58 protein-coding genes and 1 other RNA gene (2 of these 59 running past the window's edge) are annotated in these 56,585 nt (G+C 55.4%); 18 read left to right on the top strand and 41 right to left on the bottom strand.

Annotated features, from left to right (window positions below):
* From argJ to GA0071314_RS11170, 3 genes are all read right to left on the bottom strand, one after another.
* Nucleotides 1-1,121: the 5' portion of a bifunctional glutamate N-acetyltransferase/amino-acid acetyltransferase ArgJ gene (argJ, locus tag GA0071314_RS11160; protein WP_074396711.1), read on the bottom strand. The gene continues 109 nt to the left of window position 1, outside the view; the window shows 1,121 of its 1,230 coding nt (coding positions 1-1,121); the start codon lies at nt 1,119-1,121; the stop codon falls past the left edge of the window.
* 30 nt (nt 1,122-1,151) lie between these two features.
* Entirely contained in the window at nt 1,152-3,893 is a 2,742-nt protein-coding gene (secA, locus tag GA0071314_RS11165; RefSeq protein ID WP_074396712.1) for a preprotein translocase subunit SecA, read from the bottom strand.
* Nucleotides 3,894-3,968: 75 nt separating this feature from the next.
* Nucleotides 3,969-4,337, bottom strand: coding sequence for a hypothetical protein (locus GA0071314_RS11170; RefSeq protein ID WP_074396713.1), 369 nt, complete (start codon nt 4,335-4,337; stop codon nt 3,969-3,971).
* 111 nt (nt 4,338-4,448) lie between these two features.
* On the opposite strand from GA0071314_RS11170, the gene GA0071314_RS11175 reads away from it, so the two are divergent.
* On the top strand, nt 4,449-4,943 hold the full coding sequence (locus tag GA0071314_RS11175; RefSeq protein WP_074396714.1) for a DUF721 domain-containing protein: 495 nt from the start codon (nt 4,449-4,451) through the stop codon (nt 4,941-4,943).
* 75 nt (nt 4,944-5,018) lie between these two features.
* On the opposite strand, the gene lpxC is transcribed toward GA0071314_RS11175, so the two are convergent.
* The 17 genes from lpxC to rsmI all read right to left on the bottom strand — a co-directional run bounded on the left by lpxC (nt 5,019) and on the right by rsmI (nt 23,970).
* Nucleotides 5,019-5,930 (bottom strand): UDP-3-O-acyl-N-acetylglucosamine deacetylase, encoded by a 912-nt coding sequence (gene lpxC, locus GA0071314_RS11180; RefSeq protein WP_074396715.1) that lies wholly within the window; start codon nt 5,928-5,930, stop codon nt 5,019-5,021.
* A gap of 135 nt (nt 5,931-6,065) precedes the next feature.
* Nucleotides 6,066-7,238 (bottom strand): cell division protein FtsZ, encoded by a 1,173-nt coding sequence (gene ftsZ / locus GA0071314_RS11185; RefSeq protein WP_074396716.1) that lies wholly within the window; start codon nt 7,236-7,238, stop codon nt 6,066-6,068.
* A gap of 34 nt (nt 7,239-7,272) precedes the next feature.
* Nucleotides 7,273-8,562 (bottom strand): cell division protein FtsA, encoded by a 1,290-nt coding sequence (ftsA, locus tag GA0071314_RS11190; protein WP_074396717.1) that lies wholly within the window; start codon nt 8,560-8,562, stop codon nt 7,273-7,275.
* Nucleotides 8,563-8,859: 297 nt separating this feature from the next.
* The gene (locus GA0071314_RS11195) at nt 8,860-9,573 is read right to left on the bottom strand and encodes a cell division protein FtsQ/DivIB (RefSeq protein ID WP_074396718.1); all 714 of its coding nucleotides are present in this window, start codon (nt 9,571-9,573) and stop codon (nt 8,860-8,862) included.
* Nucleotides 9,570-10,511, bottom strand: coding sequence for a D-alanine--D-alanine ligase (locus tag GA0071314_RS11200; RefSeq protein ID WP_074396719.1), 942 nt, complete (start codon nt 10,509-10,511; stop codon nt 9,570-9,572). The genes GA0071314_RS11195 and GA0071314_RS11200 overlap by 4 nt, the downstream gene beginning before the upstream one ends.
* Nucleotides 10,508-11,917 carry a UDP-N-acetylmuramate--L-alanine ligase gene (gene murC / locus GA0071314_RS11205; RefSeq protein WP_074398512.1) on the bottom strand — a complete coding sequence of 470 codons (1,410 nt, stop codon included), beginning with the start codon at nt 11,915-11,917 and terminating at the stop codon, nt 10,508-10,510. Before murC ends, GA0071314_RS11200 begins: the two co-directional genes overlap by 4 nt.
* Nucleotides 11,918-11,970: 53 nt before the next feature.
* Nucleotides 11,971-13,065, bottom strand: coding sequence for an undecaprenyldiphospho-muramoylpentapeptide beta-N-acetylglucosaminyltransferase (gene murG / locus GA0071314_RS11210; RefSeq protein WP_074396720.1), 1,095 nt, complete (start codon nt 13,063-13,065; stop codon nt 11,971-11,973).
* 21 nt (nt 13,066-13,086) lie between these two features.
* Nucleotides 13,087-14,268, bottom strand: a complete 1,182-nt coding sequence (gene ftsW / locus GA0071314_RS11215) for a putative lipid II flippase FtsW (RefSeq protein WP_074396721.1) — start codon at nt 14,266-14,268, stop codon at nt 13,087-13,089.
* Nucleotides 14,265-15,650: a UDP-N-acetylmuramoyl-L-alanine--D-glutamate ligase gene (gene murD, locus GA0071314_RS11220; protein WP_074396722.1), complete on the bottom strand. Its 1,386-nt coding sequence runs from the start codon at nt 15,648-15,650 to the stop codon at nt 14,265-14,267. Before murD ends, ftsW begins: the two co-directional genes overlap by 4 nt.
* A 62-nt stretch (nt 15,651-15,712) precedes the next feature.
* The gene (mraY, locus tag GA0071314_RS11225) at nt 15,713-16,795 is read right to left on the bottom strand and encodes a phospho-N-acetylmuramoyl-pentapeptide-transferase (RefSeq protein ID WP_074396723.1); all 1,083 of its coding nucleotides are present in this window, start codon (nt 16,793-16,795) and stop codon (nt 15,713-15,715) included.
* A gap of 9 nt (nt 16,796-16,804) precedes the next feature.
* On the bottom strand, nt 16,805-18,163 hold the full coding sequence (locus GA0071314_RS11230; RefSeq protein WP_074396724.1) for a UDP-N-acetylmuramoyl-tripeptide--D-alanyl-D-alanine ligase: 1,359 nt from the start codon (nt 18,161-18,163) through the stop codon (nt 16,805-16,807).
* The gene (locus tag GA0071314_RS11235) at nt 18,163-19,647 is read right to left on the bottom strand and encodes a UDP-N-acetylmuramoyl-L-alanyl-D-glutamate--2,6-diaminopimelate ligase (RefSeq protein WP_074396725.1); all 1,485 of its coding nucleotides are present in this window, start codon (nt 19,645-19,647) and stop codon (nt 18,163-18,165) included. The genes GA0071314_RS11230 and GA0071314_RS11235 overlap by 1 nt, the downstream gene beginning before the upstream one ends.
* 15 nt (nt 19,648-19,662) lie before the next feature.
* Nucleotides 19,663-21,369, bottom strand: a complete 1,707-nt coding sequence (locus tag GA0071314_RS11240) for a peptidoglycan D,D-transpeptidase FtsI family protein (RefSeq protein ID WP_074396726.1) — start codon at nt 21,367-21,369, stop codon at nt 19,663-19,665.
* Nucleotides 21,366-21,701 (bottom strand): cell division protein FtsL, encoded by a 336-nt coding sequence (ftsL, locus tag GA0071314_RS11245; RefSeq protein ID WP_074396727.1) that lies wholly within the window; start codon nt 21,699-21,701, stop codon nt 21,366-21,368. The genes GA0071314_RS11240 and ftsL overlap by 4 nt, the downstream gene beginning before the upstream one ends.
* Before the next feature lie 14 nt (nt 21,702-21,715).
* Nucleotides 21,716-22,672, bottom strand: a complete 957-nt coding sequence (gene rsmH, locus GA0071314_RS11250) for a 16S rRNA (cytosine(1402)-N(4))-methyltransferase RsmH (RefSeq protein ID WP_074396728.1) — start codon at nt 22,670-22,672, stop codon at nt 21,716-21,718.
* Nucleotides 22,673-22,721: 49 nt separating this feature from the next.
* Nucleotides 22,722-23,080, bottom strand: an RNA gene (gene rnpB / locus GA0071314_RS11255) — RNase P RNA component class A.
* Nucleotides 23,081-23,112: 32 nt separating this feature from the next.
* On the bottom strand, nt 23,113-23,970 hold the full coding sequence (rsmI, locus tag GA0071314_RS11260) for a 16S rRNA (cytidine(1402)-2'-O)-methyltransferase (protein WP_074396729.1): 858 nt from the start codon (nt 23,968-23,970) through the stop codon (nt 23,113-23,115).
* Between the two features lie 110 nt (nt 23,971-24,080).
* On the opposite strand from rsmI, the gene GA0071314_RS11265 reads away from it, so the two are divergent.
* From GA0071314_RS11265 to GA0071314_RS11280, 4 genes are read left to right on the top strand one after another with little or no spacing between them, the layout of a single operon-like run.
* Nucleotides 24,081-25,610, top strand: coding sequence for a penicillin-binding protein activator (locus GA0071314_RS11265; RefSeq protein ID WP_074396730.1), 1,530 nt, complete (start codon nt 24,081-24,083; stop codon nt 25,608-25,610).
* Nucleotides 25,600-25,971: a YraN family protein gene (locus GA0071314_RS11270; protein ID WP_074396731.1), complete on the top strand. Its 372-nt coding sequence runs from the start codon at nt 25,600-25,602 to the stop codon at nt 25,969-25,971. The genes GA0071314_RS11265 and GA0071314_RS11270 overlap by 11 nt, the downstream gene beginning before the upstream one ends.
* Before the next feature lie 21 nt (nt 25,972-25,992).
* Entirely contained in the window at nt 25,993-26,580 is a 588-nt protein-coding gene (locus GA0071314_RS11275; protein WP_074396732.1) for a phosphoheptose isomerase, read from the top strand.
* A 34-nt stretch (nt 26,581-26,614) separates the two neighbouring features.
* Nucleotides 26,615-27,202 carry a BON domain-containing protein gene (locus GA0071314_RS11280; RefSeq protein WP_074396733.1) on the top strand — a complete coding sequence of 196 codons (588 nt, stop codon included), beginning with the start codon at nt 26,615-26,617 and terminating at the stop codon, nt 27,200-27,202.
* A gap of 93 nt (nt 27,203-27,295) precedes the next feature.
* Here the strand turns inward: GA0071314_RS11280 and GA0071314_RS11285 are convergent, their stop codons facing one another.
* The 8 genes from GA0071314_RS11285 to zapE all read right to left on the bottom strand — a co-directional run bounded on the left by GA0071314_RS11285 (nt 27,296) and on the right by zapE (nt 33,699).
* The gene (locus GA0071314_RS11285) at nt 27,296-27,799 is read right to left on the bottom strand and encodes a ClpXP protease specificity-enhancing factor (protein WP_074396734.1); all 504 of its coding nucleotides are present in this window, start codon (nt 27,797-27,799) and stop codon (nt 27,296-27,298) included.
* A 53-nt stretch (nt 27,800-27,852) separates the two neighbouring features.
* Nucleotides 27,853-28,479, bottom strand: coding sequence for a stringent starvation protein SspA (sspA, locus tag GA0071314_RS11290; protein WP_074396735.1), 627 nt, complete (start codon nt 28,477-28,479; stop codon nt 27,853-27,855).
* A 148-nt stretch (nt 28,480-28,627) separates the two neighbouring features.
* Complete coding sequence (locus GA0071314_RS11295; RefSeq protein WP_074396736.1) at nt 28,628-29,389, bottom strand: cytochrome c1; 762 nt, start codon at nt 29,387-29,389, stop codon at nt 28,628-28,630.
* Nucleotides 29,389-30,648: a cytochrome b gene (locus GA0071314_RS11300; RefSeq protein ID WP_074396737.1), complete on the bottom strand. Its 1,260-nt coding sequence runs from the start codon at nt 30,646-30,648 to the stop codon at nt 29,389-29,391. Before GA0071314_RS11300 ends, GA0071314_RS11295 begins: the two co-directional genes overlap by 1 nt.
* Nucleotides 30,648-31,247: a ubiquinol-cytochrome c reductase iron-sulfur subunit gene (petA, locus tag GA0071314_RS11305; RefSeq protein ID WP_074396738.1), complete on the bottom strand. Its 600-nt coding sequence runs from the start codon at nt 31,245-31,247 to the stop codon at nt 30,648-30,650. Before petA ends, GA0071314_RS11300 begins: the two co-directional genes overlap by 1 nt.
* 219 nt (nt 31,248-31,466) lie before the next feature.
* Nucleotides 31,467-31,856: a 30S ribosomal protein S9 gene (gene rpsI, locus GA0071314_RS11310; protein WP_074396739.1), complete on the bottom strand. Its 390-nt coding sequence runs from the start codon at nt 31,854-31,856 to the stop codon at nt 31,467-31,469.
* A 13-nt stretch (nt 31,857-31,869) separates the two neighbouring features.
* Entirely contained in the window at nt 31,870-32,298 is a 429-nt protein-coding gene (gene rplM / locus GA0071314_RS11315) for a 50S ribosomal protein L13 (protein ID WP_016913499.1), read from the bottom strand.
* Nucleotides 32,299-32,520: 222 nt separating this feature from the next.
* Complete coding sequence (gene zapE / locus GA0071314_RS11320) at nt 32,521-33,699, bottom strand: cell division protein ZapE (protein WP_074396740.1); 1,179 nt, start codon at nt 33,697-33,699, stop codon at nt 32,521-32,523.
* Nucleotides 33,700-33,894: 195 nt separating this feature from the next.
* On the opposite strand from zapE, the gene GA0071314_RS11325 reads away from it, so the two are divergent.
* Entirely contained in the window at nt 33,895-34,350 is a 456-nt protein-coding gene (locus tag GA0071314_RS11325) for a YhcB family protein (protein ID WP_156524114.1), read from the top strand.
* A gap of 39 nt (nt 34,351-34,389) precedes the next feature.
* Here GA0071314_RS11325 and GA0071314_RS11330 read toward each other — a convergent pair whose 3' ends face one another.
* Nucleotides 34,390-35,151: a Nif3-like dinuclear metal center hexameric protein gene (locus GA0071314_RS11330; RefSeq protein ID WP_074396742.1), complete on the bottom strand. Its 762-nt coding sequence runs from the start codon at nt 35,149-35,151 to the stop codon at nt 34,390-34,392.
* A gap of 121 nt (nt 35,152-35,272) precedes the next feature.
* On the opposite strand from GA0071314_RS11330, the gene GA0071314_RS11335 reads away from it, so the two are divergent.
* Entirely contained in the window at nt 35,273-36,526 is a 1,254-nt protein-coding gene (locus GA0071314_RS11335; RefSeq protein ID WP_074396743.1) for a Do family serine endopeptidase, read from the top strand.
* Nucleotides 36,527-36,564: 38 nt separating this feature from the next.
* Here GA0071314_RS11335 and hisD read toward each other — a convergent pair whose 3' ends face one another.
* The 9 genes from hisD to GA0071314_RS11380 form a co-directional block, all read right to left on the bottom strand.
* The gene (gene hisD, locus GA0071314_RS11340) at nt 36,565-37,884 is read right to left on the bottom strand and encodes a histidinol dehydrogenase (protein WP_074396744.1); all 1,320 of its coding nucleotides are present in this window, start codon (nt 37,882-37,884) and stop codon (nt 36,565-36,567) included.
* Between the two features lie 12 nt (nt 37,885-37,896).
* Nucleotides 37,897-38,553: an ATP phosphoribosyltransferase gene (gene hisG / locus GA0071314_RS11345; protein ID WP_074396745.1), complete on the bottom strand. Its 657-nt coding sequence runs from the start codon at nt 38,551-38,553 to the stop codon at nt 37,897-37,899.
* 28 nt (nt 38,554-38,581) lie between these two features.
* Entirely contained in the window at nt 38,582-39,844 is a 1,263-nt protein-coding gene (murA, locus tag GA0071314_RS11350) for a UDP-N-acetylglucosamine 1-carboxyvinyltransferase (protein WP_074396746.1), read from the bottom strand.
* Nucleotides 39,845-39,854: 10 nt separating this feature from the next.
* Complete coding sequence (locus GA0071314_RS11355) at nt 39,855-40,106, bottom strand: BolA family protein (RefSeq protein ID WP_074396747.1); 252 nt, start codon at nt 40,104-40,106, stop codon at nt 39,855-39,857.
* A gap of 102 nt (nt 40,107-40,208) precedes the next feature.
* On the bottom strand, nt 40,209-40,544 hold the full coding sequence (locus GA0071314_RS11360) for an STAS domain-containing protein (protein ID WP_074396748.1): 336 nt from the start codon (nt 40,542-40,544) through the stop codon (nt 40,209-40,211).
* Nucleotides 40,541-41,176 (bottom strand): MlaC/ttg2D family ABC transporter substrate-binding protein, encoded by a 636-nt coding sequence (locus GA0071314_RS11365; RefSeq protein ID WP_441316768.1) that lies wholly within the window; start codon nt 41,174-41,176, stop codon nt 40,541-40,543. Before GA0071314_RS11365 ends, GA0071314_RS11360 begins: the two co-directional genes overlap by 4 nt.
* A 126-nt stretch (nt 41,177-41,302) precedes the next feature.
* Nucleotides 41,303-41,767, bottom strand: a complete 465-nt coding sequence (mlaD, locus tag GA0071314_RS11370) for an outer membrane lipid asymmetry maintenance protein MlaD (RefSeq protein WP_074396750.1) — start codon at nt 41,765-41,767, stop codon at nt 41,303-41,305.
* Nucleotides 41,768-41,784: 17 nt separating this feature from the next.
* Nucleotides 41,785-42,585, bottom strand: a complete 801-nt coding sequence (gene mlaE / locus GA0071314_RS11375) for a lipid asymmetry maintenance ABC transporter permease subunit MlaE (RefSeq protein WP_156524115.1) — start codon at nt 42,583-42,585, stop codon at nt 41,785-41,787.
* Nucleotides 42,582-43,406, bottom strand: a complete 825-nt coding sequence (locus GA0071314_RS11380; RefSeq protein ID WP_074396751.1) for an ABC transporter ATP-binding protein — start codon at nt 43,404-43,406, stop codon at nt 42,582-42,584. The genes mlaE and GA0071314_RS11380 overlap by 4 nt, the downstream gene beginning before the upstream one ends.
* A gap of 219 nt (nt 43,407-43,625) precedes the next feature.
* On the opposite strand from GA0071314_RS11380, the gene GA0071314_RS11385 reads away from it, so the two are divergent.
* The 10 genes from GA0071314_RS11385 (at nt 43,626) to GA0071314_RS11430 (ending at nt 50,722) form a co-directional block, all read left to right on the top strand.
* A complete protein-coding gene (locus GA0071314_RS11385; protein ID WP_074396752.1) occupies nt 43,626-44,609 on the top strand; it encodes a KpsF/GutQ family sugar-phosphate isomerase in 984 nt (327 codons plus the stop codon).
* 20 nt (nt 44,610-44,629) lie between these two features.
* Nucleotides 44,630-45,166: a KdsC family phosphatase gene (locus GA0071314_RS11390; RefSeq protein ID WP_074396753.1), complete on the top strand. Its 537-nt coding sequence runs from the start codon at nt 44,630-44,632 to the stop codon at nt 45,164-45,166.
* Nucleotides 45,167-45,172: 6 nt separating this feature from the next.
* Entirely contained in the window at nt 45,173-45,751 is a 579-nt protein-coding gene (gene lptC / locus GA0071314_RS11395; RefSeq protein WP_074396754.1) for an LPS export ABC transporter periplasmic protein LptC, read from the top strand.
* A gap of 3 nt (nt 45,752-45,754) precedes the next feature.
* On the top strand, nt 45,755-46,255 hold the full coding sequence (gene lptA, locus GA0071314_RS11400; protein ID WP_074396755.1) for a lipopolysaccharide transport periplasmic protein LptA: 501 nt from the start codon (nt 45,755-45,757) through the stop codon (nt 46,253-46,255).
* 10 nt (nt 46,256-46,265) lie between these two features.
* Nucleotides 46,266-47,015 (top strand): LPS export ABC transporter ATP-binding protein, encoded by a 750-nt coding sequence (gene lptB / locus GA0071314_RS11405; protein WP_074396756.1) that lies wholly within the window; start codon nt 46,266-46,268, stop codon nt 47,013-47,015.
* A 104-nt stretch (nt 47,016-47,119) separates the two neighbouring features.
* Nucleotides 47,120-48,535, top strand: coding sequence for an RNA polymerase factor sigma-54 (locus GA0071314_RS11410; RefSeq protein WP_074396757.1), 1,416 nt, complete (start codon nt 47,120-47,122; stop codon nt 48,533-48,535).
* Nucleotides 48,536-48,621: 86 nt separating this feature from the next.
* Nucleotides 48,622-48,930, top strand: coding sequence for a ribosome hibernation-promoting factor, HPF/YfiA family (hpf, locus tag GA0071314_RS11415; RefSeq protein WP_027335376.1), 309 nt, complete (start codon nt 48,622-48,624; stop codon nt 48,928-48,930).
* A 4-nt stretch (nt 48,931-48,934) separates the two neighbouring features.
* Nucleotides 48,935-49,408, top strand: a complete 474-nt coding sequence (locus GA0071314_RS11420; RefSeq protein ID WP_074396758.1) for a PTS sugar transporter subunit IIA — start codon at nt 48,935-48,937, stop codon at nt 49,406-49,408.
* Nucleotides 49,409-49,498: 90 nt separating this feature from the next.
* Complete coding sequence (gene rapZ, locus GA0071314_RS11425) at nt 49,499-50,380, top strand: RNase adapter RapZ (protein WP_074396759.1); 882 nt, start codon at nt 49,499-49,501, stop codon at nt 50,378-50,380.
* Between the two features lie 72 nt (nt 50,381-50,452).
* Nucleotides 50,453-50,722 carry an HPr family phosphocarrier protein gene (locus GA0071314_RS11430; protein ID WP_074396760.1) on the top strand — a complete coding sequence of 90 codons (270 nt, stop codon included), beginning with the start codon at nt 50,453-50,455 and terminating at the stop codon, nt 50,720-50,722.
* Nucleotides 50,723-50,743: 21 nt separating this feature from the next.
* Here GA0071314_RS11430 and pmbA read toward each other — a convergent pair whose 3' ends face one another.
* A complete protein-coding gene (pmbA, locus tag GA0071314_RS11435; RefSeq protein WP_074396761.1) occupies nt 50,744-52,084 on the bottom strand; it encodes a metalloprotease PmbA in 1,341 nt (446 codons plus the stop codon).
* 95 nt (nt 52,085-52,179) lie between these two features.
* Here pmbA and yjgA point away from each other — a divergent pair, with 95 nt between their 5' ends.
* On the top strand, nt 52,180-52,698 hold the full coding sequence (gene yjgA / locus GA0071314_RS11440) for a ribosome biogenesis factor YjgA (RefSeq protein WP_074396762.1): 519 nt from the start codon (nt 52,180-52,182) through the stop codon (nt 52,696-52,698).
* Between the two features lie 7 nt (nt 52,699-52,705).
* Here the strand turns inward: yjgA and tldD are convergent, their stop codons facing one another.
* The gene (tldD, locus tag GA0071314_RS11445; protein ID WP_074396763.1) at nt 52,706-54,157 is read right to left on the bottom strand and encodes a metalloprotease TldD; all 1,452 of its coding nucleotides are present in this window, start codon (nt 54,155-54,157) and stop codon (nt 52,706-52,708) included.
* Nucleotides 54,154-56,585: the 3' portion of a YhdP family phospholipid transporter gene (locus GA0071314_RS11450; RefSeq protein ID WP_074396764.1), read on the bottom strand. Its footprint extends 1,444 nt past the window's final position; 2,432 of the gene's 3,876 nt are visible here — the last part of the coding sequence; its start codon lies off the right edge, out of view; its stop codon occupies nt 54,154-54,156. Before GA0071314_RS11450 ends, tldD begins: the two co-directional genes overlap by 4 nt.

Raw genomic sequence — 56,585 nt, forward strand, 5'->3', positions numbered from 1 at the left:
TCTTCAGCCATCACTCTGCTGCCGGCTTCTTCCGTATACCCTTCAGCCCGTCCGCCGTTTTCCACCAGGCGCACGTCGCCTAACTCAACCGTCACCCTCTTTACATCAAACTCATCCACTGGTGCACGGCCAATCGCTGCCAAAATACGGCCCCAGTTAGCATCTGATGCATATAGCGCCGTCTTGACTAACGGGGAGTGAGCCACGGTAAAGGCGACATCGAGTGCCTCCTGGCGCGTATGGGCCTGATCAACCTGCAATGTGACAAACTTGGTCGCGCCTTCGCCATCGCGAATAATCGCCTGCGCCAGCTCCGTCATTACCCGCTGCAAGCCGTTGCGGAATATCTCAATGTGCGCTTCGCTTTCAATCCGCGCGCCCGTGCCGGTGGCTGCCAGCATACAAGCGTCATTGGTTGAGGTATCGCTGTCCACGGTAATACAGTTAAACGACCGGTCGACCGTTTCGCGCAGCAAGCGATCCAGCAATGCTTGCTCAACGCCAGCATCGGTCACCACAAAGCCCAACATGGTTGCCATGTTGGGCTTAATCATCCCCGATCCTTTGGCGATACCGTTGATGACGACCTCGCTGTCTCCCATCGTCAAGGTGACACTCGCCCCCTTGGGACGCGTGTCCGTCGTCAAAATACCTTCAGCCGCATGCTGCCAGGCTTGACTATCAGCCGCCAGGTCTGCAAACGCCACCGGGATGCCGTCCAGCAATCGCGCCATGGGCATCGGCTCCCCAATCACGCCCGTTGAGAACGGCAGCACCGCTGCATCGTTGACACGCGCGTGCTGGGCAAGCGCCGCACAGCAGGTCAACGCATCACGATGACCTGCGTCTCCTGTCCCCGCATTGGCGTTGCCCGTATTGATCAACCAATAGCGAGGCACCTCGCCGTTTTTACCCGCAAGCTGCAAATGAGCCTTGGCCACCGTTACCGGGGCGGCACAAAAGGCGTTACGGGTAAACACTCCCGATACCGTTGACGCTTCGGGAAGTTCAAACACCACGACATCGCGACGGTTCGGCTTTTTAATCCCTGCCATTGCCGAGCCCAAACGCACCCCCTCAAGGGGTGGCATATGGGGAAAAGGCATCGTTCCTACCGCCATATGGCTCTCCTTTGGCGTGGTTCATAGCGCTTAGTTAAGTTTACCGCAGCACTGCTTATATTTTTTACCTGAGCCACACGTGCAGGGATCATTGCGCCCTACTTTGGGCCCTTCACGGCGAACGGGGCGACCATCTGCGCCGGGAGCTTCTTGGGGAGTGTCGCTGTCATCGGTCCCCGGCGATTCTGGCTCATCATGCCGGCTATCAGCGGTAGCTTTTTCGCGTTCTAATGCCTCACGACGCCTTTTCTCAAGTGCTTCCACTTGTTCAGGCTGGCGCACCTGTACATGACTGAGAATCCGCGTTACGTCTGCCTTGATGTTAGTTAGCAACTGCTGGAAGAGTTCAAACGCTTCACGTTTGTATTCCTGCTTAGGATTTTTTTGCGCATAGCCACGGAGATGGATACCGCGGCGCAAATGATCCATAGATTGCAGGTGCTCTTTCCAACGAGTATCCAGCACTTGCAGCATAACCTGCTTTTCAAAGCGGCGAATCAGCGCTTCACCGGCGGCATCCACTTTAGCGGCATAGGCTTCACGGTGCATGGTGTGAAGGCGCTCGCGTAGCTTATCTTCATTAAAGCGCTGGTCCGCCTCGGCCCACTCCACCACCGGCGCATCCAAATTAAACTCCGTTTTTAGATGCGCTTCTAAGCCAGGCAGATCCCACTGCTCGGCGAGGCTTTGCGGCGGTACAAAATCGCTAATACTGTTATCCATGACTTCTTCATGGATGCCTGCAACAGCGTCTGCCACATCATCTGCCGCTAATACATCGTTGCGCTGTTGATAAATAACACGACGCTGATCGTTGGCCACATCATCATATTCGAGTAGCTGTTTACGAATATCGAAGTTGCGTCCCTCGACTTTCTTCTGTGCCCGCTCGACGGCATTGGAGACCATCTTGTGTTCAATGGCTTCGCCCCGCTCCAGCCCAAGCGCTTGCATCAGGCGCTTAACGCGCTCAGAACCGAATAGACGCATCAAGCTGTCTTCAAGGGATAAGAAGAAGCGGGTAGAGCCTGGATCCCCCTGGCGCCCAGCACGACCACGCAGCTGGTTATCAATCCGCCGTGATTCGTGGCGCTCGGAGCCAATTACATGCAAGCCACCAGCTTCCAATACGGCGTCGTGACGCTGCTGCCATTCGGCTTTCAGGGCATCAATTTGCGCTTGGCTGGGCTGTTGTAATTTAGCCACTTCGGCTTCCCAGTTACCGCCTAACACGATATCGGTACCGCGGCCCGCCATGTTGGTGGCGATGGTCACCGCCCCAGGACGCCCTGCCTGGGCAATGATCTCCGCCTCGCTTTGGTGCTGCTTGGCGTTGAGTACGTTAAACGCCAGATTGGCTTCACGCATTAGCCGCGCGATGTACTCCGAGGTTTCAATTGATGCCGTACCTACCAGCACAGGACGACCGGCCTCTGTCTGTTCTTTGACATCCTGGATGATGGCTTCGTACTTTTCCTCCGCACTAAGATAAACCAGATCATTGAGGTCTTTCCGCGTGAGCGGTCGATTGGTGGGGATCACCACGACGTCCAGCCCATAAATCTGGCGGAACTCGAAGGCCTCAGTATCGGCCGTCCCCGTCATCCCCGCGAGTTTTTCGTAGAGGCGGAAGTAGTTCTGAAACGTTGTTGAGGCTAAGGTCTGGCTCTCACGCTGCACCGTGACGCCTTCTTTGGCTTCGACGGCTTGGTGCAAGCCTTCGGACCAACGACGTCCGGGCATCGAACGGCCGGTATGTTCGTCAACGATCACCACCTGACCATCGGAGATCATATAGTCAACGTCAACGTGATAGAGGTGACGCGCACGCAACGCCGAATGCATATGCTGAAGCAAGTTCAGGTTCTGAGCGGCATAGAGGGAGTCATCTTCGCCCAGTAGCCCCTCCTCGCGCATTAGCGCCTCGACCTTGTTATGGCCCTGCTCGGTCAGCTCGACCTGTTTTTGCTTTTCTTCAAGCAAAAAGTCGCCGGTAACTGGTGCGTCCTCGTCTTCGGACACCTCGCCTTTTTCTAGTTGCTGCGATAAACGATCAACTACGTTGTAGAGGTCTGTGTTTTCGTCGACAGCACCAGAGATAATTAACGGCGTACGGGCTTCATCGATAAGGATCGAGTCCACCTCATCCACAATCGCATAGTGAAGGCCTCGCTGGACTTTATCTTCCAGTGAAAAAGCCATGTTATCGCGTAGATAATCGAAGCCAAATTCGTTATTGGTGCCGTAGGTAATATCGCAGTGATACGCATGGCGCTTTTCAGCGCTGGTTTGGCCTGCAAAAATAACCCCGACGGTAAGGCCCAGAAATTCATAAAGCGGGCGCATCCATTCAGCGTCACGACGCGCTAGATAGTCGTTCACCGTGACCACATGCACGCCTTTCGCCGGCAGCGCATTTAAGTAAACCGCCAGCGTGGCCACCAGGGTTTTACCTTCACCCGTTTTCATTTCGGCGATACGCCCACGGTGAAGAGTTATCCCACCCACCATCTGCACGTCAAAGTGGCGCATCCCCATGACACGCTTACTCGCCTCACGCACCACCGCAAAGGCCGTTGGCAGCAAACTGTCCAGGGATTCACCGTCGTCTAATCGCTGACGTAACTTAGCCGTTGTGGCTTGCAGGTCGGCATCGCTTAACGCCTCAAACTCACTTTCTAACGCATTAACATGCTGTACGCTTTTATGCATGCGCTTAACATCGCGGTCATTCTTAGAACCAACGACTTTACGTAATAAATTATTGATCATGTAGTTTCCAACTAGCAGCGAGCGCCCTTTGTCGGGGACACCCCGTTCCATAAAAGAAGAAGGTTGGCTGACTTATCAGCGGTAAAACGGGGGGTAGCACGGCGGGCCACGACGACTGAACACATCGTGTGCAGCAACGAGCACACTTACAAAACACCGAAATACCGCACGCTGCGGTGACAACAAGGTGAAGGGTTTTATCACGACCCACCAGCGTCGCAGAGCGCGCCGCCGGGTTGCCATTAAACGAGTTCGGGCACGCAATACGGAAGGCACCCAAAAACACGCCACTACACTACGCTCACCGCCCCTGAACGCTTCCACATAGGTCAGGTTAGTGGGTAATAGGCAGCCGACCAACAGACCCGCCAGCCACCAACGCGCTAAGCCATGACGGCGCTGACGCCGTGGCAATACCGAGGCAATGTTTAACGCTTGCGACATGCTGTGGACAAGCTCCTGAGCGTGTTAGGCTTTAATGGCCGGGCGATATACTGCATGCTGCCCGAGAGCACCCTTTATGGTGCACTAAGCGATACCTTAGGAATCAAGTGTATGAGTATAAAGGTTAAGCGATCTCAGGCACAGCCCATCGGCCGTCTGATGGGCAAGTCGGGCGATATCGGCAAGCTTATGCGTCTCTCGAAGCTGATCGATCAGGCGCAGCGGCACTTGCAGGCGCATCTTCCCGAGCCCATGCGCGAGCACATTTATGTTGGCGGGTTTCGCGATGGACGATTGACGCTAATCAGCGGACAAGCGCAATGGCTAACGTGGCTACGCTATGAACAAGCACGTCTGCTCAGCCTCATCCATCAACTACCCGGATTCGAAGGCGTTACCGGGTTTACCTTTAAAGTGCGGCCAATTAGAACTATCCAAGCCCCTTTACGCAATACACGCTCGCTGTCTTGTTCGGCGGGTAAAACTCTAGCTGACTGCGCCCAGGACACTAACCACCCCGCGCTCAGGCAAGCATTGGAACGACTGGCCTCGCACGCCCCTAGCTCTCACCATCCTAACGAGCGCAACGATGAATCGACCCACTAAGTATAATATTGACGCGCAAAGCAAAACGCACCGCCGAGGCGGTGCGTTTTCAAAGCTTAAGGCGTGCACAGGCGATTACGCCATAGCAGGTGCCGCGTAGGAAATCGGCGCAACCGCTTTTTCTTCTTCAAAGGTCACGATTTCAAACGCATCCGGCTGAGCCATCAACTCTCGACAAAGCTGGTTGTTCAATGCGTGTCCCGATTTAACGCCGCGGAACTCGCCAATCAGGCTATGACCTAGCTGATACAGATCACCAATGGCATCCAACACCTTGTGCTTGACGAACTCGTCTTCGTAGCGCAGTCCGCCTTCATTGACGATCCGATAGTCATCGACAACGATCGCATTATCAAGACTGCCACCTAATGCTAAATTGTTGGAGCGCAGAAACTCCAGGTCACGCATAAAGCCAAATGTACGGGCACGAGAGACTTCTTTTACGAATGACGTAGTAGAGAAATCTATCTGCGCCTTTTGCTTCTGCTGGTCGAACACCGGGTGATCAAAATCGATGGTGAATGAGACCTTGAAGCCCTGATGAGGCAAGAAAGTCGCCTCTTTGTCATCTTCCGTTACGCTGATGGGTCGCTTGATGCGAATAAATTTCTTGGCCGCCTCCTGCTCCAGAATCCCCGCTGATTGAATCAGGAATACAAATGGGCTGGCGCTACCATCCATGATGGGAACTTCCGGCGCGCTAACATCAACGTAAGCATTATCGATCCCCAGCCCAGCAAAGGCCGACATTAGATGCTCAACTGTCGCCACCTTAACACCCTGATAGCTGAGCGCGGTGCATAGCTTGGTATCTTCAACCAACTCAGCTCGGGCAGGTACATGAACCACTGGGTCAAGATCCGTTCTGACAAACACAATCCCCGTATTGGCGGGTGCCGGACGCAAAGCCAAGTGAACTTTTTTTCCAGAGTGTAAGCCCACTCCGGTGGCGCGAATGACATTTTGTAGGGTGCGTTGTCTGATCATGGGCAGTGGTAGAACTCTAATAACGGGGAAACCGCAAGGGATGAAAGTTATCAAACAGTGTTCACTTTAACAGCAAACGAGGGTTTTAACCAATAAAACTCTCGTTTGCTGGAAGCATGAACCTAATCGCTTGTATCAATCCGCTTGGCGGCGAAGAAACGCAGGGATGTCTAAATAATCGTCAGCATCCGCAGCACGACGTTTTTCAGGGCGCGCAGGAGCACTCTCAGCGGCTTCGGCACGACTGGTCGCCTGCTGGCGCATTACCGTCGGCTGTTGCAGCTTGCGATAATCGGCAGAGGTTTCCGTCGCACGACGAGCCGGTTCACGGGCTGCCGCTTTCGGCTGCCCACCATCCAAACCTGCCGCAACGACCGTTACGCGCAACTCGTCGGACATTTCCATATCGATGGAAGTTCCCACCACAATCGTTGCTTCTTGAGAAGCAAACTCTTGTACGGTGGCGCCTACGTCGTTAAATTCGCCAATCGAGAGATCCGGGCCTGCCGTGATATTGACCAGGATGCCTCGCGCACCATGCAAGTCGATATCTTCCAGCAGCGGGCTGCGGATGGCTTTTTCAGCGGCTTCGCGGGCACGATTTTCGCCAGTGGCACCGCCCGTACCCATCATAGCCATACCCATCTCTGACATTACCGTGCGCACGTCGGCAAAGTCGACGTTGATAATGCCCGGGCTGGTGATTAGCTCGGCAATCCCTTGAACAGCCCCTAGCAGCACGTCGTTGGCTGCGCTAAAAGCGGTCAACAACGTAGCGTTCTTGCCCAGGACAGAGAGCAGCTTTTCGTTGGGTATGGTAATCAACGAGTCAACGTGCTCAGAGAGCTCTTTCATGCCCTCTTCTGCAGCACGCATCCGCTTAGGCCCTTCAAACGGGAAGGGACGCGTTACCACCGCGACCGTCAGAATGCCCAGTTCCTTGGCCACCTGCGCGACCACGGGCGCACCGCCAGTGCCGGTGCCGCCGCCCATACCGGCGGTGATGAACACCATGTCAGCCCCGTTGAGAAGCTCGGCAATACGCTCCCGGTCTTCCATCGCGGCTTGACGGCCGACGTCGGGATTGGCACCCGCGCCCAGCCCTTTGGTGATCTCTCCCCCAAGCTGCAGGACCGTTTTAGCGGACACGCGTTTCAATGCCTGGGCATCGGTGTTGGCGCAGATGAACTCGACGCCTTCGATGTTGCTTTCGACCATGTGATTAACAGCGTTGCCGCCACCGCCGCCAACGCCAACCACTTTGATGACCGCACTGCTCGAGGGTGCGCTATCTACCAATTCGAACATAAGCCCCGTCTCCTGAACCGCGCTTGCGGCCCTGTCAGAAATTTCCTTTGAACCAGCCTTTGATTCTTGCCAGCGCTGCACTGCCATCCTTGACGTCACGCCGGGAGACGTCAGTACGCCCCTTGTGCACAGGGATGACTCCCCGTTGACTTTCTCGACCATGCCCATGGCGGGATTCCTGCAATGCATAATGCAGTAAACCAACGCCCGTTGCATAGATAGGATTGCGTACCACGTCTGACAACCCTTTTACATTTTGCGGACACGCAATGCGAACTGGCATGTGAAAAATCTCTTCTGCCAGTTCACTCACGCCTTCCATGCGTGACGTACCGCCAGTCAGTACCACACCCGCCGCGACCATATCCTCATAGCCGCTGCGCCGCAGCTCGTCTCTGACCAGCGTAAAAAGCTCTTCATAGCGTGGTTCGACTACTTCGGCCAAAGCTTGTCGGGAAAGATCCCGTGCTGGCCGGTCACCCACGCTAGGTACTTTGATCATTTCATCACTTGCCGCTAACTGCGTCAGCGCACAGGCATACTTTACTTTAATTTCTTCAGCGTGCTGAGTCGGCGTTCGCAGCGCCATGGCAATGTCGTTAGTGACTTGATCACCGGCGATAGGAATAACCGCTGTATGGCGAATAGCCCCTTCGGTAAAAATCGCCATGTCGGTGGTTCCCCCACCGATGTCGACCATACAAACACCGAGTTCACGCTCATCTTCAGTCAGCACTGCCATGCTGGACGCCAGTTGCTCAAGAATAATGGCATCCACATCAAGGCCGCAGCGACGCACACATTTTTCAATATTTTGCACCGCGTTAAGCGCGGCCGTCACCAAATGAACCTGGGCTTCAAGCCGGACCCCCGACATCCCCAAAGGTTCGCGAATACCACCCTGGGCGTCAATTGAGAACTCCTGGGGCAGAACATGCAGCACCCGCTGACCTTCAGAAACAGCGCGCGCTCGTGCTGAGTCAATCACACGATCAATATCAGAGGGGGTTACTTCGCGCTCTTTAATCGCCACCACCCCATCGGAGTTCATCGATTTAATATGGCTACCCGCCACACCGACATAGACCGAATGAATATCACACCCCGCCATCAATTCAGCTTCTTCTACTGCACGCTGAATTGACTGAACGGTGGATTCAATATTAATCACCACGCCGCGTTTCATGCCCCGCGAGGGATGCGAGCCAATACCTGCAATTTCAATCCCGCCATCGTCAGTTGGCTGACCGACTATCGCGACGACCTTGGACGTTCCAATGTCCAGCCCGACCACCATGTTGGATGCGTTGGGTGAGCCTGCCATGAGTCGGGAAATCTCCTTGTCGTCTTAAATAAAAACAATTAACGCTCAATGCTACTTGGGCACTAGTTAATAAGAGTGCCAACTTTCGCCTTTGTGACGCTTGGCAATGAGCCAACTTAATCAATGGGATTAACATTTATAAATCCCAATTGGCACATAGTATAGAAACAATTGGCACAATACGACTAGTCAAATATCACAATAGTCGCGATAAAAGCGAAATAAAACCCCAAGCGCGCAGTTTTCACCGACAGCGACTGCTTACTTTACACCTTTAAACACCCTTTCATCCCCTGGTTACTCTTCTTGCACATCAAATTCACTTTCGCCATGCCAAGCTACCGCCACTCCATTGGGATAGCGTAAATCGATATAACGGATTCGTTCGCTTAAACGACTCAATTCGCGCTGCCAGGAAGCACTTAAACGCGCCAGTCGTACTTCATGTTGACGACGCCCCAACATAACCCAAGCGCTATCATTTAACTGTAAGCGCCAAGCACCACGAGGCTCTAAGCGTAGTTGTGTTAAACGTAAATCTAGTCGTGCAAAATGCGGCGTTAATTGATGATAGTAATTTAGCACTTCTTCACTGCTACCCGCTGGCCCTGCCATATCAGGCAATCCTTGAGGCACCCCTAATGGGGCGAACGCAAATGCTTCCCCCTCTTCATTAAGCAAAAAATCGTCATTCCAGCGGGCTACCGGGGTTTGTTCGACCAATTCAAATACCAGCGTGTTAGGCCACTCACGCGTAATGCGTACTTCATGTAACCAGCCAATGCGTAAAGCCTGTCGCCTTATTGCACTCAGATCAGCGGATAGCCACTGACGATCCTCAACGACCGGCGCCAACTGGGTGCGCAAGTAGTCAGCGTCAACATACTGCCAGTCGCCTCGTATAGATACACGCTCAATGGGGCGATCAAGCCACAGCCAAAGCGCCTGCCCCCCCGCCACTAACAGAAGGCCCAACATCAAACCACCCAACCAGGCCTGGCGTTTTTTCATGAGGCACTCTGCTGACCGGCCGTTTTTAATATACGCATGACGAGCTGGTCAAAATCGATACCTGCATATGCCGCTGACTGAGGCACAAGGCTGTGGTCGGTCATGCCCGGCACGGTGTTGACTTCCAGCAGCCAAAAACGCCCCTCATTGTCGTGCATCACATCAACACGCCCCCAGCCCTGCCCACCCACGGCGGCAAAGGCTTGTTGGCAAAGCGTTGCTAAGGCAGCTTCATCATCTTGGCTAAGGCCGCACGGCAAATGGTACTGTGTCGTGTCAGTTAAATACTTGGCTTCATAGTCGTAAAACCCACCTGGGACTTCAACACGAATGGCGGGAAGCACCTGATCGGCCAGCAAACTCACGGTGTATTCGTCACCTTGAATAAATCGCTCCGCCATGACCCGCGCATCGAAACGTGCCGCGTCGTGGTATGCCGCTTCAAGGGCAGCTTGGTCGTCAACGATACTGATGCCTAGCGTCGACCCTTCATGAACAGGTTTAACAATCAATGGCAAACCAAGCTGGGCCACAACTCCCGCCCAATCAGCATGGGCATGCAGCATAATGCTCTCAGGCGTTGGCAATGCAAGGGCATGCCATACTTGCTTGGTACGTTGCTTATCCATGCCTAATGCTGATGCCAATACGCCACTGCCCGTGTAAGGAATGCCCAGCAGCTCAAGCGCGCCTTGCAAGGTGCCATCCTCACCACCACGGCCGTGCAACGCCACAAAAACAGCCGTCGGTGCCAGCTTTTCAAGGCCAGCCAGCCCGCCTTCGCGAAGGTCGTAGCCCTGTACGTTCACGCCCTGCCGCTTGAGGGCCGCGAGAATAGCAGCACCACTTTTTAAAGATACATCGCGCTCGGCAGACTGGCCGCCATACACTACGACGACTCGCTCTAGCGACAAGGGTTGAAAGTTAACTTCGCTCACAGCTCTACCTCATTTAACGCCATCTTTGCTTGCGCTAAGCGCAGCGAGATACCACCTACATCACCCGCGCCCTGGGTAATCAAAATGTCGCCGGGGCGAAGCACGTTGCTTAATAGACTGGGCAATTCGTGTTTATGCTCAACAAACAGCGGGTCGACTTCCCCCCGCTGGCGAATGGAGCCCGCCAAGGTACGCCCTTCTGCGCCGGGAATAACCGCTTCGCCTGCACTGTAAACATCCAACAGCACAAGCGTGTCCACCTGAGATAGTACACGCACAAAATCTTCGTATAAATCACGGGTACGGCTGTAGCGATGGGGCTGATAGAGCATAACAAGACGTCGATCCGGCCAACCTGCGCGGACCGCCTGAATCACCATATCGACTTCCCGCGGATGGTGACCATAGTCGTCGACCAGCATAACCTCTCCACCGGTCGGAGAGGGGTAATGTCCATGCACTTGAAAGCGTCGCCCGACCCCGGCGAAACCTGCCAAACCGCGCATGATAGCCGTATCGCTAACCCCTGCATCGGTGGCCACGACAATCGCCGCCATGGCGTTTAGTGCATTGTGACGCCCTGGCATCGCCAGACGAATGGGTAGAGGCTCAGCTCCCGCTGGACGCAACGCAGTGAAAGAAACTTCGCCGCCATGCTGGGCAAAATCAACAATCCGATAGTCGGCATCCGCATCAAACCCATAGGTGACAAACTGACGTTTTACCTGGTCACTCAGCTCGCGCACATTGGCGTCATCAATACAAAGCACTGCTAGCCCATAGAAAGGCAGGTTATGTAGAAACTCGACAAAGGTGCTTTTAAGGCGGGAAAAATCACCGCCGTAAGTCGCCATGTGGTCTGCGTCAATGTTGGTGACAATAGAGACTAGCGGCTGGAGATGCAGAAAAGACGCATCCGACTCATCGGCCTCGGCCACTAAGTAATCGCCCTCGCCTAACCGCGCGTTAGTACCCGCACTGGTCAACTTACCACCGATAACAAACGTTGGATCAAGGCCACCCTCAGCCAATAGCGTCGCCGTCAAACTCGTCGTTGTGGTTTTGCCATGGGTGCCGGCTACCGCGATACCGTGGCGAAACCGCATCAACTCAGCGAGCATTTCGGCGCGACGAACCACGGGCACCCGATGCTCGTGGGCCCAGCGAATTTCGGGGTTGGTAGGATCAATGGCGGTCGACACCACTACCACATCAGCCCCCGCCACGTGCTCTTCAGCATGGCCAATCGCTATACTCACGCCGCAATGGGTCAAACGCTCGGTGACCGTAGACGGTTTCAAATCACTGCCGCTAACAGCATATCCTTGATTCGCCAACACCTCTGCGATGCCGCACATGCCTGCCCCGCCAATGCCGACAAAATGAATACGGCGAATGCGGCGCATTCCTGGGCCGCCAGTTGTGGCCGGCGAGGCCGCAGCCTTGGTTACAGAATCGGTCACGCAGTATCTCCTTGCGGTATCACAGCCAAACACCCAGCGACCAGCCGTTGCGTCGCCTCTAAGTGCGCGGCTTGGCGGGCGTTAGCGGCCATTGTCGCCAAGGTGTCGGGCGTTAATAGGTTTGCCAGTTCATGGCTTAGGCGCTCGTCAGTCAGTTCAGACTGAACAATGCATAGTGCTGCCTGCGCATCGACAAGCACCTGTGCATTGATCCGCTGATGATCGTCAACGGCAAAGGGAAAAGGCACCAACAGCGCTGGCTTTGCCGCTGCTGCCAGCTCGGCAACGGTCAACGCTCCGGCACGGCAGACGACTAAATCCGCCCAGTCGTAAGCGGCCGCCATATCGTCGATAAAAGGCTCAACGCGTGCCTCTATGCCATGCTTCGCATAAAGCGCTGCAGTATCGCTATCGCGTGCTTTTCCGGCTTGATGCCACACGTCTGGACGCTGAGACAACGGCAGTTTGGCTATCGCTGGAGCCAGACGCTCGTTAAGTGCAACCGCACCCAGCGACCCACCTACGACTAACAACCTGAGACAACGCGCCGACATGGCAGCCTCATCCCGCGGTGTATCGCCCAAAGTGGCGATATCGTCGCGCACCGGATTACCAATCACTTCCGCCCGCTGGCTAAATGCCTGCGGAAAGGCGGCATAGGTTTTCGTCGCCAAGCGTGATAGTACCCGATTGGTCAATCCCGCCACGGCGTTTTGCTCATGAATGACCAGCGGAATAGCTAATGTTTTAGCCGCCAGGCCGCCAGGGCCACTGGCAAAGCCCCCCAGTCCAACCACAACCTGGGGGTTGAAAGTCGCAATAATGCGACGTGACTGGAGCACCGCACGACTCAAATTTAATGGCGCTTTCAGCCAGCCCGCCACGCCGTTGCCGCGGAGCCCTGAAATGGCAATGGTATGCAAGCGGATACCCGCTTCGGGAACCAATCGATTTTCAATACCTTTCGGACTGCCCAGCCACTCAACTTCAATGCCCTGAACCATCAAGGCGCGCGCCAATGATAAGGCAGGTATCACGTGGCCACCGGTCCCTCCCGCCATGATCATTACGCGGCGCGTTGACTGTGTCACATGCAACTCCTTAACCTTAAACTATGAAAGACGTGGCTCGCGACGCGGTCTATAGGGCGTCGAGGCACGCTTGGGATAACGACGCGTTTCAGCATCAGTGCGTAACAACAGCCCGATCATCACGCCCGTCACCAGTAAGCTGGAACCACCGTAGCTCATAAGCGGCAGTGTCAGCCCCTTGGTAGGCAGCAACCCCGAACTGACCGCCATATTGATAAATGCCTGAGCAGCAATAATAAAGCCGATGCCATAGCTGACGTAAGCACCAAATAAATGGCCTGAAAGCTCAGCTCGACGCCCTACCCACATGGCACGAGCAATCAACAGCGTAAATAGCACCACTACCGTAATGGCACCCAGCATCCCCAACTCTTCAGCAACAACCGCAAAAATAAAGTCGGTGTGTGACTCAGGTAGGTAATGCAGCTTCTGCACGCTGTTACCGAGCCCGGTCCCTGTGACGTGGCCACGACCAAAGGCAATCAATGCCTGGGTCAACTGATAACCGGTCGCGAACTGATCGGCCCAAGGGTCTAGAAAACTGGTCCAGCGAGCCAAACGGTAGGGTTCCAGCGCCACCATCATCACGGCACCCGTTGCTAACAGGCTGCCACTGCCGATCAACAGCGTTAGCGAGGCACCCGCCATCATCAGCATGCCAATGACACACACGGTAAATACCACCATGCCGCCAAAGTCTGGGGCTAAAAATAATAGCCCCGCCGGCACGGCCAATACGGCCAACGGCCGCCACATACTAAATGGCTTGCGCCGAAGATCATAAGTAAAGCGCGACATAAAGGCTGCCATGTAGAGAATCAAGCCAACCTTGGCAAACTCAGACACTTGCAGGCTGGGAAGCGGCCCCGGCAGCGCTATCCAGCGTTTACTGCCATTAATCTCCTGACCAATGAAAAGCACCAGCGTTAAGAGTGCGATACTGACTAGCAGGATCAGGCCAGCATTTTGTCGCCACACCTCGAGCGGCACGCATAGCATCAAAACGCAGATCGAGACGGCAAAAACAAGAAAAATGCCGTGCTGCCGCGCATAATGATAACTGTCATCCAATAATCCGATTGAGGCGGAACTTACCATCACCCACCCAAACCCGGCTAAGACCACAGCGATCACAATTAACCAAACATCGCAGGGCATCCCCTGGGTGGACAATGCTTGGCGCAGATCTTGTAGTCGCTTCATGGGGTTGCCTCGCTTTGCTGTGCTTTTTGGGTCACCCAATCACGAAATACATCACCCCTTGCCTGATAATTAGCGAATTGATCCAGGCTAGCGCAGGCGGGGGACAACAGTACGCAATCGCCCGGTTGGGCGAGCGCATACGCCTCTTCCATTGCGTGCGCTAAATCTGGCACCAAGCGGGTCTCGACGTGGCCAGCTAAAGCGTCTTCAAGGCGCAGCGCATCCTGCCCAAAAAGCACAACGCAGCGTGCGGCCCGGCGTAATGGCTCCGCCAAAGGAGCAAAATCAGCCCCTTTGCCCACCCCACCGGCCAGCAATATCAACTGACCTGTCAAACCAGTGCCAATGCCTTCAATAGCGGCGAGAGTAGCGCCCACATTGGTACCCTTAGTGTCATTCACCCACTTCACTCCGTTGAGTTCGGCGATGAATTCGCTGCGGTGAGGCAGACCTTTGAATGCCTTAAGGGCCTCGCACATGGCGGCCGGGTCAAAACCTAACGCATCCCCCATGGCCAGAGCGGCCAGCCCATTAACGTAATGATGCCGTCCCACCATGGCCAGCTGGTCGGCATCAAGCCAGGGGGTCGCCCCTTGCATCAGCATCAAACGTCCCTGCTGGTATGCCAATCCCCAGTCGTTCCCGCTTGGGGGCTGATGACCAAAGCGGGTCAGCTTGGCAGGCGGATGACTGGGGAAGGTCATTGGATCGTCGGCATTCACGATAGCGTGTTGCGCACCGCGGAAAATTCCTTGCTTGGCTTTGCGATAGCCCTGCATATCGCCATGCCGGTCTAGGTGGTCTTCAGATAAATTTAAAAACGCCGCCACCTTCGCTCCAAGGCAGGGCGTTGTTTCAAGCTGAAAACTGGAAAGTTCTAGGATGAATAACTCGGCGTCAGGCTGTTGCGCCAACAGGTCCAACGCGGCGGTGCCGAGATTACCGCCGACGGCGGCGTTGACGCCCGACGCCTGAGCCATCTTGCCGAGCAGGGTCGTCACGCTTGATTTGGCATTTGAGCCGGTGATGGCAGCAATGGGTGCACGTGTTGCGCGCGTAAACAGGGCCATTTCACCTACCAAGCGGGGGTCGCCTGTGCACGGGTTCAGGTGTCCCGCGAGCGGCGCCAATACCGGATGGTGTGGGTCAACGCCGGGGCTAATCACCACCTCTTCCGCTGCCTCAAGGTTCAACACCTCAAGGGGCCCACAATGCACGACCACCTCAGGATGCGCGTCGCGGAACGCTGCAAGCCCAGGCGGTTCCTCGCGGGTGTCGGCCACCATAAAAGGCACGTCCAGTCGCGCCAGGTGGCGGCATATCGCCCGCCCTGAGACCCCCAGCCCCACTACTAACGTCATTCCTGGTGGAACACGAACCATCCCGGCTCCCTCAAGCCAAGCCGACAATGGCTCAGCCGTGTTAAAAATGAAAAATAAAAGGTTTAACGAACTTTGAGTGTTGCCAGCCCCAACAACACCAGCACAACGGTAATAATCCAGAAGCGCACAATAACACGCGGTTCTGGCCAACCTTTCAATTCATAGTGGTGATGCAAAGGAGCCATACGGAAGATACGTCGCCCCGTTAGCTTGTAAGAACCAACTTGTAAAATGACCGAAACGGTCTCCAGCACGAAAATACCGCCCATGATAAACAATACAATTTCCTGCCGGACGATAACGGCAACCACACCTAATGCAGCGCCTAGAGCAAGCGCTCCCACGTCGCCCATAAACACTTGCGCAGGGTAGGTATTGAACCATAAAAAGCCCAGCCCAGCCCCGGCAATGGTGGCGCAGAAAACCGCCAGTTCACCGGTGCCCGCAATAAACGGAATATGCAGATAATTGGCAAACAATGTGTTGCCACTGACATAGGCAAACACAGCCAGCCCCATCGCCACCAGCACGGTTGGCATGATGGCCAACCCATCGAGGCCGTCAGTCAGGTTGACCGCATTGGAGCTCCCCACAATCACCAAGTAGGTTAACAAGATGTAAAAAACGCCCAGCGGTATTGCCACGTCTTTTAACGTAGGTATTAACAAGCTGGTTTCCAGTGAAGAGGCCGCAGTGAAATATAGAATTAACGCCGCGCTCAACCCCACCACCGATTGCCAAAAATATTTCCAGCGTGCGGGCAGTCCTCTGGGATTTTTCTCAACCACTTTGCGGTAATCGTCAACCCAGCCAATAGCGCCAAAACCCAGCGTGACGCCCAGTACGACCCAAACATAGTGATTGGTCAGGTCGCCCCACACCAAGGTGCTGATCGCCATGGCCATCAGAATCATCGCACCGCCCATGGTGGGCGTGCCGGCTTTGGAAAGATGTGACTGCGGCCCGTCATCACGAACAGCTTGACCGATTTGCCCTTCGACCAAGCGCTTTATTACCCACGGCCCCAGCCATAAGCACAAAAATAACGCCGTTAGAGCAGCTAAAATCACCCGCAGCGTTAAATAATTGAAAACCTGAAAGACAGATTGATACTGCGCCAGAAAATTCGCCAAGTGAAGTAACATGAACGGCGTTTACCTTATTTCATCCGTGCGCAGGGCGGTGACAACATGTTCCATGCCTGCGCTGCGCGACCCTTTAACCAACAAACTGGCATTGGGCGGCAACGTATTATGAAGATGACGCACAAGCGTCGCGTGATCATTAAAATGCAATCCACCATCAAAGGCATCGCTGGCTGGCCTTGCGGCTTCACCTAGGGTTAAAAACGTCTCTACCCCCAATTGCGCCGCATAACGGCCAATCTCTGCGTGTAGCTCGCGAGAATCGCTACCCAGCTCACCCATAGCTCCCAACGCACACCAATGCGGCCCCGGCAGACTCACCAGAGTGTCCAATGCCGCTTTGACTGCACCTGGATTGGCGTTGTAAGTGTCATTGAGCACCTTCGCGCCCCGTGGCCCTGGAAGCACACTGAGCCGGTTAGGCAGCGCAGTTAAACACGCTAATCGCTCAATGACCTGCTCTTCCGACACACCCAAGCTGAGTGACGCTGCGGCCGCTGCTAAAGCATTACTGACATTATGTTTGCCAAGCAACGGCAGTTGCACCCGACCAAGGGCTCGCCGTTGATAGTTAAGCGTGAAAGCATAACGCCCTTGAGAGTCACAGGAAAGCGCTTCAGCATAGATATCTGCCGTTGCCTCAACGCTGTAGCTAATGACGCGGCGCGGCGCGGCGCAGGCTGTCCAGTAGGCAAAATACCGATCGTCACGGTTTAAAACCGCCACACCATCAGCCTGCAAGCCACCCAGCACCTCGCCCTTAGCCTGGGCGATTTGCCCCATTCCACCGAACTCGCCAACGTGGGCACCGGTTACATTAGTGATAATCGCGACCTTGGGCTGGGCCAAGCGGGTCGTCCAGGCGATTTCACCCAAATGATTGGCACCTAGTTCGACTACCGCCGCTTGATGGCTAGGCGCAAGCGCCAGCAAGGTTAGCGGGGCGCCAATGTCATTATTGAGGTTGCCTTGGGTGGAGTGAACGGGCCCCAGCGATGCTAAAAGCGTCGCAGTGATGTCTTTTACCGTGGTTTTGCCACTGTTCCCGGTTACCGCCACAAGGGGACCCTGCCAGGCTTGGCGTGCGGCAGCCGCCAACAACCCCAACCCTAAGCGGGTGTCGGAACACACCAACTGAGGCAGCGCGCTATCCACCGGTGCTTCCACCAAGGCAGCAACAGCTCCCGCCTGTTGTGCTTCAGTCAATAAATCATGTCCGTCAAAACGTGGCCCTTTTAGCGCCACAAATAAACCGCCAACCACCATATGGCGCGTGTCGGTGACGATATCTTTTATTGGCATGGTCGCCAAGGCAGGCGGCACTTCAACAGCAAGGGCAGCGGCTACATGACCCAATGTCCAGTCCATCAACGAACTCCCCGGGTCGCCAATGCCGCCTGCACCGCTTCCCCGTCATGATAGGGATAGCGAACGCCTTGAATTTCCTGATAGGGCTCATGCCCTTTCCCCGCGACCAGAATGACATCATCAGGGCTTGCATGACGAACGGCGTAAGCAATTGCCTCGCCCCGCTTTGCTATTTCAAGTGGCTGAGCCTGGTGGCTAAAGCCCGCCAAAATCGCTTGGCGAATACCATCAGCGGGCTCACCACGGGGGTTATCATCGGTCACGATCACGCTATCCGCATGAGTTTCTGCTACACGGGCCATCTCGGCGCGCTTACCGGTATCGCGCTCACCGCCACAGCCAAACACGCACCATAAGCGCCCTGCGTGACTCGCCAGTGCGCGCAGGGCGTTATCAAGTGCATCCGGCGTATGAGCATAGTCCACTACGACGCTGGGGGCGCCCGCTTGACGATAACATTCCATACGTCCTGGAACGGGAGCAAGCGATGCCGCCGCATCAAAAAGCGCCTCCAGAGGCTCGCCTAAGCCGTATAGCGTTGCCATTGCCAACAACACGTTATCCAGATTGAAGCGGCCCATCAGCGACAGCGACAGTGCTTTCTCCCCCTCTGGCGTGGCGATCAAGGCCTGCTGTCCTTGACTATGGGGATGCCAACCCACCACGCGCAGCGTCACCGCCTCGTCCTGGCCCGTCGCCAAAACGCGCACGTGACTATCGCATCCTGCCAACATCAGACGCGCCAGAGAATCATCACCGTTGACAACGGCCAGGGTGAGCTCCGTACGCCGGAACAGTTTGGCCTTAGTCGCTGCATAGGCAGCCATGCTGCCATGATAATCCAAGTGGTCACGGCTCAAATTAGTAAACACACCCGCCGTGATATCAACGCTATCCAGCCTAGATTGATCAAGGGAATGGGACGACACTTCCAACGCCACACGCTTTACGCCCTGGCGAGCCAATTCACCCAGCGCTGCATGCATGGTGAGGGTACCTGGCGTGGTCAAGCCCGTATCGCGCAGCGCACCTAATCGACCGACTCCCAAGGTCCCGATAACCCCCGCGGAGGTCCCCAAGGCATCGCTTAATGCGGCGATGTAATGCGTCACTGAACTCTTTCCATTCGTTCCGGTGACTCCAATCACCTCGGGCCCTTCAGGCAACTGAAAGAGCGCACGGCCAAGCTCGCCTAAACGACGCGTGAGATAGGGCAACTGAAGCACGCGCCCCTGCAGGGTAATATCCCCCTGACTCACATGCGCCAAGACCAAGCCCGCCCCTGCGGCAATGGCATTATCAATAAAATCACGACCATCGAACCGGCCACCGGGGATAGCCACAAACACATCTCCCGGAGTAATTTGCCGGGAGTCACTGGTGATATTAATCCGTTCGGGCAGCGATGGCAGCTCGCTTGGCAACCCGCCCGCGGGCCACACTTTGGCCAGTGCTTGTACCAATTCACTTGGGCTGAGCGTCATGCAATCTCCTTCCCACTAGTCCACCTCATGATCGGGCGGTACATCCAATAATCTGAGTGCGTTACCGGTGACACTTGAGAATACCGGTGCTGCCACTGCTCCACCGTAAAACTCACCTGCTTTCGGGTGGTCAATCATTACCACCGTCACAATGCGCGGATCCGATATCGGGGCAATACCAGCAAATACACTACGATAAGCATCTGTTGCATAACCTCCCTGCCCCGATTTACGTACCGTGCCGGTCTTGCCACCTACGCGATACCCCTCTACCCGGGCTCGGCGACCACCGGAGTAGGCACCTACTGACGTTTCAAGAATGTCAAGCAAATCATTGGCAACATTGGGAGACATTGCCGAGGTTCCCTCGGGAGGCGAAGATAGTCGCAGTAGTGACGGCGGTAATCGCGTGCCATCGTTTGCAATAGCAGTATACGCGCTGGCTAGTTGCACTGCTGATACCGACAACCCGTAGCCATATGAGAGCGCTGCCCGCTCACTACGCGACCAGCGTATCGGGGCAGGCAAATGGCCGTTGCTTTCCCCCGGAAACCCCGTTTCAGCGCTTTGGCCAAAGCCCATTTGATGATATTTTTCCCAAATCGCGTTGTCGTTAAGCTCCAGGGCGAGACGCGACATGCCAATATTGGAGGATTTCTCCAGAATACCCGCCAGATCCAGCTCACCGTAGTTGCGAATATCACGGATTGTGTATTCGTCGATACGCATCCAGCCAGGAGACGTATCGACGACGGTCTCGCTATCAAACCCCTCGCTCTCCAATATCGCCGACATCGCTAATGGCTTCATCACCGAGCCAGGTTCAAATACGTCCACCAGTGCCTGATTACGCAGCCCCCGGGGATCCATGCCGGCCCGATTATTAGGATTGTAAGAGGGCAGATTTGCCATGGCCAGCACCTCACCGCTGCGTGCATCCAGCATCACCACCGAACCGCCGTTTGCCTCGTTTTCGGCAACCGCTGAGCGCAGTTCGCGATAGGCCATATACTGCAGGCGCTGGTCAATCGAGAGAGTCAAATCACCGCCGGGCTGGGCGTCGCGGATAACGTCCAATTCCCTGACTAAGCGCCCTTGGCGATCTTTAATGATGCGACGCTGTCCTGGGTGACCAGCCAAATGAGGCTGGTAGGCAAGCTCGAGACCTTCCTGTCCCACATCATCAACATTGGTAACGCCAAGCAGTTGGGCAGCAACTTCGCCTGCGGGGTAATAGCGCTTGTATTCGCGCTCGGGATACACCCCGGTCGTGCGCAAATCGAGGATGCGCTGGGCGGCTTCTGGCGTCATTTGGCGACGCAGATACATGAATTCACGCTCGCTATAGCGCGCCACGCGGGCCTCAAAATCATCTAGCGACATTCCAAGCGCTTGCGCTAACACAATGCGCTGGATAGGGTCGCTGGGCAATTCCTGAGGATTCGCCCATAGCGTTACAACAGGTGTGGAAATTGCCAGCGGTTCGCCATTGCGGTCGGAAATCATCCCTCGGTGAGCAGGAATAACCTCGTTACGCAGCGTGCGGGCATCGCCCTGGCTTTGCAGAAAGGGGCGATCTATCACTTGAAGCAGCGTAATCCGCCCAATCAGAATGGCGGAGACGATAACGATCGCAAGCAAAATAAAGAAAAACCGCCCACCCGGAAGTGGCGGCGCAACAGGTGGTTGACGTGAGCTGACACCTCGACGCTGAGCACTCATGGCCGAATGACCTCAACATCATTGACGTCTGGAATTCGCATGCCTAAGCGTTGGGTGGCGATTTGTTCGATGCGCGCGGGCGTCGACCAAGCGCCTTCTTCAAGTAGCAGCTGCCCCCATTCGGTATTTAATTGACTCTGCTCCTGCTCTAACCGCTGCAGTTCGGCATATTGGCCACGCGTCGCGTGAGTTGTCGCCACTACGCCAAAAGCCGTTACCAGGCAGGCTACAAAAATCAAACCAAACACCACCGGCCAGGGCCGTAAGCGAAAAGTAAATGGCCACTCAGCTTGTAGGGTGGACAGCCACCGATCAAATTGCTCCATGCTCATGGTTGCATCCGTGGTCACACTCGTTTGCGCGCGGCTCGCATAACCGCGCTGCGGGCACGTGGATTATCGTTCACTTCGCCATCACTTGGACGTTTCCCTTTGCCTAACGCCTCAAGACGACGATTTAATTGATCATCACGAACAGGAACGCCCCGAGGCAAATGGGTATCGCCTCGTACGTGATGCCGGATGAATCGCTTTACGCGGCGATCTTCCAGTGAGTGGAAGCTGATGACCACTAGATGACCACCGGGTGCCAAGGCATCAAGCGCTGCTTCCAAGGCAGCATCCAACTGCTCCAATTCGCCATTTAAATAAATTCGCAGGCCTTGAAACGCCTTGGTCGCAGGATGCCGGCCTTTTTCCCAGGCGGGATGGGCCTGTTTCAGCACTTCGGCCAAATCGACGGTATGCGTAAAAGGCGATTCAACACGGCGTGTGACGACCGCACGTGCTAATCGTTTCGCAAAACGCTCTTCCCCGTAGGTTTTAAATACGTGCGCAATGGTGGCCTCACTGGCGTGGGCAAGAAACTGGGCGGCGCTTTCCCCTTGAGAGGGGTCCATACGCATATCCAGCGGCCCATTGCGCATAAAACTGAAACCACGCTCAGGGTCGTCGAGCTGCGGAGATGAAACGCCTACATCCAATAAAACCCCAGCAAGCTTGCCGTGAACACCTTGTTCACGCGCCACATCGGCCAAGCGGGCAAAGTCGCGCTGGACCATGGTAAAACGTGAATCGGATATCTCCGCTGCAGCCGCCACGGCTTGAGGGTCACGGTCAAGCGCAATCAAGCGCCCCGCCTCGCTCAAGCGCGATAAAATAACCCGTGAATGCCCGCCCCGCCCAAAAGTGCCATCAAGATAAGCACCCTCGGGTTGATGCACGAGAGCATCAACGGCGCCGTCCAGTAGCACGCTGGTATGTTGGAAAGGGGAAATAGCCTGATCCGCGTCAGGTGGCGACATAGTTCACTCACAGCATATTGAGGGGGCGCGCCAAAGCACGCCCCTATGGTTGGGGAGTCGGCCGATAAGCCGGGTTCTGTCGTGGACAGCCATTCCTCTAGGCGCTGCGTTACCCCAGCGCTCAAGCAACCTACCCGGACCCAGCGCGGGCCACGCCATTGGGTCCCTATTTGGTCTTGCTCCGAGTGGGGTTTACCTTGCCACGCACTGTTGCCAGGCGCGCGGTGCGCTCTTACCGCACCCTTTCACCCTTACCGGCCCCGAAGGGCTTAGGCGGTCTACTCTCTGCTGCACTTTCCGTCGGCTCACGCCGCCCAGGCGTTACCTGGCACTCTGCCCTATGGAGCCCGGACTTTCCTCCCCCAACACCTTTTGAGGGGTATTAGCGGCGACTGTCTGGCCAACTCCGGCGGCAAGCATACCAGCGCCCACCGTTCGCCTCAATGCTCGCCTTTCATGCCCTGCAGTCGGGCATACCACGTTTGCTTGCGACCACCAAACAAGCCAGCCGCCACGCTCGCCGCTTGTTTCACTCCAACGCCCTCATTAAGCAGCGTATGCAGCAATATATCAGCCTCGATAGTCTGGTGTTCGCTTTGCGGCAAAGGCGGAGCACCTGCGACTATCACCACGAACTCCCCCCGCGCTTGATTAGGGTCAGCGGCTAACTGCTCCAATAACGATGCAGGCGTACCGTGAAGAAACGTTTCGAAGGTTTTGGTTAACTCGCGAGCCAGCACGACGTCGCGGCCTGCCATCTGCTCGTGAAGGGCCTCAAGGGTATGCACAATACGATGTGGAGATTCGTAAAATACCAGCGTTTCTTCTCGAACCTTCCATGTGTCCAGCGCCTGTCGGCGAGCTCCCGGCTTGGCCGGCAGAAAACCAGCAAACACAAACCGATCGGTGGGCAAGCCCGCCGCAGACAACGCCGTAATTAGCGCACAGGGACCAGGTATCGGCACGATATGGCGATTACGTGCGCGAAGCTCGCGCACCAACACAAACCCTGGATCGCTAATTAGCGGCGTGCCTGCATCACTAATCAGAGCAATATCCTCTCCCGCTGCAAGATAACCGTCTAACGTATCGACCCGCCTCGCTTCATTATGCTCGTGCAAAGACAGCATCGGTTTATTCAGCCCTAAGTGCGACAACAAACGCGCACTATGGCGGGTATCCTCGGCGGCAACACGTGCCACGTCGCCAAGCAGGCGAACCGCACGAATGGATAGGTCATCCAAATTCCCAATCGGCGTGGCAACCACGTACAATGTGCCGGGTGCTATATGTGTCATTGTGACTCCCAATTCGTCAATGGCTTGCTCCACGGTACGCTATGCTTGTGCAGTAGCCGCCAAATCGTTGACAAGCAGCGACGGCGCAAATGAAAACTAAGGAAGGATACATGAAACAGTCATTACGTGGCTTTCTGGCCGCTACGCTCATGGCGCTTCTCATGGCGGGTTGTGCGACACAGTCTCCCAGCGTTGTCGACCGCGAACCCGACCAAGACCCTGGCCAACTGCTCAGCCAAGCGGAAGAACAGGGCCCCGAAGAGGCGGCTAAGACGCGCCTTGAAGCGGTCGACATTTTAGCCCGCCAGGGCGAGCGTGAGGATGCGTTTGACGTCGCCAAGTCTCTCGACGAGCAAGCGTTATCCGAGTCAGACCGGGTACGTTGGGCGCTGGTATTTTCCGAGCTAGCCCGAGCGCTCGACGAGCCCGATAGCGTTTTGCGCGCCACCCAAGTGCTTAACGACGAACTGCCCATGGAGTCGGACCAACAGCGCACGCTTGAAGACCGCCAGCGCTGGGCGCGCGAGGCGCTCGACAAACCTGACCCAGAACGTTTTGCGCTCCCTGAATTAGAAGGCGAGACGATTAACCGCATCGCCGTAGCGCTACCCGAGTCCGGCACGCTTAGCAGCGTAGCCGAAACCATTGCCGACGCCATGCGCCGCCACCACGACATTCAAGATGACGATGTACAGCTGAGCTTTCTAGATGCTTCGGAATACTCGCTCAACGAACTTTATGATCGTGTTGAGCAAATGAACGCGCAGGTTATGATTGGCCCATTAGATAAGGAACAAGTGACCCAGCTTGAACAGCGCGATAGCGTGCCGGTACCAACCCTGGCGCTCAATTACGGCAGCAGCGACCGCAATCAAGCAAAGCGGCTTTTCCAATACGGCCTCTCAGCTGAAGACGAAGCGCGTCAGGCAGCACGCCGCGCATGGCAGGATGGGCACCGTCAAATGTCCCTCATGGTACCAGACAACAACTGGGGGCAGCGCGTTGGCGAAGCCTTCTGGAATGAGTGGCATCGCCAAGGCGGCGATATCAGCAATGCAGTGCGTTACAATCCTGACAACCCAGTATCTGATGCGGTTGAAACAGCCTTAAACGTTCGCGGCGAACGTGCACAGCTTGATGACATTGACGCTCTCTTTTTGCTAGCGCTCCCGGACTACGCGCGCCAAGTTCCGCCCACAATGGATTACTACTACGCGCCAGACCTTCCCGTTTATGCCACGTCTCACTTACATGAAGGTCAACGCCAGACACGTCTTGACCAAGACCTCAATGAAGTGATGTTCATGGATATTCCGTGGCAAATTCCCGATGCCGCTGTGGGTGGCGAAGAAGTCCTGCCGTTCTATGACAGTTACCAGCGCATGCGTGAAGAGTCTGACGCCTCATTATTTCGGTTGATGGCAATGGGGGTCGATGCCTATGAAATCGCCACCCGCCTCTCTGACTTTTCTGAACTTGAAGGCTTTGATGGTAGCACCGGTAGGCTGTTTCTCACCGGCGATGGACGCATTTACCGCGAACTGCCCTGGGCCAAGTTCCAAAACGGCACGCCGTCACCGATTCTGATCCCTGGTTTAATGGGCGATGAAGAAGATACCGACGAGCGCGATGACAACTAGCCCGAAGACGGCGCGAGCACGCGGCCAGGCCATTGAGCAGTTTGCTGCTCAATGGCTGCAGCAACAAGGGCTGCGTTTAATCGCCAGTAATCACCATGTTAAGGGTGGCGAGCTTGACCTGATCATGCAAGATGCGGATATTCTGGTCTTCGTAGAGGTCAAACATCGCAAATCAAGCCGCTATGGGCATCCACTTGAGTCAGTAACGGCTCAAAAACAGCAGCGGCTGATTCGAGCCGCAAGGCTTTACTTAGCCACAATGCGCCACCCATCAGCGTGTCGTTTTGATGTCGTCGCCATCACCGGCACGCCCCCTCAGGTGGAAGTTGAGTGGGTAAAAGCCGCGTTTGACGCCTTTTGAATTCACAACCAGGAAGCCCTAATGGACTTTCAATCACGCATACTGGGCCATTTCAACGCCAGCATTGATACCAAAACCTACGCCAGCGAGGTGCTACCGCCTTTCATCGAGGTCGCCAGCCAAATGATGGTGCAGTGCCTGGTTAGCGAAGGCAAAATTCTCGCCTGCGGTAACGGCGGTAGTGCCGGTGATAGCCAACACTTCTCATCAGAACTACTCAACCGCTTTGAGCGTGAGCGGCCAAGTTTACCCGCGCTGGCATTAACAACGGACACCTCCACGCTAACCTCGATTGCCAATGACTATACGTATAACGAAGTATTTTCGAAACAAATCAGGGCACTAGGACAGCCAGGCGATATTCTTTTGGCGATTTCAACCAGCGGCAATTCAGCTAATATTGTGCAGGCGATACAAGCTGCCCATGATCGCGACATGGCGGTTGTGGCGTTAACCGGCCGGGATGGCGGTGATATGGCATCGCTGCTAGGCCAGGATGACTGCGAAATTCGCGTGCCCGCCACGTCCACGGCCCGCATTCAGGAAGTCCACTTATTGGTCATCCACTGTCTATGCGATTTAATTGATGAGCAACTATTCGGTGGCTAGTCCATCGCCACCGACGATGAAAAGGAACCTACCAATGACGCTACAACTCCCCTCTTTGCGCACGTCTCGCCTATTGATGGCTGCCGCGCTAGGTGCCAGCATTTTGCTTGCAGGCTGCGCGACTAACACTCGGGTTGATTCATCAAACTATGCCCAGCGCAGTGAAGACGTGGCCGCTGTTGACGCCACCATCGAACGGGAAGTGGGCCGCGCGTTAGAGCGCGCCGACGGACGCCTGGGTGATGCACGTATTCGCCCTCATAGTTTCAATGGCATCGTGTTGCTAGTCGGACAAGTGCCCAGCGAAGAACTACGCGAAATGGCCGAAAAAGTCACCTCTGACTTGCGCGGCGTCGACGAGGTGCATAATGAATTGAACGTGGCAGCGCGCTTGCCCTCTACCCAGCGTCTTACCGACACTTGGTTAACTAGCAACGTAGTCAGCCGACTGGCTACCAATGACAGCATCGACTCCTCGAAGCTAAAAGTAACAACGGAAAACGCTAGCGTTTACATCATGGGAATGGTGTCACGCGATGAGGCGGAGCGCATTGTTAACGCTGCCTCTAACGTGGCAGGTGTTCAGCGCATCGTAAAAGTCTTCGAGTATATCGACGATTGAATTGCGCACTGCCATCGAAAGCTAAAAGGCCTCGCCGTTTTACGGCGAGGCCTTTTAATATTATAGCTAACTTAACAAATAGCTAAAAACAGACTACTTCACGACACGCAGTGATGGTTTTTTCTTGCTACTGCTGGGTTTATTTTTGGACTCTTCCTCTGACGCTTCTGCCGACGTATCTTCGGGGGATGACTCGGCGTCAGGCGTTGAATCTGTCACTGTCAACGTTGGCTTGCTGGGAGAAGACGTGTCATCTAACGACTCTTCACCTTCGGGCGAGGCCAATTCCGGCTCGTGTCCGAAAACCATTCCGGCTCCGTTTTCCCGCGCATAAATCGCAATCAGCGCCGGCGTAGGAATCATCACCTGCATAGGCTGACCACCAAAACGCGCGTTGAAGCCAATCGCTTGGTTTTCCATGAACAAGTCTCGCACCGCTGTGGGAGCGACATTCAGCACGATTTGGCCGTTCTGCACAAATTGGCGCGGCACTTCAACACCGGGCTGAGTGGCATCCACGACGAGATGCGGCGTTAGCTCATTGTCTAACAACCATTCGTAAAGCGCTCGGGCGATATAAGGACGGCTCGATTTCATCTAGACTCGCTCCTCCTAGAGACAAGGCCCCGCCACGCGAGGCCCAGGTGGGTTCAAGCACGCATCTCTTTTTCGCGCTCGTTCAACGCGGCCTTAAAAGCCTCGCGCTCAAACACCCGCGACATATAGCTTAATAGCGGCTTTACCTGTTTTTCTGGCAGCTCAATATTCAGCGCCGGCAATCTCCATAGAATCGGCGCCAAGCAGCAGTCCACGAGAGTGAACTCGTCACTCATGAAATACGGCATATCTTCGAAAATAGGTGAAATACCAATCAAGCTCTCGCGCAGTTCTTTGCGTGCTTTTTCAGCGTCTTTTTTCCCACCACTGATAATTTGCTCCACCATCGGACACCATTCGCGCTCAATGCGATGCATCCATAGGCGGCTCTGGGCACGCGCCACGGGATAAACAGGCAGTAACGGCGGATGCGGGAAACGCTCATCCAGGTATTCCATCATGACTTTCGACTCGTAAAGTACCAAGTCGCGGTCAAGCAGCGTCGGCACGCTGTTGTATGGATTCAAGTCGGCGAGCTCGTCGGGCACATTCTCGCCAGAGACATCGACAACGTCGACAGCCACGCCCTTCTCAGCCAGTACAATGCGCACACGATGACTGAAATGATCATCATTACCTGAATAAAAAATCATTGACGACCGTTTGGCCACAACACCCATGAAACCATCCTCGCAACGAATCAATCTTGGATAATAACACGTCCACCCCACCCTTGGGGAAGCCAACGCTCTGCATTACCGACAAGACTAACACGCAAAAAGGCGCACGGACCGGCCGCACGCCCTAGGTTGCCCTTTCCCATCACTTTCAGTGAATGTCGCGCCAGTACTCACGCTTGAGAAAATACGCAATGACGGCAAAAATAAATAAAAATATTAGCACCTTCGGCGCTAATGCCTGTGCTTGAAGTTTGGAGGGCTCGCCCACATAAGCGAGGAAGTTGGTCAGATCATAGACCTCACCTTCAAACTCCTCCGGAGTTAATTCCCCCTGCTCGGTAACCTCTAATGTATTGCAGTCGGCTTCTTCCTCGGAGGCTTCCTCTTCGTTACCCTCTGAGGCACTCTCTTCAGGGCATACCTTTTCTTGCACACCCTGCAAGGGCTCAAGCACGTTAGGCATGGCCACCAGCTCAAATACGGTGTTGTTAACCCCTGTGGGGCGCTCCGGATCCTGGTAAAAACTGAGCAGGTACGAATACAGCCAGTCAGTGCCGTGCAGTCGCGCTGACAACGTCAAATCAGGTGGTGGCGCACCAAACCAGGCCTCGCCGTCATCCTCGCTCATAGCCGTATTCATCTGATCATTGAATGCCATTTCAGGGGAGAAAATAACGTTGTCTTCAATGATATCCTGGGGAATCGCCAAATCCTCGGCAGCACGCGAGAACCGCTGGTATTCAAGCGAATGACACCCCATACAGTAGTTAACGTAAAGCTTCATCCCATTTTGCAGCGACGCCTTGTCTTGCAAGTCAGGCTCCATTGAATGAGGCGCACTCCCCCCCCCAGCAGCCATAACTGAGATGGGGGCCAGCGCGGCGAGCAGTGCGATCAGTGTTTTTTTCATTAGCCAGTCACCCTTTCTGGTACGGGTTTTGTTTTTTCTAACCGCGTATAGATCGGCATCAACAGGAAATAAGCGAAGTAGATCACCGTGCATAATTGGGCCACTAACGTTCGAGTGCCGGTTGAAGGCAACACTCCAAGCACGCCCAGCGTCACAAAGCTTGCCGCAAATAACGCCAGCATCAACTTGGAGATCCAGCCCTTATAGCGAATTGATCGCACGGGGCTGCGGTCCAGCCAAGGCAACACAAACATCACCGCAATAGCGGCGCCCATACACATCACACCCAGGAATTTTGCCTCCAGACCAAAAATCGAGAAAGTGATCGCTCTTAAAATGGCGTAGAAGGGCGTGAAATACCACACGGGGGCGATATGATCAGGCGTTTGCAATGGGTTAGCCGGTTCAAAGTTAGGCGTCTCTATGAAATAACCACCGCCTTCCGGGAAATAAAACACCACCACGCAAAACACAAACAGAAACACCGCCACGCCGACCAGATCTTTCACGGTGTAGTAAGGGTGAAAAGGTATGCCATCCCGAGGGTTACCGGCTTCATCCTTTTTCTGCTTGATATCGATACCGTCTGGGTTATTTGAGCCCACCTCGTGTAGTGCAATAATATGCAGCACAACCAGCGCCAAAATAACAATCGGCAACGCCACCACATGGAGCGCAAAAAAACGATTCAGCGTAATGCCCGAAATCAAGTAGTCACCGCGCACCCACTGCGCCAAATCCGGACCAATCGCCGGGATGGCCGAAAAGAGGGAAATAATCACCTGCGCGCCCCAATACGACATTTGCCCCCAGGGCAACAGGTAGCCCATGAATGCTTCGGCCATCAGCGTCAAATAAATCGCCATGCCGAAAATCCACACTAGCTCGCGGGGCGCCTTGTAGGAGCCATACAGCAAACCGCGAAACATATGCAGATAAATCACCACAAAAAAGGCCGACGCCCCTGTGGTATGCATATAGCGGATCAGCCAGCCCCATTCCACATCACGCATAATGTATTCAATGGAGTCAAAGGCCCCTTCAGCGCTCGGGTTAAAGCTCATGGTCAGCCAAATCCCGGTGAGGATTTGATTGACCAGCACCAACAGCGCAAGAGAACCGAAAAAGTACCAGAAGTTAAAGTTTTTAGGCGCGAAGTAATGAGACAGGTGGTCTTGAAATAGCTGCGTTGCCGGGAAGCGGTCATCCACCCAACGCATCAGGCCACGCAGGGCTTTAGCTTTATTCGGATTACCCATTAGGCCGTCTCCTCATCTTCGCCAACGACAATGATGTTATCGCCTTCAAAACGATAAGGGGGAACTTCCAGGTTGGTCGGTGCGGGAACATTGCTAAAAACACGCCCCGCTAAATCGAAGCGCGAGCCATGACAAGGACAGAAAAAGCCGCCGGGCCAATCGTCGACGCCAACGCCATCTGCGTCAGGCTCAGGACGATAAACAGGCGAACAGCCAAGATGGGTGCAAATACCGATCAGCACGCCAATTTCGGGACGGATTGAGCGCATTTGACCGGCACTATAGGTCGGCTGCAAAGAGGATTCAGAGTCCGGGTCAGCGAGACGATCAACAGCGAAGGCTTCGGTACGCTCGATCATCTCGGGCGTACGATTGATAATCCAGACGGGACGCCCCCTCCACTCGACCGTCATGCGTTGCCCTGGGGCCAATTTCGATACGTCCGCCTGAACAGGCGCCCCTGCCGCTCGCGCTTTTGCACTAGGTTGCCATGCCGACACAAACGGGATTGCGACTCCAACTGCCCCTACCGCGCCGACAACGGTCGTCGCCCCTACAAGGAAACGACGCCGCCCCTTGTTAACGCCGCTATTTGCCATCTCCGGTCTCCCCCACTTTTTCCTCGCCGCACCATTAAGCGCCTGGGCAAGGCTTGCTATTGTTATTTACTTGCTATGCATAAAGTTGGCTGGTCCGCATGCAACGCACGCTTAACATTCCATCATTAACGTACACCTTGTCGAGTTATTGTTGTAGCAAAAAAAAAAACGCCCAGGCCGATGGCCTGAGCGCTTTTCGCAGTGTTGCTGAAGCGTTGATTAACGCTTGGAGAACTGCGGGCGACGACGCGCTTTGCGTAGGCCGACTTTCTTACGTTCTACCTGACGAGCGTCGCGCGTTACATAGCCAGCCGCACGTAATGTAGGACGTAAGTCCTCATTGTAGTCCATTAACGCGCGAGTGATGCCGTGGCGAATAGCACCGGCTTGAGATGAGCCACCGCCGCCTTCAACCGTGACGTAAATGTCGAACTGGTTGACAGTTTCGGTCAGCTCTAGTGGCTGGCGCACAACCATACGACCGGTCACACGACCAAAGTACTGGTCGAGTTCACGATTGTTGACGGTAATTTTGCCGGAGCCCGGCTTCATGAAGACGCGAGCGGTGGAAGTCTTGCGGCGCCCGGTACCGTAATACTGCTGTGTCATGGCGAAGATTTCCTCAGATGTTCAGTTCAAGCGGCTGTTGGGCAGCATGCGGATGCTCGGCACCAGCGTACACTTTTAGCTTTGAGTACATGGCACGGCCTAACGGACCTTTTGGCAGCATGCCTTTAACGGCAGACTCAATGATGCGCTCGGGAGCATGGTCGAGCATTTTATCGAACGTCATGGAGCGCAAACCGCCCGGGTAACCAGTGTGGCGGTAGTAGGTCTTGGCCTTCGCCTTGTTGCCGGTCACTTGGACTTTTTCCGCGTTGATCACCACGATGTAATCGCCGGTATCAACGTGAGGGGTAAATTCGGGCTTGTGCTTACCGCGTAAGCGGCGAGCAATTTCGGTAGCCAGACGACCGAGCGTTTTGTCCGTTGCATCAACAACGTACCAATCGCGCTGGACGGACTGCGGCTTAGCACTGAACGTCTTCATGGATGAAATCACCAGTTAAAATGTATTGGGTGCTACACACCGCCAAGCGGTATTGCACCATCCCTATTTTTTTTGGTTGTAGGTAACGTCCCTACAACGTGTAGCGAGGCGGCATTCTACAGGATGCCGCGAGCCAAGTTAAGCCTTAATGCGGTTGCCGAGCAATTTTCTGGGCGTCTTTTCCATCGACAAGCTCAAGAGGCAGCTATTTAAGGTGAATCATCAGGGCTTATGCGGAAGCGCCAGATACTCATGAGACTGCATTTCCTGCAGCCGTGAAAGCGTGCGCTGATATTCAAAAGTGAGCTTTCCGTCCTGGTAGAGCGATTCCACAGGGGCTTCGGCCGACATCAATACTTTGACGCCGCGGTCATAGAATTCGTCGACCATGTTGATAAAACGCCTTGCCTGGTCATCATCAGCGCCGCGCATTGCGGGCACGTTAGAAACGATAATCGTGTGGAATTCCCGCGCCAGCTCTATATAGTCATTTTGACTTCGCGGCCCATCACACAGCTCGGCAAATTCAAACCAGGCGATATCATCGTGCAATCGGCGGGTCGTCAGCACACGTTGATTGATTTCAAGGGGCGCATTCTCCTCCCCAGGTTGTCCGGCAATCTCACGAAAACTACGCGAAAGCTCTTTCTCGGCTGCCTCATCCAGCGGTGTATGAAAGATTTCAGCGCGTTCCAAAGCTCGCAGGCGATAGTCAACGCCCGAGTCCACATTTACCACACGACAATGGCGATTCAGCAAGTCGATCGCCGGCAGGAAACGTTCGCGCTGCAAGCCATCTCTATACAAGTCGTCAGGCACGATATTCGATGTGGCCACGAGAACAACACCTCGCTCAAAGAGGGCCTCAAGCAGATTCGCCAGTATCATGGCATCGGTAATATCTTTGACGAAAAACTCATCGAAACAAATCACCCGCGCCTCATTGGCGAACTTGCTCGCTACCAACGTCAGGGGATTTTTTTCACCTTTGTAGTGAGTCAATTCGTTATGAACACGCTGCATAAACCGGTGGAAGTGAGTACGCATTTTATCGGCAAATGGCAACGTCTCGTAAAAGGTATCCACCAAGTAAGTCTTACCCCGGCCGACCCCGCCCCAAAAATAAAGCCCTTGGACACTTGGCGTGGCGGGCTCAGATACTGTGTTTCTTTTGCCCAGCAGGCCCGCCACTTTGGCCTTTAGCCCTTTATTGGCAAGAACCGTTTTCGGCACCGTTGATGGCGTCGACAGCAATGCATCGTATAAGCGTTGCAATTGAGCAACCGCCGCTTCCTGGGCAGCGTCATACTCGAAACCTTCGCGCTTAAGGTCTTCCCGATAACGCCCCATTGGCGTTGCCGCTCTATACGCTGGCTCACCACCGGCCGACGTCGCGCTCATCGTTTAACTCTCCCGTTATTTGCAGTTTGAGGTTGCTGAAAAGCACCAGACGAGCTGAAATAAAGCACTAATTATACGTGGTTACGCTTGCCAACGCATGAGCATTGACCCAACCATCATGAAGACGCCTATAATAGCGGTCGACTGTTATACGCGCTGCACGATAAGCAGCGGCAGGCATCAAGGGAGATAAATGTGGAAAGCGAGCCATTAACCTATGCAGCAATAGGCCTTGTGATCGGCTTAATAATCGGTGCAGGATGCTACCGGTTACTGAGTAAAAGCCAGCGTCAACTTGCATCACTGCGCCAGACGCTACTTGAGCGTGAACATCAGGTCGCATCACTCAAAAACGGTGTGAGCAATCAATTATCCAGTGTCCACGAATCACTAGCGGCCATACGTCAAGAAACCGACGAGCTGGAAAAAAAGCTCCACGATGATGCGGGCCAATGGCAGCTAGATAAGTTGACACACCACCCAGCCGAACTCAGCGACCTGCGTCTGACAGCCGATGCAGCCGTTGAAAAACCCAATGAGCCTGCTATGCCTCGCGATTATGCCGATGGAAAAAACGGCACGCTATCCGAAGATTTCGGTCTTAAAGATAAAGACGCTGACGAGGACACGGCAACGCCTCCGCGTTACTGAGATTGGGCCCCTCAGTTGCATTACCGAGGGGCCGAGGCTTCACGCAGGGTTATCAATATCAACAAAGCGGTGTTGTATGGCGTATTCGTCCGCTAACCACTCGCCCAGCGCCTGAACACCATAGCGTTCAGTCGCATGATGCCCTGCCGCCACATAATGAATGCCCATTTCTCTAGCCAAGTGGGTGGTTCGCTCAGAAATCTCTCCGGAGACAAATGCCTGAGCCCCACCTTCATAAGCCGCGCTGATCATGTCTTGCGCACCGCCCGTACACCAGGCAATACGCTCTATGTCGCCCACCTCTGGAGCTTCGATCAACAGGGGCTCACGCTGCAACATTTGGCCTATTTGCTCTGCCAAGGCGGTTGCGGACAGTGGTTTGGCAACACGCCCCGCCCATAGCAGACCCTCTCCAAACTCTCCATCCAAACAGCCTTCAACTTTCCAACCAAGACGCTTGGCAAGCTCCGCGTTGTTACCCAACTCGCTGTGGGCATCTAAAGGCAAGTGATATGCCAACAGATTTATCTCATGATCAAGCAACGTTTTAATACGCTTGTGTTTCATTCCGGTAATGGCGACCGGCTCGTTCTTCCAAAAATAGCCATGGTGAACAATCAGCATATCGGCTTGCCAACGCACCGCCTCGTCAAGCAGTGACTGACAGGCCGTCACGCCGGTCATAACCCGTGTCACCTGCTCACGACCCGCCACTTGAAGGCCGTTAATCGTAAAGTCCTTAAACTGTGAAGCTCGCAACTGATGGTCGCAGGCCGCCACTAATACATCGCGTTGAATCACCGTCACTCCTTTGGATCTGCAAGCACCCATGAGATATAAACCAATAAAGTGTTACCATTTACAAGTGTAAAACTGACGACCGGTCAGTGCTAATATTTAGACGTTTCCCAAGGAATCCCCAATGCGACGCTTTGTGCTGCCTTATGTATGGCCCATCATTACTGGCTTTTTGCTGGCAGCTTTAGTTTTGCTTGCGTTTCCTGAGCGCTTTCCACTGCCTTTTCAAAGCTCGCCGACCCAAATCGTAGAGCCACCGCCCGCCTTAGTGACCACGGCAGATCAAGATACCGACCCTGACCGAGCGGCACCAGACATTCGTCAAGCGGCTCCTTTGGCCCGCAACCAAGGGCCCGCCAGCTATTCTGACGCGGTCAATCAAGCGGCGCCCGCGGTGGTTAATATCTATTCGTCACGCATCGTTGAGCGCGACGAGCACCCACTGATGTCGGACCCGTTCTTCCAGCAGTTTTTCAACGGCGATGATACCACCAGCCACCAACGTATGCTGTCCAGTCTAGGGTCTGGTGTCATCGTCAGCGATGAAGGCTATGTGCTCACCAACCACCATGTGATCAACGGTGCCGACGAAATTCAGGTCGCGCTGCGCGATGGCCGTGAAGTGCTTGCTGAAGTGATCGGCACCGATCCGGAAAGCGACCTAGCCGTACTAAAAATTGACCTGGACGAACTGCCGGTTATTGAGCTGAGCGACTCGACGGATGTAGCCGTTGGCGATGTCACATTAGCCATTGGCAATCCCTTTGGCGTTGGCCAAACCGTGACGATGGGTATTATCAGCGCCACCGGGCGCAGCCACTTAGGCCTAAACGCCTACGAAGATTTTATTCAAACCGATGCGGCCATCAATCCAGGTAATTCAGGGGGGGCATTGATCAATCCAGAGGGCGCCCTGGTGGGTATTAATACCGCTATTTTCTCGCGCTCAGGCGGCTCGCAAGGCATCGGGTTTGCCATTCCAGCCAACCTTGCCCATAGCATTTTAGACGAGTTGGTCACCCAGGGCCGCGTTATCCGTGGATGGCTGGGCATTGAGGCTCAGGCGCTATCTAGGGAACTTGCCGCCTCCTTTGGCCTGCGCACGCCCCAGGGGGTTATTGTCGCGGGCATCGTTGATGGAGGACCAGCAGAAGCGGCGGGACTGGAGCCTGGCGATGTCCTGCTGGCAGTGGATGGCGAGCCGATCCTTGATGCCCGCGAGACCATGAGTGATATTGCCTCGATTGAACCGGGTACCTCGCTGCCGCTAACTATCGTGCGCGATAGCGAACGCATGGAGATGACACTAGAAGTCGGCGAGCGGCCAGTACCGTCGACACTTCCACAGCCCGACGGCACACGCCGAAGCAGCGACTAAAACCAGTTTCAAGACTGGCCGCCCGTCGCGTTAGTCCATCAAGAAGAATGGATACGGTATTCAGCCGAGCGCGCATGGGCAGTTAGCGATTCCCCCCGCGCCAACACGGATGCAATCTCTCCCAGCGCCGAAGCCCCCTGAGCGGAGCAGTGGATCAACGACGAGCGTTTTTGGAAATCATAAACGCCCAGCGGAGAAGAAAAGCGCGCCGTACCCGATGTCGGCAACACATGATTGGGCCCTGCACAGTAATCACCTAGCGCCTCTGCCGTATAGCGGCCCATAAAAATCGCCCCCGCATGACGAATCTCAGACAGCCAGGTTTCAGGGGTTTCCACCGATAGTTCGAGGTGTTCAGGCGCCACGCGATTGATCAACGCGATGGCTTCTTGGGTATCACGACAGTGGATTAGGGCGCCGCGTCGACGCAGCGACTCGCGCACGATGTCTTGCCTTTCCAGGCTGGGCAGTAAACGCTCAATAGCGGCTTCCACATCCGCCAGATGCTCTGCGTCCCAGCTCACTAAGATAGCTTGGGCATCCTCGTCGTGCTCCGCCTGAGAAAACAGGTCCATCGCCAACCAATCAGGGTCGGTCAGGCCATCAGAAACCACCATGATTTCCGAGGGGCCGGCGATCATGTCGATACCCACCTGACCAAACACGGCCCGTTTGGCCGTGGCCACATAGATATTGCCCGGCCCAACGATTTTATCGACCCTTGGTATGCTTTCTGTGCCATAGGCAAGCGCGCCAATCGCCTGGGCACCGCCGATGGTAAACACCTGATCCACACCGGCCACATACGCTGCCGCCAGTACCAGATCGTTAAGTATGCCATCGGGTGTGGGTACCACCATTATGATCTCTTGCACACCCGCCACATGGGCAGGAATCGCATTCATCAATACCGATGAAGGATAGGCTGCCTTGCCGCCCGGCACGTAAATACCCGCTCGGTCAATCGCCGTCACCTGCTGGCCAAGCACCGTACCGTCGGACTCTTCGTATTGCCAAGACGTGGGTTTTTGCCGCTCATGGTAGCGCCGGATTCGCTCGGCGGCACTCGCCAGAGCATCACGCTGCGCGACGGGTAGATGCTCAAAGGCATTGCGCAATTGCTCAGCCGTTAAGCGCAACTCATCCATACGGGTAACCGAAACGCGATCAAAGCGGTTGGTTGCTTCAATCACGGCCGCATCACCATGGCGCTTCACGTTAGTAAGAATGTCGTCAACGCGTGCCTGAACGGCACTGTCTGACACGCCTTCCCAGTCCAACAACGCGTTCAGCTGGGTATCAAATGACTCATCCGTCGTATTGAGTCGTGCTATCGTCGCAGCGGCATTCTCGTTCATAGCAACCTCACGTTAATCGGCGGGCGATATCGTCTTGCGTTCGGCAACGGCACGCTCCAAGCGAGCCAACAGCGGCTTAATACGCGCATGTTTCATCGTCATGGCCGCTTTATTAGCCACCAGACGAGTGCTTATCGATGCAATCAATTCGCGTGGCTCCATACCATTAGCGCGCAGAGTGTTACCGGTATCAACGATATCTACGATTTCATCGGCCAAATTCATCAACGGCGCTAACTCCATCGCACCGTAAAGCTTAATGACCTCAGCCTGGATACCCTGCTCCGCGTAGTAGCGCCGGGCAATATTGACAAACTTGGTCGCTACTCGGCGGCGCGCCAGCCTCGGCGGCTCGCCGGTAACGCCAGCGGTCATCAGTTTGCAACGCGCAATATCCAAATCGAGCGGCTCATAGAGCCCTTCGGCACCGTGCTCAAGTAATACGTCCTTACCGGCGACACCCAGATCGGCAGCCCCCAACTGAACATAGGTCGGCACGTCCGTCGCTCTGATTACGACAAATTTAACGTCGGGCAAATTCGTATCAAACAGCAGCTTGCGGCTTTTGCGGATATCCTCGATAGGGGTGATGCCCGCGTCGGCAAGTAACGGCAAGGTTTCATCCAAAATGCGCCCTTTCGAGAGCGCGACAATTAATTGATTACTCATTTCGTTTGCCAGTGGTTGGGGGCCAGGCTCAGCCAGGGATACGCCGGATGCGCGCACCCAATAGCTGCAACTTTTCCTCAATGCATTCATAGCCACGGTCAATATGATAAATACGATCGACCAAGGTTTCGCCTTCCGCCATCATGGCGGCAATCACTAACGAAGCGGAAGCACGTAAATCCGTTGCCATCACCGGCGCACCAGAAAGCTTATCGACGCCGTTAATCAAGGCGGCATTACCCTCCAGGACGATATCCGCCCCCATGCGATTCAATTCCTGAACGTGCATAAAGCGGTTTTCAAAAATCGTTTCAACAACTCTCGACGCCCCTTCCGCCACCGCGTTCATGGCTACAAACTGGGCCTGCATGTCGGTAGGAAAGGCCGGATACGGCGCTGTACGGATATTCACAGCACGAGGGCGCTTACCGTGCATGTCCAAGGCAATCCAATCATCCCCGGAGGTAATCTCGGCGCCAGCTTCTTCCAGCTTAGCGAGCACGGCTTCGAGGATATCCGCCCGCGTACGCTTTACTTTCACCCGCCCGCCAGTCATGGCCGCTGCCACCAGAAAGGTGCCTGTCTCGATCCGGTCGGGCATGACATCATGATGACAGCCGCTGAGTGTCTCCACCCCTTCGATGGTAATGGTATCGCTGCCGTGACCGCTGATGCGCGCACCCATCTTGATCAGGCACTCAGCCAAATCCACCACTTCGGGCTCGCGGGCGGCGTTTTCAAGCACTGTAACGCCATCAGCCAGCGTAGCGGCCATCAGTAGATTTTCCGTGCCGGTGACCGTCACGGTATCAAAATAAATCGTCGCCCCTTTCAAACGGCCATCCACTCGTGCGCGAATATAGCCCGCTTCAACGCGTATTTCAGCGCCCATGGCCTCCAGCCCACGAATGTGTAAGTCCACGGGCCGCGAACCAATTGCACAACCACCCGGCAATGAAACGTCGGCTTGTCCGAAATGCGCCAGCAAGGGGCCCAGCACCAGAATAGAGGCGCGCATTTTCTTTACCAACTCGTAAGGCGCATGACAGTGAGTCACTTGAGAACCATCTAATTGGATGGTCAGATTCTCACCCATCACCGGCTCAACGCCCATGCGGCCGAGCAGTTCTAGCGTGGTGGTAATGTCCTGCAAGTGCGGCAAATTACCGATAACTACCGGACCTTTGGATAATAAGCTAGCGCAAAGAATGGGCAGTGCCGCGTTTTTCGCACCGCTGGCCCAGACTTCGCCGTCAACCGACCCATTGCCGGTAATAATAAGTTTATCCATAGAATAACCGTTACTGCGCGTTTTCAGCGGCGGTTTGCCACTGTGCTGGCGTGTAGGTTTTGATGCTGATTGCGTGCAAGGCACCCGTGGCGATCTCATCGCTTAACGCGGAATACACCAGCTGCTGGCGCTTGACGGGCGACAACCCTTCAAAGGCATCACCCACTGCAATCACCTGGAAATTACAGCCTTCGCCCTGAATATGGAACTCGCATCCATCGATACGTGATTCGAGCAGGGCTTTCACCTCATGGGGTTGCATAGGTCAGACACTCCTTAAAGGACGTTATATAACGTGGAAGATGGGCATCAAGGGGAGAACATCATAAAGAAAAGCCTGCGGTTTGGCGACGCCCAAGGCTTATTAGACAGGCTTTTCACCCGGCGCGTTAATGAGTGCGTCCAACTCGGCAAGCTCCGCAAGCCGCATAAGCGGTGCTGATAGCGTGATAGATATGACGTTGATGCGATGCTGGTGGCAGATACGTAGCCACTGAAGTAAAACGCTCAAGGCAACGTTACGTGGCGTGTCCACCTCGCTAAAATCAAACGTTATCGCCGCAGGATGATGAGCAGCCAACCAACGCGAGCCCTCGGCAGCAAGCGCAGCTGCCGAGGTAACGTCCACATCGCCCTGCACACTCAAGCCGTCGGCTCGCTGGCAAAGCGATACGTCGCGATCGGTAAAAATCGCCGTCACGCATCGCCCCCTTCTTCCAGTTCGTCGACACCCACATCCGGCGACCACCCATCAATCACCGCGTCATAGTCGCGGTTATTGTCGCGCATGGCCTGATCGAACTGGTTACGGAAGGTAAGCCCCAGGTTGATGCCGTTAACGATGACGTTCACGACGCGCCACTCGCCATCGGATAAACGCAGGCTATAGTTGACTGGGTAGACATCCCCATTCGTGCCGACGACTTCCATAGCGACGCTGGCACGGTCTTCTTCGCGCTGAGGACGCTGATCATCAAGAACGCGAATTTCATCGTAGTCAAAGGTCACTAAGCCACGCGTATACGTATCGATGAGTGTTTGGCGAAAGACATCGACGAAACGGCTGCGCTGTTCCGGTGACGCATTACGGAAATAGCTCCCCATCACGCTGGCACCGATGTAGCGAAAGTCCGCCACTTCCTCGAGGCTTTCGTCCACCTCTTGTTTAAGTTCGTCAAGGTTGTCTTCGTAATACGATTCGCGACCTTCCAACTGCTCCATAAAATCACTGATATTGTCGCGGATCATCGCTTCGGGGGGCTCGGGCTGCGCGCTTGCCGACAGCGGCATCAAGGAGGCAAGTAACGCGGCGGCCAGGGTGAACCCTGTCATTAATGAGTATTTTTTTAACAACATCATTTTCTTCTCCTAGCGACGGCGAACATGTCCCCGTCATTTATCTCGTCTTGAGCGACCCGCCCGCAGCGTGGCAAGCCGTTCGCCATCACAACGATTAATTTAATTACTTGCCATATTGGATATAAATTGCTGGATAAGTTCTTCAAGCACCAGAGCCGATTGGGTATCACGGATCGTATCGCCTTCCTCCAGCATTTCAGGATCGCCTCCCATGCTCAGGCCAACGTATTGCTCGCCGAGCAAACCCGAGGTCAAGATAGACGCGGTGGCATCACGGGAGATCTGCCCTTCCAGCTCACTGTCCAAGCTCAGCGTCACGCGGGCGTCATACCACTCAGTGTCGAGTTCGATCGCTTCAACGTGGCCTACTGTAACACCTGCCATAGACACACGTGCCCGAGGCTTTAATCCGCCAATATTGGAAAAGTTAGCGTCCAACTGATAGGTGTTCGACGCCCCGGAAAGGGTTAACCCGCTAACGCGCAGCCCCAAAAACACCAGCCCCAAAATACCCACTAAAATAAACAGGCCGACGCCAAACTCCATGGTTCTACTTCGCTTCATGAAACTGCTCCACCTAATCAGAGGCCGCCGAACATAACGGCGGTTAATATGAAATCAAGCCCCAGAACCGCAAGCGACGAGTAGACAACGGTACGCGTGGTCGCTCGGGAAATCCCTTCAGAAGTTGGCAGCAAATCGTAACCTTGGAAGACCGCAATCCAAGTCACCACCACCGCAAACACAACACTTTTAATCATGCCGTTGCCAACGTCATTAATAAACGCCACGCTGGCCTGCATGTTGCTCCAGTAAGAGCCCTCGAATACGCCAAGCCACTGAACGCCGACGAGATAACCACCCCAAACGCCGACGACGCTGAACCCAACGGTAAGAATCGGTAGTGCGACAACGCCTGCCCAAAAACGCGGAGCAACCACTCTTCTGAGGGGGTCGACGCCAATCATTTCCATACTGGTTAACTGCTCGGTGGCTTTCATCAAGCCTATTTCAGCGGTTAGCGCCGAGCCCGCGCGGCCGGCAAATAACAGCGCGGCGACCACCGGAGCCAATTCGCGCAACAGCGATAGCGCCACCATCTGCCCAAGCGCATCCTCAGCACCAAAATCAATGAGAATCGTATACCCCTGAAGCGCCAACACCATGCCGATAAACAGGCCTGACACCAGCACAATCGCTAGCGATAATACACCGACAAAGTGCAACTGGCGTATCCAAAGCCGAATGCCCTCTGCCGATGGCACCCCTACCGCCGATTGAGCAAGAAATACCCCAGCGCGCCCCAGCGACTCGACCACGTCACAGCTGCGACGCCCCAATCGAGTAATGCGCGTGGCGACCTGCCCTTGCTTCATCGTCATTTGGCATCTCCCTGAGTCGCCACATCGCCCAACATATCCTGGTAAAAAGCCGGCGCGGGGTAATGAAAGGGGACGGGACCGTCGGGCTCACCGTGTATAAACTGCTTCACCCGAGCATCCTGATTGGCATCGAGTTCTGCTGGTGTTCCATGCGCAACCACATGGCCCTCGGAAATAAAATACAGATAATCGGCAATTGTCAGGGTCTCCTTGATATCGTGGGACACCACCACCGACGTCAGGCTTAATGCCTGGTTGAGGCGTTTAATTAACTGCACAAGCACGCCCATGGAAATAGGATCCTGACCAACAAACGGCTCGTCGTAAAGAATGAGCTCTGGATCAAGCGCCACGGCCCGCGCCAGCGCCACACGTCGGGCCATTCCGCCGGAAAGCTCGGCTGGCGAAAGGTGGCGCGCGCCACGCAAGCCCACAGCTTGAAGTTTGAGCAGCACCAAATCGCGGATCATCGCATCGGGTAGATCCGTATGAACACGCAGCGGAAATGCCACGTTTTCATAAACATCCAGGTCTGAAAACAGCGCGCCGCTTTGAAACAGCATGCCCATGCGCTTGCGCAGGGCGAACAATGCCTTACGCGATAACCGGTGGACATCGTCTCCATCAATCAACACGCGGCCCTGATCGGGTGTAAGCTGGCCTCCGATCAGCTTCAATAAAGTCGTTTTACCGGTACCGCTTGGCCCCATGATTGCCGTCACTTTTCCTCGCGGGATGGTGATATTCACCCCGCGAAAAATCTCGGTATCACCCCGCGAAAAATACAGGTTCTCGACTTCAATAAAAGGCACATCGCTCATGGAACCATCAACTCTCGCGTTAACGTGCGTACTCACTGGCTTCACGCAGCATAAAGAAAACAGTGTTTAAAAACTATTATCGAACATCGTATTCTAACCTTACCTGACGACGACAAGCGAGCCTCTGTTCACCTCACCACAAAACGATGGGGCAAAGTCCACTCAGTCAATGTTATTCTTATCTTCTATTTATTATTTTAACGAGCCACGCTAATACTCATGCCAGAGACAGCTGCTAGCACGCCTTTTCGTCAAAGCGCACTGCGCACGCTAAACATCGAGCAAGCCGCGATCGCAGGTTTGGCCGCCAAACTGGATGCGCATTTCGACCATGCCTGCGAGCTTATCTTGGCCTGCCAAGGACGCGTAGTCGTCACCGGTATGGGAAAATCTGGCCATATTGCGGGTAAGCTCGCGGCTACATTAGCCAGCACCGGATCGCCCGCTTTTTTCGTTCACCCGGGCGAAGCCAGCCACGGCGACCTGGGAATGATCACGCGCAGCGACGTCGTTATAGCGCTCTCTAACTCAGGGGAAACCGCCGAAGTGACCGCCCTGCTGCCGCTACTCAAGCGGCTGGGGACGCCACTAATCAGCATGACGGGGCGCCCCACCTCGACCCTGGCCCAGCATGCGGATGCTCATTTAAATAGCAGCGTGGATCGCGAAGCTTGCCCCCTTGACCTTGCCCCGACAAGCTCAACCACAGCGGCCTTGGCCCTCGGCGACGCCCTCGCGGTGGCGCTTCTGGAAGCGCGTGGTTTTACCGCAGAGGACTTTGCATTGTCGCATCCTGGCGGCAGCCTCGGCCGACGCCTGTTGCTGCGCGTTCGCGACCTTATGCATCAGGGTGAACGTTTACCGCAGGTTGCATTAGGCAGCCCACTACGCGACGCCTTATTGGAAATCACCCGGCAAGGCTTGGGCTTCACCTGCGTGGTGGACCCCAACGGCCAACTAGCCGGCGTCTACACGGATGGCGATTTACGCCGCACGCTGGATAACTTCCACGATTTGCGTGAAGTGCGGGTAGATGACGTCATGACGCGGCCCGGCAAGCGGATATCCCCCGACCTGCTGGCGGCGGAAGCCGTGCGCATCATGGAGGACAACCGCATTACCGCCCTCGCGGTGGTGGATGAACAACAACGCCCAATAGGCGCTCTACATATGCATGACCTGCTCGCCAGCGGCGTCATTTAATTGAATCGACCGGAGGCTCAATGACCCTTTCCACTGACCTACTCGACCGACTGCGTCGCATTCGCTTATTTGCCCTTGATGTTGATGGCGTACTCACCGACGGTCGGCTTTACTTTCAGGCCGATGGCGTGGAAATCAAAGCCTTCCACACCCAAGACGGCCATGGGCTCAAACTACTTAAACGCGCGGGTATTTCAGTCGCCCTGATCACCGGTCGTGACTCACCCATGGTCAGTCAACGCGCCGCTGCGCTGGGCATTCCTCACGTCTACCAAGGCTGCGAGGATAAATTGACCGTGCTGCGCGACCTTTGCCAACGCCTTGGGCTTGAACTGCCTCAAGTAGCGTATTGCGGCGACGACCTACCCGATTTGGCAAGCATCAAGCGAGCGGGGGTCGGGATCACGGTGCCCAACGCACCTGACTACATGCACACCCATGCTGACTGGGTGACAGAGCGCCTGGGCGGCCACGGAGCGGTTCGTGAAGTCTGCGATGCGCTACTCGACGCCCAAGGGCACTGGGGCGCCGTCATCGATACCTACTTACACGGCTGAGGAACTATGTTGAAGCAACTTCGCACGCGCGTGGGACTTGCGCTGATTGTGCTGGCCCTCGGCGGCATGCTGGTATGGCTGGACCCTGGCGGCCCGCAAACTGTCCCCCAGGACCCAGATGCGCGTGCGGAAGAGCCGGGGCATGTCCTACACAATGCCGAGCTCACGCTATTTGACGAACAGGGTAATATCCAGCAGGGGCTGACCACACCCCGCCTGGTACATACCCCTCAATCTGCGACGACCCAGACCGAAACACCCCACGCCACACTTTATGACAGCGAGCGACGCGTGTGGAACGCCACGTCAGAGGTGGGCACGCTTAACACTCGCTCCCAGGAACTGACGCTTTCCGGCAATGCCAAGCTCATAGCACCCGAAGAGGGCTGGCAACTCGATACAGATGTCCTGCACTATGAAGGGAAAAACGCCCATGCATGGAGTGACACCCACGTGCTACTCCAGCAACCGCCCCAGCGAACAACGGCGCAGCGGATGGATGCATGGCTAAACGAGGATGAGGTGAGGCTTGAAGATAACGTTCAAGGCCACCACCCCCCAGAGACGCAACCTGGACAGGAATAAAACATGAAAGCGTTTATCTACACGGCGGTTGCCGCTGCCTGCTTAGTCCCTTTTTATGCGCTGGCGGATAATCACCAGCAACAGCAACCGGTTGAAGTCGAAGCCGATCAGCTTGACCTTGACCAACGTGCCGGTACGGCGGTTTACACCGGCGACGTAGAGGTTCGCCAGGGAGATATGCTGATCAGAGGCGATGAAGTTGAAATCCAACGTAACGAAGAAGGCGAGCTCTCGCGGGCGACGGCACTGGGTGATCGCGCCTATTTACGTCAGCAACCCGAGGACCAAGATGGCCCGATAGAAGGCTGGGGCCGGCGCGTGATTTATCACGTCGCCGAGCGCCGGGTTGAGTTGATTGACCAGGCAGAAATCATTCAACAAGGCGACCGCTTCACCGGCGGACGTTTGGATTATTTCATCGACCGCGAGGTCGTCGAAGCGCGTTCCGATGTTGAGAACCAAGAGCCGCAACGCATCCGCATGACGCTGCAACCCGAAGACTAAGGAGAGCCCGATGGTAGCTGCCGCCGAAAGCGCAACTCGAACGCTACACGCCCGCCATTTGGCAAAAAGCTATAAGCGCCGACGCGTCGTAAAAGATATTAACCTGGACATCTCCCAAGGCAGCATTGTGGGTTTGCTTGGCCCCAACGGCGCGGGTAAAACCACCTCGTTCTATATGATTGTCGGCTTGGTCAAGGCAGATGCAGGCAGCGTCGGCATCGACACCCTTGATCTTTCTCGCGCCCCTATGCACGAGCGCGCCAAGGCAGGCATTGGCTACTTACCTCAAGAAGCGTCGATTTTCCGCAAGCTTTCCGTCGCCGATAACATCATGGCCATTTTGCAGACCCGAAGCGACCTGGACCGCGCCGGACGCGAAGCTCGTCTGGAAACACTGCTAGAGGATTTTCATATCACCCATATCCGCGACAATATGGGCATGAGCCTATCGGGTGGTGAACGGCGGCGCGTCGAAATCGCTAGGTCACTGGCCACTGAGCCTGCATTTATTCTGCTCGATGAACCCTTCGCGGGCGTAGACCCTATTTCAGTGGGCGACATCAAGTCGATTATCCGCGCATTGAAGGACCGGGGCATTGGCGTATTGATCACCGACCACAACGTGCGTGAAACGCTGGATATATGCGACATCGCCTACATTGTCGGCGATGGCCACATTATTGCCAGCGGCACACCAAACGCCATTCTTGACAATCAAGAAGTGCGCGACGTTTACTTAGGCGCTGATTTCCGTCTGTAAAGCTATCAATGGCATATTTATTGCCGGTGGCATGCTTATTGCACTTGCACCAAAACAAAACTCGCACTAGGGTGGATGCTTTCCGATAACCGAATGGTTCTCTGATGGTCATGAAAGCTTCTCTTCAACTGCGAATTGGCACCCAGCTCACCATGACACCTCAGCTGCAGCAGGCAATTGCTCTGCTGCAGCTATCAACGCTCGATTTACGCCAGGAAATTCAGCAAGCGCTGGACGCCAACCCCATGCTTGAGCAGGAGGATGAGTTCAGCGAACAAGCCGCCAGCGAGCCGGAAGAAGCCGAATGGGCAGACAGCATCCCCACAGAGCTCTCCGTCGACAGTGACTGGTCGGATACCTACCAGGACACGGGCAGTACCGGCAGCTCGAGTGGTGAGGGCCCTGACTTTGAACGCCAAGCGGCGGGGCAAAGCCTACACGGCCACCTCCTCTGGCAACTGGCCATGACCGATTTAAGCAGCCGCGAACAGCTGGTTGCCGAGAGCCTGATTGATGCTCTCGATACAAACGGCTACCTCACCCAGCCACTCAACGATATCCGCGAAGGGCTGCGCGCCCAAGGCGTGGAAGGGCTCAGCCAGCGTGAGGTTGAAACCATCTTGTTACGGCTTCAACAGTTTGAGCCCACCGGCGTGTTCGCCCGTGATCTTCGCGAGTGCCTGATGCTACAACTCGCCACGCTACCCGACGATACGCCGTTATTGATTCCCGCGCGGCGTTTGGTGCGCCAGTTTCTGGAAGCCTTGGGCAAAAATGATCAACGTCTACTCAAGCGACGATTAAGTCTCGACGATGCGCAGCTAGACGAGGTCGTCCAGCTCATCCGCAGCCTTGACCCGCGCCCAGGCAGCGCTTATAGCGCCACTGACGACAGCTATGTGATCCCCGATCTAGTGGTTCGCCACGATAACGAAGGCTGGCACCTCGAACTCAATCCAGAGGCGCTGCCTAAGCTCAGGATTCAACCCGACTACGCCAGCCTGATTAAGCGCGCCGACAAAAGTCAGGATAACCAATTCCTCAAAGACCACTTACAGGAAGCCCGCTGGCTGATCAAAAGCCTCTCCAGCCGCAACGACACGCTACTGCGTGTCGGCCGCGAAATCATCACTCGCCAAATCGGCTTTTTAGAGCAGGGCGAAGAAGCCATGAAGCCGCTTATTCTGGCGGATATTGCGGATGCGGTAGAGATGCACGAATCGACGATTTCTCGCGTCACCACCCAGAAATTCATCCATACCCCAAGGGGTATTTTCGAGCTTAAATACTTCTTCTCCAGCCAAATAAGCGGTCAAGACGGTGACAGCCACTCCAGTACGGCGATTCGTGCACGGCTCAAAAAATTAATTCAGGAAGAGCCCTCCGGCAAACCACTGTCGGACAGCCGTTTAGTGACTCTACTTGAAGACGTCGGCATCCACGTGGCACGCCGCACTGTCGCCAAATATCGAGAAGGCATGGGCATTCCCTCATCCAGCGAGCGACGTCGTTTGCGTTAGATAAACGGAAACTCATCACAAGGGCTTTGCTTAACGGCAAAAAGGGTTACAATCGAAGAACAGTCCGATGGATAAGGAGTACGTCAATGCAAGTCAATATCACCGGTCATCATGTGGAACTGACTGACGCCTTGCGTGACTATGTCAACGAAAAGTTGGAACGCGTCGAGCGCCATTACGACAACATTACCACCGTGCAGGTAACGCTTTCGGTTGAAAAAGAGCGCCAACAGGCGGCCTGCACGTTGCACGCAGCAGGTGCTGACTTGCACGCCGAAGCCCTTGATAATGATATGTACGCCGCCATTGACGCCCTAGCGGACAAAATCGATAGGCAACTCGTTAAGCATAAGGAAAAAGCACAAGCCCGCGCCCAAGGCGCAGGCGTGCGTTAATTCAATGACGTTGGCCACTATCCTCCCCCCGGAGCGCGTTCTCTACGATGTGCCTGGGGGCAGCAAAAAACGGGTGCTGGAGTTTTTCAGCACCTTCATCGCGCAAAACATCCCAAGCCTCGATAGCCAGGAAGTATTCAGTCGCTTGATTGGGCGTGAACGCCTGGGCAGCACGGGAATTGGCAACGGTGTGGCGATTCCTCATGCGCGAAGCCCACACTGTGAATCGCCTATCGCGGGCTTTCTCAAACTCAATGAAGCGGTCGACTTCGATGCAATTGACGGCGATCCGGTGGATTTGGTGTTTGTCCTACTTGTGCCCGAAGAAGCGGACGACACGCATTTGGCCTTGCTGGGCCAAGTCGCTTCCATCATGAACGACGCCGACACACGCCAGCAGCTACGCAAAACGGGCAGTCAACGTGAATTGCTGGATCTCATCTCCGCCAAGATACGCGACCAAGCAGCCAGTCAGTAACCCGCTGGCACGTCCGGTGGGTATAGATTGAGTTAACGTCTTAATCTGGCTGGTTACCCACGTCACTTGACCGCAAGCAAGAGAGCCTTCATGCAACTCGTCATTATTAGTGGACGATCCGGGTCAGGCAAATCAATTGCCTTACAGGCGCTGGAAGATTTGGGCTATTACGCCATTGATAATTTGCCAGCCATGCTACTGGACTCGCTGATTGATGAGCTACGCGACCAGGGGGAACGCACCCATCTGGCGGTTAGCATTGATGCGCGCAATCTGCCGGGCGCGCTTGCTAAGCTTCCCAAGCTTCTCGAAGAGCTTCGCCAACGTACCATCAAGTGTCAGATTGTATATCTGACCACCGATGCACGCATTTTGCTGGAGCGCTATTCGGCTACTCGAAGGCGCCACCCGTTAACACGCAATAGTACGCTCACGCTTGAAGAAGCCATTGATCAAGAAGAGCAAACGCTGCACGAAATCCGTGACCTCGCCGATCTCACTATCGATACATCGCGCCTGTCAGTACACGATCTTCGTCGTCGTATCACCGACCAGGTAGCGCATCAGCGACGTGATCAGCTAACGCTGACCTTTGAGTCATTCGGCTATAAGCGCGGTGTGCCGCTCGATGCCGATATCGTTTTCGACGTGCGCTGCCTGCCTAATCCTTACTGGGATCCCTCTCTGCGCTCGTCTACTGGCCGCGATGCCGATATAATTGCGTTTTTAGCTAACTATCCCCTGGTCGATGACATGGCCAGCGATATTCAGGCGTGGCTTGAACGCTGGCTTCCGGCCTACCAAAACAGCCAGCGCAGCTACATGACCGTCGCGATAGGATGTACCGGGGGTCAGCATCGCTCAGTGTATATGGTTGAACAACTGGCGCAGCGCCTCGCCGGACAAGCAGGCGAGGTACAGTTACGCCACCGCGAGCTGGGCTTACAATACACGGTCAACGCGCCGCTTTAGTATTAGTTGCCCTAGCCGTATAGCAAGGGCCATCATCCATTGCGACGACCCTAGCAGCCAAAAGGAATCAGGGTGCCCGAACGTAGACTTACCCTTACAAATCAGCGCGGCCTTCACGCTCGCGCTGCGACCAAACTTGTACAGTGCAGCCAGCAATTTGACGCCAACGTACGTGTCTTAAAGCAGCAGCAGGAAGCCGATGCCGCCAATATCATGGCCCTCTTGATGCTTGCAGCGCCTTGTGGCACGGAGCTATGCATAAGAGCAGAAGGCAATGACGCCGAACAAGCGCTGGATGCGATTCAAGCGCTGTTCGACGCACGTTTCGACGAGGACAAGTAAAGCCCTGCCTGCCTTGCTAAGTTAGCTACCCGCGATAGTCATACCATCAATCAGCCAACTGCCGGAATGGATACTGCCCCGCCGGTCAATGTCATCACCCACGCCAATCAAGCTTGCGTACATACGCTCCAGATTACCGGCAATAGTGAACTCTTCTATGGGGTATTGAATCACGCCTTTCTCGACCCAGAAACCCGCAGCACCGCGTGAGTAGTCGCCGGTCACGCCGTTAATTCCCTGGCCCATTAACTCGGTCACCCAAACGCCAGTGTCCATTTGTTCCAGCAGCGACGCCTGGCTGGTTAACGGCGCGGTAATGCGCATATTGCGTGCGCCGCCAGCGTTACCCGTCGTGGTCATACCCAAGCGCCGGGCGCTGTATGAAGACAGCATGTAACTTGCAATCTTGCCGTGGTCGATAAAACGATTATTGCGCGTTTGCACGCCTTCCCCATCAAACGGGGAGCTAGCCGTCGCCCCGACCTCCATTGGCCGCTCTTCGAGGCTAAACCAATCAGGGAACAGCGGCGTGTTGAGCCGATCACACAGGAAAGAGGCCTGACGGTATAGCGCACCGCCCGCCAGGGCACCCATTAGATGGCCCACCAGACCACTCGCCAGACTGGGGTCGAACAGCACCGGATAAGTCCCCGTAGGCGGTCGTTTGGCCCCCAGCCGACGCAGAGTTCGTCTGGCCGCTTCGCGGCCAACCGCTGCCGGGTCAGATAGCTGATCAGGATCGCGCGCCGAGGTGTAATCCATGTCACGCTGCATACCCTGCGCGTCTTCGGCAATCAGCATGCAAGAAAGCGAATGCCGACTACCTTTCTGGGTACCGATAAAACCGTGGCTGTTGGCATACACGCGCACGCCTTCACCGCTGGACAGCGAGGCGCCGTCTGATTGGGTAATGCCTGCCACCTCGCGACCCGCTTGCTCACAGGTCAATGCCAGTTCAATAGCCTGATCAGTGGTTAACGCCCAAGGATGATGAACGTTTAAATCGGGCAGCTCAGTCGCCATCAACGCCGCATCGGCAAGCCCTGCTGACGGGTCTTCTCCCGTGTAGCGGGCAATCGCCAGGGCTTTTTCGACGGTGGCCTGTAGCGAAGCGTCGCTGGCATCCGTTGAAGAGGCGCTGCCTTTGCGCTGGCCCACGTACACGGTAATCGCAATGCCTTGATCTCGGGAAAGCTCAACGGTTTCAACCTCGCCCTGGCGGACACTGACGCCAATCCCCTGATCCACACTTGCGCCCACCTCAGCGGCATCGGCACCCATCCGTTTGGCCATCGCTAATGCACTTTCAGCACGAAGGATGAGCAGTGCCTGCTGGGCAGATGCATCGAACGCTTGAGCCATACAATCTCCTTAACCACCGACATAGCCGGTAGATCAATATTGAGCATCGCAGCCTGATATAATAAGGCCACGAATTCTGTTTAAGAGAACCCACGATGCCAAAACAACGCCCCGAGCCTATAGACGATGACATGGCAGAGCGCCCCAGCAAGTCCCAGTTAAAGCGCGAAATGCACGCGCTTCAGGCATTGGGGGAAACATTAATCGCCATGCAGCCCGCCGAGCGGGCCCGTTTCCCACTATCCGATGACATGCTGCGCGCCATCGACGAAACCGCTCGCATCCGTTCCCATGAAGGGCGCCGTCGGCATATGCAGTACGTCGGCAAATTAATTCGCAAGGAAGACCTTGCGGCTATTCAGGCCGTATTCGACGGCATCGAACAGGAAAAACAGCAACGCGACCACGCCTTTCATCGACTTGAAAAATGGCGCGACCGATTAATCGATGAAGGCGACCCGGCAACGGAGCAATGGCTCGTTGAGTACCCGGATACCGACCGCCAAACCCTGCGCCAATTAATCCGTAATGCCCAGCGTGAGCGAGAACAAAACAAGCCGCCGGCCAGCGCTCGCAAGCTGTTCAAGTTTTTACGCGATACCGTCCAGCTTTAATCCTGGTTTAAGACTGCGTGCCGCCGACGGTCAGCTCGTCAACTTTCAACGTCGGCTGACCAACGCCGACCGGCACGCCCTGGCCTTCTTTGCCACACACGCCGATGCCGGTATCCAGCGCCATATCATGACCGATCATCGACACCCGGCTCATGGCCTCAGGGCCGTTGCCAATCAACGTCGCGCCTTTCACCGGCGCCGTTACGCGGCCATCTTCAATCAAATAGGCTTCGCTGGCGGAGAACACAAATTTTCCAGAGGTGATGTCGACCTGGCCACCACCAAAGCTCACCGCGTAAATACCCCGCTTGACGCTCTTGATAATATCGCTTGGCTCATCCTGTCCCGCCAGCATGACGGTATTGGTCATTCGCGGCATCGGGATATGGGCAAATGACTCGCGACGGGCATTGCCAGTCGGCGCCATTCCCATTAGACGGGCATTAAGCTTGTCTTGCATGTAGCCGGTCAGGACACCATCTTCGATCAGCGAGGTATATTGCCCCGGCGTGCCTTCGTCATCGACGCTCAGAGAACCACGACCATCGCTTAAGGTAGCGTCGTCCACCACCGTGACGCCTTTTGAGGCCACGCGCTGGCCCATACGGCCTGCAAACGCCGAACTACCCTTACGGTTAAAATCACCTTCTAAACCATGCCCCACGGCTTCATGCAGCAAAATGCCTGGCCATCCGGCACCCAACACCACCGGCATTTGCCCGGCGGGCGCATCGACCGCCTCGAGATTGACCAGCGCTTGGCGTACTGCCTCTTTAGCATAGCGCTCTGAGACCTGCTCATCGCGCAGCCGCGACATGGAATAACGCCCTCCGCCGCCAGCGCTACCGCGCTCCCGGCGGCCGTTTTTAACAGCAATAACACTCACATTGAAGCGCACAAGGGGGCGAATATCGGTTGCCAACGTACCGTCGCTGGCACGCACCAACACTACTTCGTAGGTTCCGGACAGCGATGCACTAACTTGGCTGACGCTGGGATCTGCCGCGCGGGCAGCGCGATCCGCTTCTTTGAGCATGGCGACCTTTTCATCGGCGCTAAGGCCGGCGAGAGGGTCGATGCCGGCGTAGTAAGGCGACGCGGTTACGGGTTTAACGGCCTGCCCGATCAGGCGCTTGCCACTGCGCACAATACCGGACGCGGTACGCCCCGTATCCATCAACGCATCGGCAGTAATCTGGTTGGAGTATGCAAAGCCGGTTTTCTCGCCGGCAAGCGCACGGACGCCGACGCCACCATCAATATTGTAGCTTGCTTCCTTAACTTCGCCGTCTTCCAGTACCCAGCCTTCTTGCCAGGTGCGCTGGAAATACAGGTCGGCGTAGTCCACACCGGCGCCCATGGCGTAGCCCAGGCCAGCGTCAAGGGCGCCAAGGTCTAATCCGCCTGGGGTGAGCAAAATCGAAACGGCGGTTTGTAAATCGTCAGTGTGTGCGGTCATCGAGAACCTTCTAAAGTCACTTGCGGCGAGGCCCACGGCCCCTCCACACGGTAATAAATCGTGGTCGCCTGATCCAAGGCATCGCCAAACATCTGGTCGGCTAAAAACAGCGCGCCGCCCACCACGGGGGCCCCAATAGCGATCGCCGCCATGGGCAAGCCCTGGCTTAGCGGTAATGCGACGCCAAGGCGTTGATCAAGTTCACGGTTCACCAAATCAACGTCGCCACTAAGGGACAGCGTGGCGGCGGGCGCCTCAATTTGCAATGGACCGCGCAGCATAAGCTTACCTTCGGCGATATCCGCCGAGCCATGCACGCGATCAAACGCCGTGCCTTGTCCGGTCACATCGGAAAAATCCAACCGCAAACGGCGTAAGATATTGTCAAAGTTCAACAGCCCCACTAAGCGGGCCGGTGCCGATTCAAGGGTAAGAAAGCGACCATCGCGTATATCGGTGGTCATCTCCCCCCCGGCCTGGGCGAGATCCAACTGCCACGGAGCCCCCGGCCAGGCCAGTGTTGCATCCACCTGGGTGCTCCGGCTACGCATGGCCACCGGCTGGTCGAGATGCTCAAGCGCAGTGGCAATATTACCGCCCTTGATCGCCACTTCCGCACGGGTTTTGCTAGTGGCGGCGCCACCTTCCCAATGCAGCGCACCGGAAGCGGTTAGTTGGCCAAGCGTCAAGCCAACCGGTTCTAGCGAAATACCGTCACCATCAGCTTGCCAGAAGGCTGTCAAAGGACCGATTCGCTTATTGTCGAGCAACATCTCGGACAAGCGTAAGCGGCCATTAGGAACATCGGCTAGCCACGCGGGCAATGCCATTGGTGTTGATGCTTCAGGTGTCGTTGTTTCAACCGACTCCGTCCAGGAAGACGGCATAGACACAATTTGCTGCTCGCTATTGCTTCCAGACACTGCATCAACAATGGGATCTAAAGAGAGCTGAGAGAGCGCAATATCCAAGGGCGTCGCCCCGCTGGGACGGTAATCAACCCGCCCTCGCACCAAATCGCTGTCGAGCATCAGCGACAAGTTGCTATCGTGCAGGTCGCCCTCGGCTGTGCCACCACCCAAGCAATCCTGCTTGTATACCACGCAAGACGTGGTGACACTCAACGAAAGCGGTGGCAACGCTGAGATAGACGCCTCTTCAGCGTCTATCTGGTCGCCGCCCTGAACGATGGGCGATAACGCAGTCTGCCAAGCGTCGATATCTAACCGCTCAACATCGGCTGCCAACTGCCAGCCTGCAGTTTGGCGCCAGCTTTCCGTAGAACGCGATGCCCTACCCAGACGTACATTGCCCGCCAACTCCCCTCCGGCGGACTGGACATGCAAGTCAGCGATGTCAGCCAGACGGCTTTTAATGCGTAGAGGGTCCAGATCCGCCGTTAGTGTCCAGGGCCATGCCTGTTGCGCGCTTTTAGTAAAGGGGGCGGGTAGCTTAATAGCCATGCCTTGCCAGTCGCTTTCCAAGGCCAGTTTAGGCGCTGGCGATAACGTTAACCGCCCTTGCCAGGATGACCGGCCCTCGGCGAGCGCAGCCGCTGCTTCGGAGCTCAAACCTGCCAACCTTAGCAGTCCATCAGACGATGCCTCACCCTGCAGTTCGACACCATCGCCTCGGGTATCAATCGCTGCTTCAATTACGCCGTCCCACAGCTGTCCGTTTAACTGGCCAATCAACGCGTTTTGCTCACCTTGTTGTTGCCAGGTGAGTTGTCCCTGCAGTGCCTCAATACGCGCGGCTAATTCGCCGTAACCCACTTGCATTTCTCTAGGTGCTGCGTTGACTTCCAAGGCGAGGTCATCTTCATTGTCCAGCGACATTGCAAGGGCGATATCGCCGTCGATATCGCCCTGTAAATCAAGCTGCTCAAGACCCGGCAGGTCACTATCGGGGATTGCCGTCAAGAAGGCTAACGCGTTTTGCCCACTCGCCTGCCACTGGCCAGAAAGGTTCAGGGCGTCATCTTGTAGTCGCAGCGCCCCATCCGAGAGCACGACTCCCTGACTTTGTCCGCGCTCCACTTCAGCCATCAGATGGTCGTTTTGCCACTTCAAGCGCCCAGCCAAACCGTCAACTTGCGGCCAGTCAGGTGCAATGGGCAAATAGCCATCACGCAATGTCAGATCAAGGTTGGTGCGCACCTCGTCACTGGCAACATCATCGCCTAAAGGCTGGCTAAGCTTTAGCGCCCCTTGTGTTACATAGCCTCCAACATCGCTCTCCAGCCATTCGCGTAGCTCCGGCTCCAGCACCCTCATCGGCACCCACTGCGCGAGAGGGCGCTCCACTGCGTCGACATCCTGAAAATTGATATCCAGGCCAAAATTTCCTTGCTCCGCATCGGTAACTAATCCAAAGCCACCAGTGACGCGGGCACCGTCCCAAACGAGTGCGATATCGCGACCGCTAA

It is taken from the genome of Halomonas sp. HL-93, assembly GCF_900086985.1.
Classification (GTDB): domain Bacteria; phylum Pseudomonadota; class Gammaproteobacteria; order Pseudomonadales; family Halomonadaceae; genus Vreelandella.

What these genes read in the sequence shown, in the direction of transcription:
- GA0071314_RS11355 (WP_074396747.1), bottom strand. Translation starts at nt 40,106, where the DNA reads ATGCAACCCCATGAGGTGAAAGCCCTGCTCGAATCACGTATCGATGGA.
- GA0071314_RS11380 (WP_074396751.1), bottom strand. Translation starts at nt 43,406, where the DNA reads ATGAGCGATGTGCCTTTTATTGAAGTCGAGAACCTGTATTTTTCGCGG.
- GA0071314_RS11335 (WP_074396743.1), top strand. Translation starts at nt 35,273, where the DNA reads ATGCGACGCTTTGTGCTGCCTTATGTATGGCCCATCATTACTGGCTTT.
- tldD (WP_074396763.1), bottom strand. Translation starts at nt 54,157, where the DNA reads ATGACCGCACACACTGACGATTTACAAACCGCCGTTTCGATTTTGCTC.
- GA0071314_RS11280 (WP_074396733.1), top strand. Translation starts at nt 26,615, where the DNA reads ATGACGCTACAACTCCCCTCTTTGCGCACGTCTCGCCTATTGATGGCT.
- murD (WP_074396722.1), bottom strand. Translation starts at nt 15,650, where the DNA reads ATGGTTCGTGTTCCACCAGGAATGACGTTAGTAGTGGGGCTGGGGGTC.
- zapE (WP_074396740.1), bottom strand. Translation starts at nt 33,699, where the DNA reads ATGAGCGCGACGTCGGCCGGTGGTGAGCCAGCGTATAGAGCGGCAACG.
- GA0071314_RS11270 (WP_074396731.1), top strand. Translation starts at nt 25,600, where the DNA reads ATGACAACTAGCCCGAAGACGGCGCGAGCACGCGGCCAGGCCATTGAG.
- GA0071314_RS11275 (WP_074396732.1), top strand. Translation starts at nt 25,993, where the DNA reads ATGGACTTTCAATCACGCATACTGGGCCATTTCAACGCCAGCATTGAT.
- lpxC (WP_074396715.1), bottom strand. Translation starts at nt 5,930, where the DNA reads ATGATCAGACAACGCACCCTACAAAATGTCATTCGCGCCACCGGAGTG.
- GA0071314_RS11175 (WP_074396714.1), top strand. Translation starts at nt 4,449, where the DNA reads ATGAGTATAAAGGTTAAGCGATCTCAGGCACAGCCCATCGGCCGTCTG.
- rsmH (WP_074396728.1), bottom strand. Translation starts at nt 22,672, where the DNA reads ATGTCGCCACCTGACGCGGATCAGGCTATTTCCCCTTTCCAACATACC.
- GA0071314_RS11235 (WP_074396725.1), bottom strand. Translation starts at nt 19,647, where the DNA reads ATGACGCTCAGCCCAAGTGAATTGGTACAAGCACTGGCCAAAGTGTGG.
- lptC (WP_074396754.1), top strand. Translation starts at nt 45,173, where the DNA reads ATGTTGAAGCAACTTCGCACGCGCGTGGGACTTGCGCTGATTGTGCTG.
- GA0071314_RS11170 (WP_074396713.1), bottom strand. Translation starts at nt 4,337, where the DNA reads ATGTCGCAAGCGTTAAACATTGCCTCGGTATTGCCACGGCGTCAGCGC.
- GA0071314_RS11265 (WP_074396730.1), top strand. Translation starts at nt 24,081, where the DNA reads ATGAAACAGTCATTACGTGGCTTTCTGGCCGCTACGCTCATGGCGCTT.
- ftsA (WP_074396717.1), bottom strand. Translation starts at nt 8,562, where the DNA reads ATGGCAGGCTCACCCAACGCATCCAACATGGTGGTCGGGCTGGACATT.
- ftsL (WP_074396727.1), bottom strand. Translation starts at nt 21,701, where the DNA reads ATGAGCATGGAGCAATTTGATCGGTGGCTGTCCACCCTACAAGCTGAG.
- GA0071314_RS11390 (WP_074396753.1), top strand. Translation starts at nt 44,630, where the DNA reads ATGACCCTTTCCACTGACCTACTCGACCGACTGCGTCGCATTCGCTTA.
- hisD (WP_074396744.1), bottom strand. Translation starts at nt 37,884, where the DNA reads ATGAACGAGAATGCCGCTGCGACGATAGCACGACTCAATACGACGGAT.
- hisG (WP_074396745.1), bottom strand. Translation starts at nt 38,553, where the DNA reads ATGAGTAATCAATTAATTGTCGCGCTCTCGAAAGGGCGCATTTTGGAT.
- ftsW (WP_074396721.1), bottom strand. Translation starts at nt 14,268, where the DNA reads ATGAAGCGACTACAAGATCTGCGCCAAGCATTGTCCACCCAGGGGATG.
- GA0071314_RS11240 (WP_074396726.1), bottom strand. Translation starts at nt 21,369, where the DNA reads ATGAGTGCTCAGCGTCGAGGTGTCAGCTCACGTCAACCACCTGTTGCG.
- mraY (WP_074396723.1), bottom strand. Translation starts at nt 16,795, where the DNA reads ATGTTACTTCACTTGGCGAATTTTCTGGCGCAGTATCAATCTGTCTTT.
- GA0071314_RS11195 (WP_074396718.1), bottom strand. Translation starts at nt 9,573, where the DNA reads ATGAAAAAACGCCAGGCCTGGTTGGGTGGTTTGATGTTGGGCCTTCTG.
- hpf (WP_027335376.1), top strand. Translation starts at nt 48,622, where the DNA reads ATGCAAGTCAATATCACCGGTCATCATGTGGAACTGACTGACGCCTTG.
- mlaE (WP_156524115.1), bottom strand. Translation starts at nt 42,585, where the DNA reads ATGACGATGAAGCAAGGGCAGGTCGCCACGCGCATTACTCGATTGGGG.
- GA0071314_RS11230 (WP_074396724.1), bottom strand. Translation starts at nt 18,163, where the DNA reads ATGGACTGGACATTGGGTCATGTAGCCGCTGCCCTTGCTGTTGAAGTG.
- mlaD (WP_074396750.1), bottom strand. Translation starts at nt 41,767, where the DNA reads ATGAAGCGAAGTAGAACCATGGAGTTTGGCGTCGGCCTGTTTATTTTA.
- GA0071314_RS11385 (WP_074396752.1), top strand. Translation starts at nt 43,626, where the DNA reads ATGCCAGAGACAGCTGCTAGCACGCCTTTTCGTCAAAGCGCACTGCGC.
- lptA (WP_074396755.1), top strand. Translation starts at nt 45,755, where the DNA reads ATGAAAGCGTTTATCTACACGGCGGTTGCCGCTGCCTGCTTAGTCCCT.
- ftsZ (WP_074396716.1), bottom strand. Translation starts at nt 7,238, where the DNA reads ATGTTCGAATTGGTAGATAGCGCACCCTCGAGCAGTGCGGTCATCAAA.
- rsmI (WP_074396729.1), bottom strand. Translation starts at nt 23,970, where the DNA reads ATGACACATATAGCACCCGGCACATTGTACGTGGTTGCCACGCCGATT.
- rpsI (WP_074396739.1), bottom strand. Translation starts at nt 31,856, where the DNA reads ATGACACAGCAGTATTACGGTACCGGGCGCCGCAAGACTTCCACCGCT.
- GA0071314_RS11410 (WP_074396757.1), top strand. Translation starts at nt 47,120, where the DNA reads ATGGTCATGAAAGCTTCTCTTCAACTGCGAATTGGCACCCAGCTCACC.
- rplM (WP_016913499.1), bottom strand. Translation starts at nt 32,298, where the DNA reads ATGAAGACGTTCAGTGCTAAGCCGCAGTCCGTCCAGCGCGATTGGTAC.
- GA0071314_RS11300 (WP_074396737.1), bottom strand. Translation starts at nt 30,648, where the DNA reads ATGGGTAATCCGAATAAAGCTAAAGCCCTGCGTGGCCTGATGCGTTGG.
- GA0071314_RS11365 (WP_441316768.1), bottom strand. Translation starts at nt 41,176, where the DNA reads ATGACAGGGTTCACCCTGGCCGCCGCGTTACTTGCCTCCTTGATGCCG.
- petA (WP_074396738.1), bottom strand. Translation starts at nt 31,247, where the DNA reads ATGGCAAATAGCGGCGTTAACAAGGGGCGGCGTCGTTTCCTTGTAGGG.
- rapZ (WP_074396759.1), top strand. Translation starts at nt 49,499, where the DNA reads ATGCAACTCGTCATTATTAGTGGACGATCCGGGTCAGGCAAATCAATT.
- GA0071314_RS11285 (WP_074396734.1), bottom strand. Translation starts at nt 27,799, where the DNA reads ATGAAATCGAGCCGTCCTTATATCGCCCGAGCGCTTTACGAATGGTTG.
- yjgA (WP_074396762.1), top strand. Translation starts at nt 52,180, where the DNA reads ATGCCAAAACAACGCCCCGAGCCTATAGACGATGACATGGCAGAGCGC.
- secA (WP_074396712.1), bottom strand. Translation starts at nt 3,893, where the DNA reads ATGATCAATAATTTATTACGTAAAGTCGTTGGTTCTAAGAATGACCGC.
- GA0071314_RS11420 (WP_074396758.1), top strand. Translation starts at nt 48,935, where the DNA reads ATGACGTTGGCCACTATCCTCCCCCCGGAGCGCGTTCTCTACGATGTG.
- murA (WP_074396746.1), bottom strand. Translation starts at nt 39,844, where the DNA reads ATGGATAAACTTATTATTACCGGCAATGGGTCGGTTGACGGCGAAGTC.
- sspA (WP_074396735.1), bottom strand. Translation starts at nt 28,479, where the DNA reads ATGGGTGTTGTGGCCAAACGGTCGTCAATGATTTTTTATTCAGGTAAT.
- lptB (WP_074396756.1), top strand. Translation starts at nt 46,266, where the DNA reads ATGGTAGCTGCCGCCGAAAGCGCAACTCGAACGCTACACGCCCGCCAT.
- pmbA (WP_074396761.1), bottom strand. Translation starts at nt 52,084, where the DNA reads ATGGCTCAAGCGTTCGATGCATCTGCCCAGCAGGCACTGCTCATCCTT.
- murC (WP_074398512.1), bottom strand. Translation starts at nt 11,917, where the DNA reads ATGCGCCGCATTCGCCGTATTCATTTTGTCGGCATTGGCGGGGCAGGC.
- GA0071314_RS11295 (WP_074396736.1), bottom strand. Translation starts at nt 29,389, where the DNA reads ATGAAAAAAACACTGATCGCACTGCTCGCCGCGCTGGCCCCCATCTCA.